The organism is Mesorhizobium sp. CO1-1-8, from assembly GCF_020164875.1.
Classification (GTDB): Bacteria; Pseudomonadota; Alphaproteobacteria; order Rhizobiales; family Rhizobiaceae; genus Mesorhizobium.
Genome location: NZ_JAIUGZ010000008.1, coordinates 1 through 54663 on the forward strand (window position 1 = coordinate 1; position 54663 = coordinate 54663).

Here is a 54663-nt window from a genome sequence, read left to right on the forward strand (position 1 = left end):
GAGTAGGGGAGTAGGGGAGTAGGGGAGTAGGGGAGTAGGGGAGTAGGGTGTGTGTTCCGCAGGTACAATCTGCCCCTACCGCCTTACTCCCCTAGAGCAATCAAATGCCCTCGCCGGCGAGCTCTTCCGAAATCGTGCCGACCTGATCCTGGGCGCTGCGCATCATCGGATAGATGGCCAGCACCTTTTGCCAGGCCTCGAGCGCCGATTGCTTGTGGCCGGTCAGCGCCATGATCTGCGCCAGGCCGGACAGCGCACCGAAATGGCGCGGCTCGAGCTGCAGCGTATGGTCGATGTCGGACATCGACTTGCCGTAGTTCTTCATCATGAAATGGACGGTGGCACGCCGGTTCCAGCCTTCGGCATAAGTCGGTTGCAAAGTCACCACCTGGTCGAGGAAATCGAGCGCGACGTCGAACTTCTGGCCTTCGACGGCTTTTTGCGACCATTGCATCATCAGGTCGATCGAGGCGCTGCCGGATTGCGACCACTCGCTCCAGATGCTGCCGGCGATGCGCTCGGCAGCCTTTTCGTTGCGCTCGCGTTTCAGATCGCTGAACAGCTGGTCGAGGCGGGCCTGTTTCGTCGTTGCGGCGGGCGGCGCGTCCTGAGTGGTCGGCGGCGCGACAGCATCATCCGCCCATGCCGGGTCATAAATGACGCCGGAAACAAGCAGAGATGTCAAAAATGCAAAAAGAATCCGCATCGCCGGACTCTAGTCCCAGGCGGCGGAACGTCAAACTGAATTTGGCGTGAAAATGCCGGCAGGCGGCAACAAGCATCAAATGGGCGGAGGCAACAGCCTCCTGCCCGAAAACTCAGCCCTGGCGTGCCTTGTAGCGCGGGGCGGTCTTGTTGATGATGTAGACGCGGCCCTTGCGGCGAACCAACTGGTTGTCGCGGTGACGCGCCTTCAGCGCCTTGAGCGAATTCTTGATCTTCATGGTCTTGCCTGTCGGTGTGGACCCGGTTGGGTCGAAATTTTAAGGCGCGCCAGAAGACGCGCCTTTGAACTGTGGGTGGCTCATAAACGAGGAGCCTTGTCCCTGTCAACCGCAAGCGTGCTCCATAGCGGCTGTGAATCATCCCTGTCATCAATTATCCGCCATGTCGGCCTTGCGGCATTGCGCGGCCCTGGGCCGGCTGGGATGATGCGGTCGCCGTGAAGTGATTTGGAGAAAACCATGCGCCGAATGTTCCTGTCCGCCTGCCTTGTCCTGCTGGCGGCAGCTTCGGCTGCTTGCGCGCAGGAATGCGACCGCTCCGACGACAGCCAGCAGATGATGAACATCTGTGCCGGCGAAGACTATCAGGCGGCCGACGCCAGGCTCAACAAGGCCTATCAGGACCTCACCAACTCGGATGATGCCGACGGCAAGAGATTGCTACAAGTGGCGCAACGCGCCTGGATCACCTTTCGCGATGCCGAGTGCGCGCATTCCACCGCCGCCAGCGCGGGTGGCTCGATCCATTCGATGGAAGTTTCGCAATGCCTGACCAGATTGACCAATGATCGCGTCAAGCAGCTTGCTGCCGCGGCCAATTGCGAGGAAGGCGATGTGGGTTGTGCCAATCCAGGCGAGGACGAGAGCGACGACGTGCAGTAGGCACCTTATGAGGCGCGACGGCTCTATCTCTTTGTTGTCTGACGCAATTCCCCAGGGAAAGCGTATGCGGCTTACCCGGGAAAACCGCTTCACACTTTTCCTGGAATTGCTTTAATCCGGGTGAAATGTCCCATCTTGCGGCCGGGACGCGCTTCGGCCTTGCCGTAGAGATGCAGCATCAGATCGGGCTCAGCGAGCAGGGCCGGGACGCGCAGCACATCGTCGCCGATCAGGTTCTCCATCACGCAGTCGGAGTGGCGGTCCCGGCCGCCGAGCGGCAGGCCTGCGATGGCGCGGATATGCTGCTCGAACTGCGAAACGATACAGGCGGCCTCCGTCCAATGGCCGGAATTGTGCACGCGCGGCGCGATCTCGTTGGCCAGCAGCGAGCCGTCGGCAAGCACGAAGAACTCGACGCCGATGATACCGACATAATTCAGCGCCGAGAGGATCTTCGATGCGGCCCTTCGGGCGGCTTGCGCTGTTTCGGGCCTTATGCGGGCCGGCAAGGTCGATGTGTGGAGAATGCCGTTGCGATGCACATTCTCGGCCGGATCGTAGGCGACGACCGCGCCGTCCAGCCCGCGCGCGGCAATCACCGAAATCTCGCGCTCGAACGGCACGAAGGATTCCAGGATCAGCGGCACATTGCCCATCGCCTCGCAGGTACCTGCAAACCCTCCGGTTTCCATGTTGCGGAAGACGCGTTGGCCCTTGCCGTCATAGCCCATGCGGCGCGTCTTCAGGATGCCGCTGCCGTCGAACGCTTTCAGCGCCGCAGTCAGTTCGTCATCATTGTCGACGGCATGGAAGTCCGCGGTGGCAATGCCGATGCCATTGAGGAATGTTTTTTCGCTCACCCGGTCTTGAGCCACTTCCAACGCCCGTGCCGGTGGATAGACCGGAACCTTGGCGGCCAGCGCGCTGGCCGCCGTGACCGGGACGTTCTCGAACTCGTAGGTGATGACCGAACTCGCCGCTGCCAGTTCGGCAAGGGCGGCCTTGTCGTCATAGGCGGCTGTTATCTGCCGGTTGGCGACCTGCGCCGCCGGGCAATCCGCTTGCGGCTCCAGCACCACGGTGCGGTAGCCGAGGCGGGCGGCGGCAACAGCCAGCATGCGACCGAGCTGGCCGCCGCCAATGATGCCGATGGTCGATCCGGCGGGCAGGCTCACGGCGTATCCGTCGGTTCGGTCGCGATTTTGGCGGTCTGCGCGGCGCGCCAGGCATCCAGCCGGTCGGCAAGCCTGTCGTCGTAGAGCGCCAGCACGGCCGCGGCCAGAAGGGCTGCATTGGTTGCACCCGCCTTGCCTATGGCCAGCGTGCCCACGGGAATGCCGGCCGGCATCTGGACAATGGACAGCAGCGAATCCTGCCCGGAGAGCGCCTTCGATTCCACCGGCACGCCGAACACCGGCAGCGGCGTCATCGCCGCCGTCATGCCGGGCAGATGCGCGGCACCGCCGGCGCCGGCGATGATCACCTTGTAGCCGGCCGCCTTGGCGCCCTTGGCGAAATCATAGAGCCGGTCCGGTGTGCGATGCGCGGAGATGATCAGCCGCTTGTGCGGAATGCCCAGTGCCTCCAGCGTTTCGGCGGCATGGCGCATCGTCGCCCAGTCGGACTGGCTGCCCATGATGATGGCGACATCGGCGCGTTGATCGTCCAAGTCTGTGTTCCCCGGCGACAAAGGCGCGCCTTAGCGGAATTCGCGCCAAGCCGCAAGGATAGGTGGCCACCGCAGCGGTTTGGCGAGACGGAATCAGGCCATCAGATGCTGTCGCGCTCGGCCTCGGGTGTCGAGACCAGCAAGGCCGAGGCCGCGTTGGCGGTGGTGACGGCGGCCTTCATGCCCTCTCCACGGGCAAGCCCCGCAGCCAGCGCACCGACGAATTCATCGCCGGCGCCATGCGTGCTGGCGACCTTGACCGGGATGGCCGGCAGCGCGAAGGCCTCGCCGGTCCAGTCGCGACAGGCGACGCCCTCACCTCCTGCCGTGACGATCGCCGCCGGATAGAGATCGGCCAGCCGCCGCGCCGCTTGCGCGGCCCCGTCGAGCGTCTCGACCACGGCCATGCCGGTCAGGAACTCCGCCTCGATGGCGTTGACCACCAATATGTCGACCAGCGCGATCAACTCCTCGGAGAGTTTGCGCGCCGGGGCCGCGTTGAGCACGACGCGGCCGCCCTGTGCCTTGACCGCGCGTGCTGCGGCAATGTTGGCTGCTTCCGGCACTTCGTTCTGCAACAAGAGCACCGCCGTTTGTGCCATCACATCGGAAGCCGAGGCAATGTCAGCATCGCCCAGCGTCAGATTGCTGCCCGAGACGATCACCGCACCATAGTCGCCGCCTGCGTCGAAGATCGCCACGCTCATGCCCGAGCCGGCGCCAGCGGCCACCCGCACGAAGCGGCGGTCGACCCCGGCGCGATCGAGACTGGCCAGCAACGCCCGCCCGAAATCATCGTCGCCGACCGCGCCGATCATCGCCGCGCGCACGCCGGCCCGCGCCGCCGAGACAGCCTGGTTGCCGCCCTTGCCGCCGCATTTTGGCTGCCAGGCATGGCCGGTCACCGTCTCGCCCTTGCGCGGGCGGTCGGGTGCGTCGACCATGATGTCGTAATGCAGGCTGCCGAACACGGTGACCAGCGGCGTTGTCGTCATGAGCCCCGGTCTTTTCGTTTCGATGTCACCGCCGACATGGTGCGGCCGAGATTGCGCTCCGCCGCCTGGTAGTCGCGCTGCGCCACCGCCACGAACAACGCGTCGAGGATGTTGAGCTGGGCAATGCGGGCCGCCGCGTTCTCGCCCATCAGCGGTGAACCCTGCGCGGTCGAGCACAGCACGATGTCGGCGACGGCGGCCAGCGGCGAATTGTCGTAATTGGTGATGGCTAGCGTGCGGGCACCGTTCTTGCGTGCCAGTTGGATGGCGTCGATGACGGCCGTCGTGTTGCCCGAATGCGAGAAGCCGACGGCGATGTCGTCGCCGCCAAGCAGCGAGGCCGACATCAGCATCATGTGCGAATCGTCATAGACCGACGCCCGGATGCCGATGCGCAGAAACTTGTGCGAAACGTCGCGCGCGATCTGCGCCGAGCCGCCGACGCCATAGAAATCCCGGTTCTTGGCCCGGAAGAGAAGCTCGGCAGCGCGGTCGAAATCCTCGATGTCGAGGATCGCCAGCGTCTCCTCCAGCGCCTGGATGGAGGTGCGGAACACTTTTTGCACGATCTCGGCCGAACTGTCGTCGGATGACAGTTCCTGGTGCATCTCGGCGGTCGGCAGGCGGCTGTACTCATAGACGGCTGTGCGGAAGTCGCGATAGCCGGAGAAGCCGAGCTTCTTGGCGATTTTGACCACCATAGCCTCGGACACGCCGGATTCCTCGGCGATCTGCTTCAGCGGAATGCTCTCGTCGAAGCCGCGCCGGCCGAAGACGGTTTCCACCACCTTCGCCTCCAAGGGAGTGAGATGCGGCATCATCATGCGGATGCGCGGTCCTACAGCTTTCAGGTCCAGCCCGCTCAAGGTCATCCACGCCCCCTCGTCACGCGATCGATAAGCATCGCGGCGAGGATTATAAGACCAGTTGCCAGAAGCTGATAGAAGGACTGGACGTTCATAAGCGTCAAACCGTTGCGCATGGCGCCGAGGATGACGGCGCCGAGGATGGTACCGACGACGCTGCCCTTACCGCCCATCAGCGAGGCGCCGCCGATGGCGGCAGCCGCGATGGCGTCGAGCTCCCAGAGATTGCCGAGGATGGGTTCGGCGGCGCCGAGCCGGCCGATCAGGATCTGCGCGGCAAGCGCCGCCAGCAGGCCGGAGATCATGTAGGCGGCGATCTTGGTGCGGGCAATCGGCACGCCGGCGATGTAGGCCGCCTCCTCGTTGCCGCCGACGGCGAGCAGATATTCACCGAAGGGCGTCTTCTTCAAAACGACCCAGGCGACGATAGCCACGCCGGCGACGATGACGACCGCCAGCGGCAGCCCGAACAGCGAGCCGTTGAAGATGGCGCGAAAGCCTGGCGGAAGGCCAAGCACCGGATTGCCGCCGGTGTAGATCAGCGCCAGCGCCCGATAGGTGCTGAGCGTTCCCAGCGTGACGATGAAGGGTTGCAGCCCGACATAGGCGACGAGCACGCCATTGACGAGGCCGCAGGCAAGGCCGATGGCGAAGCCGGCGGCGATGGCCAGCGGAAACGGCACGCCGGCGACCATCATCGAGGCCGAGATGACGGCCGAGAGTGCTGCCGTCGGCCCGACGGACAGGTCGATGCCACCGGAGATGATGACCAGCGTCATGCCCAGCGCCAGACAGGCATTGATGCTCGACTGCTGCAGGATGTTGATCAGGTTGCGCTCGGCAAAGAAGCCGGGCACCATCGCGCCGAACACAGCCAGGATCACGACGAGACCGATCAGCGTGCCGGCGTCGCGCATGGAAATCCCGCGCAGGAATTCGGCCCGTGGCCGCACCAGAGTGCTATCCGACATATCCGTCACCTACTGCCTTGCCGATTGCGCGGCCGGCGTTTGCGTTTGCGGGATGGCGTGCGCCGCGATCGCCTGTTCGCTGATATCGTCCTTGTGGAGTTCGGCCGCGATCGAGCCGTCGCGCATCACCAGCACGCGGTCGGCGAGCCGGATCACCTCCGGAAGCTCGGAGGAGACGACGATCACCGCATGACCCTCGGCGGCGAGTTCCTCGATCAGATGATATATTTCCGCCTTGGCGCCGACATCGATGCCGCGCGTCGGCTCGTCGAACAAGAGGATGCGTGTTCCCGCGGCCAGCCAGCGGCCGATGATCGCCTTCTGCTGGTTGCCGCCGCTGAACAGGCGGATCGGCCGGTCGAGCAGAAACGGCCGCAGGTTGACACGCCCCATCTTGTCGACGGCCACTCGTTTCAACTTGGCGTGATCGATGAGGCCGCGCGGCGCGAACACGGCCATCGAGGCCAGCGCCATGTTGCTGCTGATCGAGCGCAGCGGCACGATGCCTTCACGTTTACGCTCCTCCGGCACCAGGCCAATGCCGGCGGCAATGGCGTCACGCGGGCTGGAGAACCGCGCCGCCTTGCCGTCGATTGCAATCGTCCCGACAGTGGCGCGATCGGCGCCGGCCAAGAGCCGCAACAGTTCAGTGCGACCGGAACCGACCAGGCCGGCAATGCCCAGCACCTCGCCGCGATGCAGATCGAACGACACGTTCCGCACCTTCGTTGCCGAGGAGAGGCCACGCGCGCTCAGCATGACCTCGTCCGAGGCATGGGAATTATGGTGTTCCTGCGCCAGTTCGCGGCCGACCATCTTCGCCACGACCGCCTTTTCCGACAGGCCTTTTAGGTCGACGGAATCGACGACCACGCCGTCACGCATGATGGTGGCGCGCTGGCAGATGCCGAACACCTCGTCCAGCTTGTGGGAGACATAAACGACGGCGACGCCGTCGCGAGCGAGGCCGGTAATGACGTGCGCCAGCCGTTCGAATTCGCTCGGCGTCAGGCTCGATGTCGGCTCGTCCATGGCGACGATTCGTGCGCGGTCGAGCAGCGCCCGGGCGATCTCGACAATCTGCCGCTGCGCCACCTTCAGGGTTCCGAGCGGGCCGGCTGGATCGATGGACGGGTCAATGGCTGCAAGAGCCTCGGCAGCGCGGCGCTCCTGCTCTCGCCGGGCGACGAACATGCCGCCGCGCGTCAGTGGATGGCCGAGAAACATGTTCTGCGCGACGCTGAGGCGTGGCACCTGCTGCAATTCCTGATGGATCATGGCGACGCCAGCGGCGCGTGCGGCGACCGGGTTGGCAAGCGTCACCGGCTTGCCGTCGATAAGAACGCTTCCCGCTGTCGGCCTGTAGACGCCCGACAGGATGCGAAGCAGCGTCGACTTGCCGGCGCCGTTCTCGCCAAGCAGGCCGTGGATCTCACCAGCGCCGACCGAGAACGACACGTCGTTGAGCGCCCGTACGGCCGGAAACAGCTTGGAAATGCCCTGGAATTGCAGCCGGGGTGACATTGGGTTCTATCTCCGAGGGTTCTATCTCGGGGCAACGGTGCCGGCCGGCAGCGAATTGCTCTGGCCGGCACTCGCCGATTGGCCTTACTGGCCCGCGGCGGCGTCCTCGAGCAGTGCGTGGCGCGCGCCGGCGCCGGAATAGCGGTCGGCATTGTCCTTGGTGATCAGTGCCTGCGGCGTGGCGACGACGCGCGGCAGCTTTTGTCCGGCCACCAGTCGCAGCGCCGTCTCCAGCGCAACCTCACCCGTCAGCACCGGGAAGCTATCGACCGTGCCGGTCAGTTCGCCGGCGCGGATCGAGGCATAGGCGTCGGAAATGCCGTCAGTGCCGAACACGGCAACCTTGTCCTGCAGGCCGGCAGCCTTGACCGCCTCGACAATGCCCAGCGCCATGCCGTCATTGTTGGCATAGAAGCCGATCAGGTCGGGGTGCTGCTGCAGGATGTTAGTGGCAGCGTCATAGGAGGTCTGGCGGTCCCAGTTGCCGGGAACGCTGGCGACGACCTCGAACTTGCCGGCTTCGGTGATGGTGGACTTGAATCCATCGGTGCGCTGTACGGCGGCATAGACGCCGGCCTGGCCTTCAACGATGGCGACCTTGCCGCCATTCGGACGGTTCTTGATGAACCATTTGGCGACGCGCACGCCATTGTCGCGCTGGACATTGCCGACATAATGCTCGGCCTGCGGGATGACCGCGTCATTGACGTTGACCACCGGCACGTTGGCGGCCTTGGCCTGCTCCATGATCGGCTGCAGATTGGCATCCGTCTGCGGCGAGACGAGCAGCACGTTGTAGCCCTGCGTCACCAAGCCTTCGGCAATGGTGAGCTGGCCGAGCTGGTCGCCCTCGCTCTGCGCTGCCTGATAGACAACGGGAACGCCGACCTTGGCGCCGAATGCCGTGTAGCCCTGGCCCAGCGAGCGCCAGTATTCATTGGTCAGCGTCTTGGAGACCGCGCCTGCCTTGGTGCCTTCGGGCAGCTTGGGGAACGCGCCGAATTTAGCCTCGACCTGCGACCAGTCGATGCGGTCCTTTTCCGTGTCGGAATTGAGCGGCGCGAGGTCGGCCGAAAAGGCAGAGCCTATCGACAGCGCCATCAGTGCGGCGGTAGCAGTGGCAAGCAGAAGTTTCATTGTATTCCTCCCTTGTTAAAAGATCTGGCCTTGTTGAAAACGGTGATGGCTCGGATGCCTCAGCTATCCGGCCCGAGCACGATTTCCTGGACGATGGCCTGCGACGTCACCGCATCCTGGCTGTCCATAGCGGCGGACAGGCGATTGTCCTGCTCCAGCCGGTCCACGACGCGCAGCATGCGCTTGACCGTGGCGATGTTGACTTCGCACTCGCGCACCGGATCGAGCCCGGTCATGTCGGGGAATGTGTCGAAATAGATGGCGCCGGCGTAACCGTCGCGGCGGATCTGCCTGAGCAGCTCGATTGTCTGCAGCGTGTGCACCGCGCCGACCATCAGGCCGTCGTCGCGCTTGGCGTAGCCGTCGTTCAGGTGCATGCCGAGCAGCTTGCTGTGACGCGCCACCAGGGCTGCGGCAAAGGCCGGCTGTTCGTCGGCATAGAGCACATGAGCGAAATCGAGGGTGACGCCCAGATTGGGCAGGCCGACATCGCGGATCGCCAGCAAGGTCGTCGCCGCATCCGGCATCAGGCTGTAGGAGCGTGGTTCGTTCGGTTTGTATTCAAGGCTGATCTGACAGTCGGGGTCATGTGCCGTAACTTCACGAATTCCATCAATTTCGTGTTGCCAAAGCGTCGCGTAATCGGCCTGGAAGGCGTAGTCGAAGCCATCCTGGCCGAGCCACAGCGTCATCAGGCTGGCGCCGGCCTCACGCACGGCATCGATGCCGGCTTTGGTCAGGTCGATGGCCTCACGGCGCACCGCGGGATCCGGATTGGTGAAGGCGCCGAGCTTGAAGGCGGGGTTGGAGTAGTAGCGCATGGCAAAGCCATTGATGGAAAGTCCAAGATCGCCCAGTTTGAGGGCGATTTCAGCAGGCTTTTCGCCGACGACATGGTCGGGGTAATTCAGATCGAGGTCGGTCAGCCCGGAAACTTTGGCGGCGCGCGCCGCCATCTGCAGGAGCGACGGCTTGCCGATGAGATCAGGCCATTCGGCCTGCGGTCGCGAGGCAAAGGAATTCAGGCGCGTGGCGAAACGAGTGGCTGTCATGGTCGACCTTTCAATCGTCATCACTTCACACAAATATGAATATTTGTAAAGTTATTGTTTTGCAGATTGGGTGGTGAGCTGTCCAGACGGCTGGGCTGAGCCGCGCGAAGGCGCAGGTTTTCCGGTGGCGACGTCGGACAATGCGTAAGAACGGGTGGGATCGATGCCCGGGCAGGACCGTCGTCAGCCGCCGTTTTGCGGAAGGTGCGACGAAGCCGTCGAGTTCGAGGCGCTCCACGTGCGAGGTCGCCCGGTATGAAAAGGCGCCGTCGCGGCTAGTGCACCAGCGAAAAAGAGCCCGACGATTGACCGGCCAAAAGGCACCGTCACACGACCGCGCAGGGAGATGGAGATCGCCGCTGCCTGGCGCTCGAGCGGCGTCAGCACATCACATCGTCAAGCAATGATGTCGGGAATGATCTTGTCTTCCAGCGCCATCAGCCGGTCCTTGAGGAACAGCTTCTTCTTCTTCATGCGCTGAATCTGCAGCGGATCGCAGGCCATGGCGATCATCGCGTTGATGGCTGCATCGAAATCGGCGTGTTCCTGCTTCAGGCGGGAAAATTCGAGGCGAATATCGGCCTGTTCCTGATCGGACATTCTCTACCGTCTGCACGTCTGCGGCGCCCAAAGCTGGGCCTGATTGGGCGGGACCGGGTGTTTTGTCACCGGCGTGCAGGCCATATCACATTTCACGGTGTCGTGGAATGCTACCACGGATCATTCGACATCGCCCCCGGAAGGTGACACACTGTCACCGTGCCGTCACAGAAGCGAACCTGCGGTGGACGCGCCGTGACGGTTGCAATCGAGGAAAACCATGAAAGGGAGAACCAATCATGTCTCTTGCATCCCATCTTGATGAGTTGCAGCGGAAACACGGCGACATCGAACGTGAAATCGATGACGCGATGAATCATCCATCGGTCGACGACCTCGAAATCGTGAATCTCAAGCGACGCAAGCTGGCACTCAAGGACGAGATTGAAAAACTAAGAGGAAAACCGACCACGCACTGATGCCCTCCTGACATAGCCGCCCGGTATCGCGGCCTCTTTTCCCGGCGGCTCCCCGCCGCCGGTGTGGAGGGTTTTGATTTTCCAGCACGGGTCTGTGAGCCGAAGCTGGACTTGCACCGGTTCAATTTCCGCTTCGGCCGTCGCCCGTTTGGCCAGATCATCGATTGTCTGGTCGCTGGCGGCGTGCCGATTCCGGCCAGTGGCGACCTGTCGCCATTGACAAGCCATCTTTGCTCCTCCACCTCATGCCCGGACCTCAGCGCATCGGCCCGGGGCGTCGTTGTGCGCCCGTGCAGGACACAAGATGCTCCAGAGACAAAAGGCTGCCGGCATGACCGGATATTTTTCCTCTCCTTTCCCCCGCCGCACCTCGGTCGGCGTCGATGTCGGCGGCGTGGTCGTCGGCGGCGGCGCGCCTGTTGTCGTTCAATCGATGACCAACACCGACACGGCCGATATCGACCAGACGGTTGCGCAGGTCGCAGCCCTCCACCGGGCCGGCTCCGAGATCGTGCGCATCACCGTTGATCGCGACGAGAGTGCCGCCGCCGTGCCGCGCATTCATGAGCGGCTTCTTCGGCTTGGCATCAACGTGCCGCTGGTCGGCGATTTCCACTATATCGGCCACAAGCTTTTGGCCGACCATCCGGCCTGCGCCGAGGCGCTGGCCAAATATCGCATAAATCCCGGCAATGTCGGCTTCAAGGACAAGAAGGATCGGCAGTTCGCCGATATCGTCGAGATGGCGATCAGGCATGACAAGCCGGTGCGCATCGGTGTCAACTGGGGCTCGCTCGACCAGGAGCTTCTGACCCGGCTGATGGACGACAACCAGGACAAGGGTTTTCCGCTGACGGCGCAGGAGGTGATGCGCGAGGCGATCGTGCAGTCAGCCATTCTCTCAGCCGAGATGGCGGAGGAGATCGGCCTTGGCCGCGAGAAAATCATCCTATCGGCCAAAGTCAGCGGCGTGCAGGACCTGATCGCCGTCTATGCCGAGCTCGCCACCCGCTCCAATCATGCGCTGCATCTCGGCCTGACTGAAGCTGGTATGGGCTCGAAAGGCATCGTCGCTTCGTCGGCCGCCATGGGCATCCTGCTCCAGCAAGGCATCGGCGACACCATCCGGATCTCGCTGACGCCGGAGCCGAATGGCGACCGCACGCGCGAGGTGCAGGTGTCGCAGGAGTTGCTGCAGACCATGGGGTTCAGGCAGTTCGTGCCGATCGTTGCTGCTTGCCCCGGCTGCGGCCGCACGACCTCGACCGTGTTCCAGGAACTTGCCCAGAACATCCAGGCGGATCTCAGGAAGAACATGCCCGTTTGGCGCGACAAATATCCCGGCGTCGAGAACCTCAAGGTCGCGGTGATGGGTTGCATCGTCAACGGCCCGGGCGAGTCCAAGCATGCCGACATCGGCATTTCGCTGCCCGGCACCGGCGAGACGCCGACCGCGCCTGTCTTCGTCGACGGCAAGAAGGCGGCGACGCTGCGCGGACCGTCGATCGCGGCGGATTTCGAGAAAATGGTCGCCGACTATATCGAACAGCGGTTCGGTCGCGGCGGCAAGGCCGCGGCAGAGTAGGTCAAATGCAGCGTTTCCTATGGGCGACGCTGATCCTGCTGTGTGGGCTGGTCTGGTCGACGCTGGCTCAGGCCGATCCGCCGCAATCCGCCAAGCAGCGGCTTATCGACAAGGTCTGCAATCTGATCCAGGCGCATGCCGACCAGAACGGCCTGCCCAGGGATTTCTTCGCCCGGCTGATCTGGAAGGAAAGCCGTTTCGATCCCAATGCCGTCAGTCCGGTCGGTGCCGAAGGCATTGCCCAGTTCATGCCGGGCACCGCCAAGATGCGCGGGCTCGCCAATTCCTTCGACATCAACCAGGCGATCCCGGCTTCGGCGAAATATCTTGCCGAAATGAAAACCGGCTACGGCAATCTCGGCCTGGCAGCCGCCGCCTACAATGCCGGCGAGAGCCGGGTGTCGCGCTGGCTCAGCTCCGGCGGTTTCCTGCCGATGGAAACCGAAAGCTATGTCTTCGACATCATGGGCGAACCTGCCGACAAGTTCACGGACCGGGCCTATGCCGGAAAGGTCGAGCCGCTCGACGCAAAGGCGGATTTTGCCGTCGCTTGCCGAAAGCTGCCGGTGATCATGTCGCGGACCGTGGCGATGGCCTCGATCAACGTAAAGCCGTGGGGCATCCAGGTGGCTGGTAATTTTCGCCGCAGTGCCGCGATCAACCAGTGGCTCAGGGTAAGGAGCCGGTTCCCGGCCCTGCTCAACGGGCATGATCCGGTGGTCAGCCGGGTGCGCACGCCAATCGGCCGGCGCGGCATCTACGCGGTCAGGATCGGTGTCGATCATCGCGCCGATGCCAACGTCATCTGCCAGAAATTGCAAAGCATCGGTGGGGCATGCGTGGTGGTGCGCAACCGGTAATTTGGCCGCTGCCGGCGCAGTGTTCTGTCGGAGAAAGGCATTTAAAAGCGACAGCCGTGACGTCGCATCCAGCAAAGATTTCAGCTATAGCGGCGGCCATCTTTACCAGGGGCACCAGCCCCTGCCTTTGACAAGCTGCATGGGCACAACATGTTCGATGGATACATTATCTGCGGCACGCCGAGGACCGGAAGCACGCTGCTGTGTAAGCTTCTGGCATCCACGAAGACGGCTGGCGATCCGCACTCATTCTATCGGCGGCAGGATGTTCTGGAGTGGGCTGAAGAGTGGCAGCTGCCCGATCGCGACACGATGAGTGAGCTCGACTTCAATGTCGCCTATCTCAACGCGGCGATCGCTGCCGGCAAGGGGGGGACCAGCCTCTTCGGCCTTCGCTTGATGCGCGAAAATCTGGATGAACTCTCGGCAATCCTCGACCAGATTTTCCCAAAACTGCCATCCGACAGAGCGCGTCTCGAAAAGGCCTTTGGCCGCATCCTCTACATACACCTCTCGCGGGAGGACAAGCTCGCGCAGGCTGTCTCCCTGATCAAGGCAGAGCAGACCGGTCTTTGGCATGTCGCTCCCGACGGCACCGAGATCGAAAGGGTCGCCCCGCCGAAAGAACCCCAATATGATTTCGAGCGGATCAGGCGTGAGGTCGCGAAACTCGAGACCTATGATGCGGCCTGGAACATTTGGTTCGCGAAGCAAGGCATATCTCCGCTGCGGGTCGGCTATGAGCGTCTTGCCGCGAACCCGGCTGCGACATTGCTAGGCATCAGCAAAGCCCTGGGGATCCGAGCGCCTGACGCCAAGGACGTGAGCCCCGGCGTTGCAAAGCTCTCCGACGACACGAGCCTCGACTGGATGCGCCGCTATCATCTGGATGCAACCGTCTGAGGTTTCGAGGAGGTGGCTAAGCCGTCTTGGCCACCACCGTCTCGCTGAGCCAGGTGCCGATCTTGGTGCCCAGGCGGTCGGGCGAAACGGGCTTCGGCAGATAGTCGTCCATGCCTGATTCGATGCACTTGTCGCGATCACCCTTCAGCGCGTGCGCGGTGACGCCGATGATCGGGATGTGGGCGCCCGTCGAGACCTCCATCGCCCGGATGGCGCGGGTCGCCTCGTAGCCGTTCATTTCGGGCATCGAGACGTCCATCAGGATCAGCTTGGGGCGCAGCGCCCGGTACATCTCAACCGCCGTGCGGCCATTGCCGGCGATGCGGTAGCTCAAGCCCAACCCATTGAGGATCTGGCCGAAGACCAACTGGTTCACGTCATTGTCCTCGGCAATGAGGATGTCGATCGGTCCGTTCGGCGTGGTTGTCGATTCCGGCGCTGCCGCGATCGGCATTGCCGGACCGCGGATGACGGTGAAGGCGGGCGGCGCTGCCGGGGGAACCTGCACGATCGGTTCGCGGACGAACCGCGCCTTGCCGACCTGCGAACGGGCCTTCTGGATGACCGAGATGACGGTGCCGAGCAGCACCGCGGAGCGCGCCGGCTTGGTCAGGTGTGCTGATATGCCGAAGTCGATGATCATCTTGCCGAAATCGACCTGGTCAACCGAGGTCAGCAACACCACCGGGATGGAGGATAACCGGCTGTCGGAAGCAATGGCTCTGGCGACGTCGGCGCCGTTCATCCCCGGCATCTGGTAGTCGAGGATGATGCAGTCGACGGCGGCGCCGAGCTGAAAGGCACGGTCGAGGAAGGCCAGGCCGACGGCGCCGCTTTCGGCGGCGGCACAGTCGAAGCTCCAGCTCCTGAGCTGCTCGAGCAGGATCTCACGGTTGACCGGATTGTCGTCGATGACCAGCACACGCGCGCCGGTGACGTCCACCGGCACGATCTCGTCGCGCGCCGCGGCCTGATGCGCGGGCAACGGCACAGCGAACCAGAACACAGAGCCGCGGCCAATCTCGCTTTCGACGCCGATCTTGCCTGCCATCAGGTCGACGAGGCGGGCGGCGATGGCGAGGCCCAGCCCGGTGCCCTCATGGCGGCGGGTGGACGAGCCGTCGACCTGCGCGAATTTCTCGAACACGTTCTGCAGCTTCTCGGCCGGTATGCCGATGCCGGTGTCCTCGACGCGAACCTTGAGTTGGACCACGTCGTTAACGATCTCGCCGCCGACATCGATCAGCACATGACCCTTCTCGGTGAACTTCACCGCGTTGCCGAGCAGGTTGGTGATGATCTGCCGGAACCGGCCGGCGTCGCCGATGACATGGGCCGGCAGGCGCGGATCGACGCGCACGATCAGTTCGAGGTTCTTTTCGGCGACGCGCGCCGAGACCAGCGTCGCCACATCCTCGACCGCCTCGGAAAGGCGGAAGGGAGCAGGGTCCAGAGTGAGTTGCCCGGCATTGATCTTGGAGAAATCGAGGATGTCGTTGATGATGGTGAGCAGCGCGTTGCCGGATTTGACGATGACGTCGGTAAAGGTCTTCTGGCGCGCGGTCAGATCGGTCTTGGCCAGCAGTTCGGCCATGCCGAGCACGCCGTTCATCGGCGTGCGGATTTCGTGGCTCATATTGGCCAGGAATTCTGACTTGGCGCGGTCGGCGGCCTCGGCCTTGAACAGGGATTCGGCGGATTCGGCAAAGGCGCGGCGGATCGCCACTTCCATCGGACGGAAGATCCAGAAGGCGACGATGGCAAGGGCCGCGAACAGGATGCCGCTCGCCCACAACAACAGCCTGTCGCTGGAGGCATCGGCCAGATGGCGCTCATCGTCCATGGCGGTGCGGACGCGGACCAGCATCGGCTGGGCGAACAGATCGTTCTGGTTGCGGATTTCGCGATAGCTCCACTCGTCGACCTTCTGCGCCACCGACATCAGGTTGAAATTGCGCACCATGTCGCGCGGCGACCAGAACAGATCGCCGTTAACTGAAGCGGACTGGAGTTCGTTGACGGTCTTGATCGACAGCCGCGGCTTGATCGCCGCAAGCTGGGCAGTCAGCGTCTCGATCTCGCCGGTCAGGCGCTCCGAATGGCCGCGCGCCGATGTGGTCAGGGCATCGCGTGTCTCCGCCCGCCAGGCGGTGCCGGTCGTCTCGGCAAAGCTGGTCGCGTTGCGCAGGTCGCGGGTGAAGATGACGAGGTTGCTGCTCAGCGCATCGATGTCACGGCGAAAGGAATTGACGCGATCAAGGGCAATCACGATTCCGGCGGAAGCCAGGGCAAAGATCAGCAACCCTGAAATATAGCGGATCCGGACCGACCGGATGAAGGACGAATATTCAGGCATGCGCAACCCCAACACATACGCACCATTTTAATGGCCGGGATTACGCTTCATTTACATTAAAATTTCGTTCGTGCGCGTAGGCAGGCCATGCGGGCCGCCGGATGGACAGCACGCCTAGGCCGCATCCACGACGAGGGCGCGGATGCGGCCACTCACCGGGCCTTCCCCGAATCGTTTCCCAAGGGCATCCGCCACGTGTCGCGTCGCCTCCTCCAGCGAGCCGCCCCGCGCCTCGATCTCGGCCCGCAAGGGTGTGCCCTGGCAATAGGCCGTGGCCGCCTCATATGGCGAGGAAGCGGCGCTGACAGCATCCAGCGGCTCTATGGTGATGTTACCGAAGCCGGCGGCATGCAGGTCGGCGCGGATGACGTCCGCATCGTGATAGCCATGCGGCGTCCTCGCCATGAAGCGCGGCGGATCGGCCGGGAAGAAATGGCCGAGTGCCCGCGTCGCCTCATCGGCGAACTCGTTCTCTTCGATGGCACTCCAGACGTTGAACAGGAAATGCCCGCCCGGCCGCATCACCCGCCGCGCTTGACCGTAGGCGCCCACCCGATCGGGGAAGAACATCGCACCAAACTGGCAGACCACGGCGTCGAACTCTGCGTCCTCGAAGGGAAGCGCCTGGGCATCGGCCTGCTGCCAGGTGATGCGAGGATCGTCCGCCATCCGCGTGCGTGCGTGGTCGAGCATGGGCTGGTTGAGGTCGGTGACCACGATGTGCGCTTGCGCCGGCAGCTTTGCTGCCATCGCACGTGTCACCACACCGGTGCCCGCCGCCACTTCGAGCACCGATTGCGGCCCGAGCTTCGACACCCGCTCCGCCAGATCCCGCGCATATGGCTCGAAGATCAGCGGCACCATCGCCCGGTCGTAGACCTCGGCAATGGAACCGCTGAACAGTTTGTCGGTGGTCGACATGGCACCCCTCCAACTCTATCCGCACCGCGTGCTTGCCGTGCGGATGGCAAAGCGATGTCGATCCTCTGCTTCGGCGTGCTTCCGTTCAAGCTCAATCTCTGGACGACGCTCGCCCATCTACCGGCTCGTAGCGCATCTCAACTGTTGCGTGCTGCCACGAACGTCGCCGCTTCTTTCAGCAACTGGGCATCGTCGCCATAGGGCTCAAGCAGCGTATGCGCCTGTGCGACGAGGCCGTGAAGCTGGCCGCGTGCCCAATTCGCACCATGCAAGGCCACCAGCGTCGCCTTGCCGGCGGCGGCGTCCTTGCCGGTCGCCTTGCCCATCTGGCTGGCATCGGCGGTCAAATCGAGCAGGTCGTCGGCAAGCTGGAACGCAAGACCGATCGCCGAGCCGAATTCGGCCAGCCGCTCGCGGTCATCGGCCGGGGCGCCGGCGATGAGGGCACCTGCCTCGCAGGCGAAACGGATCAGAGCGCCGGTCTTCATCGCCTGCAGCCGGATGATGCCGGCCTCGTCCGGCGGCGTCTGTTCGGCTTCGAGGTCGAGCTTCTGGCCTCCGACCATGCCGCCGGGTCCGGCGGCGCGGGCCAGCGCCAGCACCAGGGCCGCCCGCCGCTCCGCCGGCAGGCCGGTCGCCTCGCCGGCGATGATGTCGAAGGCCAGTGTCAGCAAGGCATCGCCAGCCAGGATAGCGGTCGCCTCGTCGAAGGCTTTGTGCACGGTCGGCTGGCCACGGCGCAGATCATCGTCGTCCATGGCGGGCAGATCATCGTGTATCAGCGAATAGCAATGCACGCATTCAAGTGCGGCGGCGACACGCAGTGCCGCCTCGCCATCGGCGGAGAAAAGGGCCGCACTTTCCATGACCAGGAAGGGCCGCAGGCGCTTGCCGCCGTTCAGCACGCCGTGGCGCATGGCTGCCATCAGCCGCTCGGGCCGCGCGATCTCGCCCGAAAGCGCACGGTCGTCGAGCAGCCGCCGCAGCAGCACCTCGACGGCGGCCGCCCGCCTGATGAGTGCCATTTCGAACGCCATTTGGTCGTCATTCGTCATGGCCGGGACCGGTAGCCGACACTCAGACGTTGCGCAAGAAGGCAAGCGCCATTATGCCGGAGCAGTAAGAGCCCGTTTGGAAACTCTACTCCTGCGGTCATCTGAGGGCGTTTTCTGCGCTCCGGTGCTTGCGTACTCTAATGTATGCTCCGCTCCGGTTCTCGAAAACACCGTCACATGACTCACAGGAGCGCGTTTCAAAACGAGCTCTCTGGCACGGGTTGGGCGGCTTGGCGGAACCGATCGTCGATCATGAAACCGAAAAGCTGGACATGGCGACGAGATCGCGGGGCGTAAACCGCCGTGGTCTCAAGCGCTGGGTCCGGCGCGGCATCGTCGTGGCCGCGGTGCTGGCTTTGATTCCGGTCGTGCTGACGTTTCTGTACCTGCCGTTCTTCGTGCATCCTGTCTCGACGCTGATGCTGAAGGACCTGGCGACGTTCTCCGGTTACGACCGCCGCTGGGTGTCGATCGACGACGTGTCGCCGGTGCTGGCCAATTCCGTCATCATGTCGGAGGACGGGCAGTTCTGCTTTCATCGTGGCGTCGATCTCGGCGAACTGAGAGGCGTCGTCGACGACGCGTTGGCCGGCGAAGCGACGCGCGGCGCCTCGACCATCACCATGCAGACGGTCAAGAATCTGTTTCTATGGTCGCGGCCGCTGGGCTCGGTGCGCAAGGTGGTCGAACTGCCGCTGGCCGTCTATTTCGATGCGGTGATGTCGAAACAGCGCATCATGGAAATCTATCTCAACATCGCCGAGTGGGGGCCGGGCATCTATGGCATCGAGGCCGCGGCACAGCACCATTTCGGCGTTTCGGCAAAACAGCTGTCGCGACGGCAGGCTGCCCTGCTTGCGGTCTCTTTACCAAATCCGATCGCCCGCAATCCGGCCAAGCCCGGGCCTGGCCTGAGGCGGCTTGCCAATCTGATCGAGCGGCGAGCCGGCCGCTCAGGCGCCTATGTCGGCTGTCTCCGCTAGCCGATCCAAAAAAATTCGCGCCAGTGCTGGCCAAAACGGCACAGGGCGTGTATAGGCACCCGACTTTCTCAGATTTAGGCCCCGACATGGCCCTTTCACGAGGGCGGGCGGGGCTTTTGACCATGTAATGGAGCATATCCATGGCCGTTCCGAAACGCAAAACCTCTCCGTCCAAGCGCGGCATGCGCCGCTCGGCCGACGCCCTCAAGGCCCCGACTTATGTCGAGGACAAGAATTCCGGCGAAATGCGCCGTCCGCACCATATCGACCTGAAGACCGGCATGTATCGCGGTCGCCAGGTGTTGACGCCCAAGGAAAGCTGAGACCAGCCTTTCCAAAGGTTTGAATTCCAAAAGGACCGGCCGGTGGCCGGTCCTTTTGCGTTTGAGGGCCGGGGTCGCGCGCATGCTCGAAGCATGGGCGACAACCGTTGCAGGCAGCCGGCTGACATGGTTGTTGCGTACGGTCTTCGACCGTGTTCGGCGCTGCCGCTGAAACATCTTGACGGCGTGCCTGTGGCGCATTCTACAAAGGATTGCCCCCACATGGAGACGCCAGATGTTCGGTGCCATTCCGCTGCTGATCGTGCCTTTCGTGCTCTACAACCTCGGACTGCTGGGAATATTCGGCAGCGGTGACGATCCGTGGGCGAGCGAGGTCTTCTCCTTCAGCATGATGTCGGGCGGCGTGTTCTCGATGACGCTGGGCGACCTGATGATACTGATCGGGCTGGTCTTCCTGTTCCTGGAGATGGCGAAGTCGGTGCGCACCACCAATGCCTCGATCATGGACCATCTTCTGTCGACGCTGGTGTTCGTGGCCTTCCTGGTCGAGTTCCTGCTGGTGAAGGGCGCCGCCCATTCCGTCTTCTTCACGCTGATGGTCATCGCCCTGTTCGACGTGCTGGCCGGATTCGCTGTGTCGATGCGGTCGGCGAGCCGGGACATCAATTTGAACTAGTCAGAGCCGGCGCCGACGCTCAGCCCTGTTGAAGCTCCGCTTCAACCGGGATCGGCGGTGAAGCCGGCGGCCTCGATGCCGGCGATTGCCGCGGCTTCGTCATTGTCCGATGTGTCGCCTGAAATGCCGACGGCGCCGATGATGGCACCGGCCTTGTCGCGGATCAGCACGCCGCCGACCACCGGCAGCACGCGTCCGCCAGAGACGTCCGAGATGCCGGCGACGAGGTGCGGGCGCTCCTTGGCGAAGGCCTCGACCTTGCGCGATCCCATGCCGATGGCGAGCGCGCCATAGGCCTTGCCGGCCGACATTTGCGGGCGCAGGAACGAGGCGCCGTCCTGACGCTGGAAGGCGACCAGATGCCCGCCGGCGTCGAGCACCGAGACGCCAAGCGGCTTGAGCTTGAGATCGGCACCCCTGGCAAAGGCGGCATCGATGATTTGCCTGGCTTTTTCGAGCGGCAGTGCGGTCATGGCAGTCTCCTGTCTGAAACGCGTCGATCATCGACCGTTGACGGGCGGGATAACATCCCGGTTTCGGTTGAAATTGCTTCGCGCGAAGAGGGGGATGGAAGACCTTCACAGCTACCATCGGGTAGGGGTTGGTGCTTGTGCGGCCTCAGGTTATTTTTTCTTGGCGCGGGCCGGCTTCTTGGCAGGTTCCGGCGGCGCGTTGGCAAGGTCTTCGGCTTCCTTGGCGAGACGCAACGCCCGCAGCTTGTTGGTCTTGGCCTGGCGGGCGTCGCTCTCGGCGACGTATTCGGCCATCGCCTTCTGGCGGACGGTTGCCGCCTCTTCCTGCTTCTTGAAGCGCAGGTCGGCGCGTGCGCGGGCAGCATCCCGAGAGTTCTCAACCAAGACCTTATCCAATCCCGTGAATTGTGATTTTCCGCCTCTTCTAGCAGAGCCGGCCCCAAAACGGGAAATTAAGTTGGTCAAGCGGCAGAGCCGGCGGCGAGAGCTTTGCTGGCAACCAGGGCTTCATAGGCGGCCTGCAAGGTCACGCGGACAGAAGGACCAGTCGCGGTATCGAGAGGCATTCCGAGATGTTCATGGCGCAACTCGTCCATGAATTTGTCCCACATCGGCTGTCCGCCCTTTTCCAGGAGTTCGGCCCGGATCGACAATTCGTCGCTGACCGGCAGCCAGACGCGACCCCAGGCGCCGAGATGGGCCAGGATCGGCACCAGCGTGATCGCCATCTCGGTCAGGCTGTAGATCGCCTTCTGCTTGTGTGAGGGGTCGTCGGCCTTGGTCAGCATGCCCAGTTCCATCAGCCGCTTCAGCCGGTCGGCGAGGATGTTGGAGGCGATGCCTTCCATCGATCCGTTGAGCAGCTCGCGAAAATGACGCCTGCCGCCGAAGATCATGTCGCGAAGGATGATCAGGCTCCAGCGATCGCCGAACACTTCCAGCGACAGGTTGATCGGGCATCCGGACCGGCGATCCATGCTCATAAGATTCTTCTCCAAAACCAGTTGCATTATCGTATCGGTTTTATTATCGTGCAACCGATTGCGAAATGCAATCAGTTATACGAGCGGGAGACAGTGTCATGACGATCACCGAACGCCCAAAGATCACATCCGAAGCCTTTGGCGATCCGGCGAACCCGCCGCTGTTGCTGATGATGGGAGCGATGGCCTCGATGCTGTGGTGGCCGGAGGCGTTCTGCCGGAAACTGGCCGGTGCCGGCCTGTTCGTGATCCGCTACGACAACCGCGATACCGGCCGTTCGACCAAATACCCGCCGGGAGAGCCGCCCTACACGTTCGATGATATGGCCGACGATGCAATGCATGTTCTCGACGACCACGGCCTCGCCAAAGCGCATGTCGTCGGGATGTCGATGGGCGGCATGATCGCGCAGCTTGTGGCGTTGAAACACCCCTCGCGTGTCATTTCTTTGACTGTGATCAGCAGTTCGCCGGTGGGAATCGACACATCCGACCTTCCCGGGACGACCGATGCCTACATGGAACACTCGGCCGAGGGCGCCAAAGTCGATTGGTCGGACCGTGGCCAGGTGGTCGATTTCATGGTCAGGGATGCGCGGGCGATCGCCAGCACCGCGCATCCATTCGACGAGGCCCGGATGCGGGCCTTTGTCGAGCAGGACTACGACCGCTCCGGCGGCTTGCTGAGCGCGACCAACCATTTCATGCTCAAGGGCGGCGACGCCTGGAAGGCCCGCCTGCACGAGACCGCGGCACCGCTGCTGGTCATCCATGGCACGGCTGATCCGATCTTTCCGGTCGAACATGGCGAGGCGCTGGCCGAGGCGGCCACCGGCGCGAAAATCATCCGGATCGAAGGCGGCGGCCACGAGTTGCACCCGGACGACTGGGATGTGATTGTCGCAGGCATCGTCGCTCACGCCCACGCCGTTTGAAGCGGCAAAAGCGGGCCTTGACGGCTATGCTTGCCGCATTGACCCTTGATGAGCAGCACGGCACCGACCATCGATGAACCACGAAACAGATGAGCAAAAAATGTCCCTGACGCTTCATTTCCATCCGTTGGCCTCTTTCTGCTGGAAGCCGTTGATCGCGCTGTATGAGAACGCGACGCCGTTCACGCCTGTCATCGTCCATCTCGGCAATACGGAATCGCGCGAAGCCTTCCTGAAGATTTCGCCGGCCGGCAAGATGCCGGCGCTGCGCGATGATGCGCGTGGCCGTACGGTGCTGGAATCGACCATCGTCGTCGAATATCTGGCCGCGCACTATCCGGGGCCGGTCGATCTCGTTCCCGCCGACATCGACCTGGCACTGGCAGTTCGCCAGGCCGACCGCTTCTATGATTTCTATGTGCAGGAGCCGATGCAGAAGATCGTCGGCGACCGGTTGAGGCCCGACGACAAGACCGACCCATTCGGCGTAGAGCAGGCTCGCGACCAGTTGCGCAATTCCTACGCCATCATCGAACAAGACATGCGCTCGAAGATCTGGGCGATTGGCGATACCTTCACCATGGCCGATTGCGCGGCGTCCCCGGCGCTGTTCTATGCCAACAAGGTCGAGCCGTTCGGCGACAAGTATCCGGCTGTGGAGCGCTATCACGACCGCCTGCTGCAGCGGCCTTCCTTCGCCCGAGTTGTCGAGGAAGCGCAGCCCTACTTCAAGTTCTTTCCCTACAATGACGGCTGATCGGGATGATGCACGACCCAGCCCCCGGCGCTGGTCGATTCGTCGGTCAACTGGCCGAACCGCTGGCGCCGAACCGCTGGCAATGACACTGAGAAGCTCAGGCTTCCCAGAATTGATCGAGCCAGATGTTGAGTTTGAGGAAGCCGGTGCCGCTCACCGTATAGACGCGCCTTGTGCCTTCCGGCTTGGCGTGGACCAGGCCGGCATCGAGCAGCACTTTCAGATGTTGCGACACAGCTGGGCGCGACACCGGCAAACCGGCGGCCAGTTCGGTGACGGTTTTCGGGCCGCGGCGAAGTTCTTCCAGAAGATGGCGCCGGTTGGGATCGGCAATCGCCATGAAGGCGTCGGAAAACATCATGCCTGTATTAGTGAGGCAAAGCCTTTCGAATCTCAACCGTCTGCTTCTGCTTTTCTTCTGGGATCAAGCCGCAATGCTTCAGGGGTCACCGACCGATCGGCCGGCTGCGTCTTGAAGGCGTCACGATCGCCGATCGGCACCGGCGCGCGGCGGCTGATGCGCAGCAGCGTGTAGCCCGCCAGGCAGAGATGCGCGAAGGCGGTCGCCAGGAACAGACCTTCCGGGCGCATCCAGCCCATCAGGGCAGCGGCAAGCAAAGGTCCGATCATCGTGCCGAAGCCGTAGAGCAGCAACAGCCCGCCAGATACCTTGACGAAATCCTCCGAGCGCGCGTGGTCGTTGGCATGCGCAACGGCGATCGAATAGAGCGTGTAGGCGAAGGCGCCATAGGCGGCGGTGAAGACGATGACGAAGACGCCGGAGCGTGGCTCGAACAGGAAGATCATGAGCGCGAACAAGGCTGCGCCGAAAGCCGCACCGGCCAGCACGAAGCGCCGGTCGGTCTTGTCCGAGAGGCGCCCAGCCGGAAGCTGCATGGCGGCACCGGCAACGACCACAAGGCTCATCATCAGGGCGATCTCGGCCGTGGAAATGCCGATGCGGGCGCCATAGACGGCGCCAAGCGTGCCCCAGGCGCCGTTGGCGATGCCGATCAACACGCAAGCGACTGCCGATACCGGCGAATTGGCATAAAGGCCTTTGACGTCGAGCGAGACGTCCTGCAGCGGCTTGGGGTGGGAAGCGCTCGAGACCGCGGTGGGAATGAGCGACAGGCAAAACAGGATGCCGGTGATCATGAACAGCGACGCCGATTTCACGTCGCCACCGGCGACGATCATCTGCCCGCCCATGATCGAGGCATAAGTTACCATCATGTAGAGGCCGAAGACGGTGCCGCGATTCTCGTTGGTAGCCTTCTCGTTCAGCCAGCTTTCGATGACCATGAAGGCACCGGCCATGGTGAAGCCGGTGAAGGCGCGCAGCAGGATCCAGACATATTCGTCGATGATCAGCCCGGTCAGCAGCGCCACGATGGCGCCGGATGCGGCAAAGGCGCCAAAGGCGCGCACGTGGCCGGCGCGGCGCACGATGCGCGGTGCGAAGAAGCAGCCGGTGACGAAGCCGCCGGCCCAGGCCGTGCCCATCAGGCCGAGCGATGCGGTCGAGAAGCCTTCGAGTTGACCGCGCAAGGGCAGCAGCAGTCCATGCAATCCAGATGCCGCGAGCAGGAAAGCGGTGCCGCGAAGCAGCGAGAGGATCGGTCGGTAGGTTGCGAACATTGGTTGATCCGGCTCAGGTTTGGCGGGGACGCTGGGTCTGAAGACAGTCGCATTCGGGCTTTTCGGCGGCGGGCTTTACGCCCAAGTGCCTATCCGCGGCGGAACAGTGCTTCGGCCGCCGATTTGGTGGTGTCCTTGGCCTTGAGCTCGGCTTCCAGGCGGGCGATTTCGTCGCGCAGGATGCCGATCCGTTCGGTCAAGTCACTGACGGAAAGCAATGACAGGTCCTGCCCGATCTCGTGCGGGCGCGCCTTCTTCTTGGGTTCGTCGTCGAAGATCGCCATCGTCGCTCCTCCTCCGCCAAGACCAGATTGGCCATTTGCCTGATTTGGCAATCAGCATACATAGGGCAGGGGCGTCGATGCAAACAGCCGATCGGACAACGGCGAGGAAAGACGGGAAATCTCATGGCGAGCGGACAGAAAATTCCGGGAAGAATGACGGCCATCGCGATCTCGGAGCCTGGCGGTCCACGGGTGCTGAAGCCCGAAACGCGCGACGTGCCGCAGCCCGGGCCCGGCGAGATCCTGATCAAGGTGCATGCCGCCGGCGTCAACCGGCCCGACGTCCAGCAGCGCAAGGGCGCCTATCCACCACCGCCCGGCGCATCCGACCTGCCGGGTCTCGAGGCGTCGGGTGAAGTGGCCGCCCTTGGCGACGACATATCGCGCTGGCGCATCGGCGACCGCGTCTGCGCGCTGACGCCCGGCGGCGGCTATGCCGAATATGTCAAGGTGCATGCCGGCAGCGTGCTGCCGCTGCCGGCGGGCTTCACCCACACCGAAGCCGCGGCGGTGCCGGAAAACTATTTTACCGTCTGGCACAATGTGTTCGAGCGCGGCGGCCTGAAGCGCGGCGAGACATTGCTCGTCCATGGCGGCTCGTCCGGCATCGGCACGACGGCGATCCAGCTTGCCTCGGCCTTCGGCGCCTATGTCATCACCACCGCCGGCAGCAAGGAGAAATGCGATGCCTGCCTGAAGATCGGCGCCGACCGGGCGATCAACTATCGCGAGGAGGATTTCGTCGCCGCGGTGAAGGAAGCAACGGGCGGCAAGGGAGCCAATGTCATCCTCGACATGGTCGGCGGCGACTATGTGGGGCGCAACTATGAAGCCGCGGCCGTCGAAGGACGTATCGTCCAGATTGCCGTGCAAGCCGGTGCCATGGCTAGCGCCGACTTTTCGAAGATCATGGTCAAGCGGCTTACCCACACCGGGTCGACGCTGAGGCCGCGCACCGTCGAGTTCAAGGCGGCGATCGCGGCGGCTCTGGAAGCCCAGGTGTGGCCGTTGCTCGGCACGCGCAAGGTTGCTCCTGTGATGGACATGATATTCCCGCTCGGCGAGGCCTGGCGGGCGCATGAGCGGATGGAAGACGGCGAACATGTCGGCAAGATCGTGCTCGACGTCGGCTAGGACGTATCGAGTCAGGTGAGCCCGCCTGACCTGATACGCCCCGGGCGTCCGCCTCACTGCCTACAAGATGAACAGAAGCTTAATGCTGCAATGCAGCATTTGCATCATTGCTATGCAAAATCAGCCATTCAAGTCCTCCTCGATGACGCCTATTTGAGCACGACCGAAACGAACATCATTCTGGAGGACTACCATGAACCCGATCCGCGCTTTCCGTAACTGGCGTATGTACACCGAGACCGTCCGCGAACTGAACCGTCTCAATGCACGTCAGCTCAGCGATCTCGGCATCAACCGCGCTGACATCGAGAAGATCGCCCGCAGGGCTATCTGAAGCCACGTCTGGTCCGCTCCGGCGGACCAGGCCGTGGAAGCCAGAGCCGCACCAGACGACTTTTGTCGCGGTTCCGAGCCCGCTGGACCCAGTCCGGCGGGTTTTGTCGTTTTGGGGCCGGCAACCACCGAATATGGTTCGACGGCAATCAGGGGTTGACCTCAGTTTTCCACATGGCATTTTGATTGTGAGAGACGCGGTTGTGGTGTGGGCGCATCTGGCGATCCGGCCGGCGAGGTATTGTCTCTGAAAAAGGCAGTGCCCCCATGTTCGATGATCTTACCGACAAGATCTACGAAGCGGCCTTCGTGCCGGATCTGTGGGCAGCTGCGCTGGAAGCAGCCAGCGGGCTTTCGGCCTCGGCCACCGGTGCGATCTTCCTGTTCAGCGACGGATCCCCGGTTCGCGGCCGGTTGAGCGGCGGATCTCCCAGGCCTGGCAGTTCCCTCGAAGCCGTCCGCTCCCTGTTCGATGAATTCGTCGCTGGCGACAGCTGGAAATTCTCCAATGCGATTCAGCGCATGTGCAGCCTGCAACCGGCGAGTTTCGTGCAGGTCGAAGATTTTCTGACTGCCGACGAGCTTGAGCATGATCCGGTGCGGATACAATTGAGGGCGGCGGGTATCGGCGCTCATATCTGTTCGGCGGTTGCCATGCCGAGCGGTGAACTGGTCACGTTTGTCTTTCAACGCTGGACGCGCGATGGCACCTACGATCAAGCAGCGATAGACCGGCTCGACCAGCTTCGCCCGCACTTTTCGCGCGCCGGCCTGGTGTCGGCGCGGCTGGGCATGGAGCAAGCCAAAGCGAGCGTCTCGGCGCTCGAGGCCCTTGGTCTGCCGGCTGCGGTGATGACCGCTTCGGGACGCGTGCTGACGGCCAATGTCCTTCTGGACAATATGCCATCCGTTTTCATCGCGACGGCTCATGGTGGCATCGCGCTTGCCAATGCATCCGCCAATTCTCTTTTCCAGGAAGCCATCACCCATAATCGCCAGGATCGTGTCGTGCGCTCCATCCCCATTCCTGCCAGGGAAGGCCAGCCGGCGCTGGTCATTCATCTCCTGCCGCTGCGCCGTGCCGCGCACGAGATCTTTTCCGGTGCCGACATTCTGGTTGCGGCGACGGCGATGAGCGCCAGCGCCACCGTGCCGTCGCCAACCCTGCTTGCCGGCCTGTTCGATCTGACGCCCGCCGAAGCGCGTCTTGCCGCCGCACTCGCGCAAGGGCGGCCTTTGAAAGAGGCAGCGGCAAGCTCCAACGTCACCATCAAAACCAGCCGCACCTATCTCGAGCGGATCTTCGCCAAGACCGGGACGCGGCAACAAAGCCAGCTTGTCGCTTTGTTGAAGAGCGCGGAACTGCCCAGCCGCGGATGAGAAGAAGGCAGCTACAGCCGCCGCTCAATGCCCAAATGCGGAGAAGCCGAGCGCCACCAGGGTCCCTCCCAATGCGATGTCCGCATGCTTTCGAAAACGATTGTAAAATCGCTGCGCAACCGGTTGGGAGATGCAAAGGCCGAGCAGGCCAAACCAGGCAATGGCAATGGCAAAAACCAGCACAGCCAGGGATAGGTGCGTTGCCCCGCGAGCAGCCAGATTCAGTGTGGAGGACGCGAAGAACAATGCGGTCGCAGGATTTGCCACTGCCGTGACAAAGCCCAGCCGAAAATATCGCCTGATTGGAAGGGGCTTCGGCACGTCGAAGCCAGCCCTGATCGACAGCGCCCGCCTCATCGAGTTCCAACCGATGAAGACCAGCAGTGCACCGTAGAGGCTGGCAGCCATCTGGTGTGCGAGGCCCCCCAATGGCAACGCTCCGGCGCCAGTCGCGACGATGGCCGCCAGCGAACTCGCGCCCAAGGCAACACCGGTGGCGGCAGACAGAGCCGTGGCGCGCGAAGCGGTTAGCGCGGCTTGCGTGACGACGGCGAAGTTGGCGCCGGGCAGCATTGCCACCAGCGCATAGGAAATGGCGAATGGAAGCAACCCCGCCGCCACGGCGTGTCCGGTTTCGAACATCGACTTTCCCCGCATCGGCAGCGGCCCACCTCCTCAAGGAGGGTCGCTGCAATCGAGGGCGGAACTTGCACGGAATGCTTTGCCTCCGACAGTCGGCATATGCCGACTGTCGGGTTCCAAAAACCAGGTTGCTACCTGCGCCCGCTGAGCGGTTCGGTGCTCTTGAGCAGCGCCACCAGTTCGCTCTGCTGGCGGGTGCGGGTCTTGGAGAATATCCGTTCGAGATAGGTGCGACCGGTTTTTACCGTGATGTTGGAAGTGGCGGCGGCTTCCTTCAGCGACCGGCCCGACGCCAATGCCGTTGCAAGCCGCGCTTCGGCCGGCGTCAGGCCGAACAGCTCACGGAGATGCATCTCGAAACCATCAGGAATGCGGCGCGCGACCTCGGTCACCATAATCACCGCGCAGCGCTCCGACGCCAGGCCATAGGCGCGGGCATCGATGAAGGGTGCCACCGACAGCACCAGCCGCGCCAGGTCGGACCGCTGGCGATCGGACGGCACCAGCAACGTCCCGCCGGTTCCCGGCATGACGCCGTCGCGCAGCGAGCAGGTATCGATGACGAGCCGTTGCAGTTCCTGCGTATCCCTCGCATTGGCGGCGACGATCGTGCCTTCGCTCAGTGTCAGCGGGCTGTCCGGCCGAGCCAGCATCGCTTCGGCGGCCTCGTTCATCTGCGCGATCTGCTGATGGCCGTTGACCAGGAAGACGCCGAAGGGCAGATGCGAAAAGGCCGATGCCAGCGCCGATGTTTTCTCCAGCTGCCGACCGATCTGCCCGGCGCGCAGCATGTGCGGCACGATCTTCTGCAACAGCTCGATCTCATGGCCGCCGAACGCTTCCTGCCTGACGCCGCGATTGATGTCGAGCAGCCAGTGCGCGCCGTTGGAGGCGAGCAGGTTACAGGCGAGCCCACGATACATGTCGCGCGGCCTCAGCCAATCCTGCCAGAGTTCACGGCGGCGGTATTCCGTCTCGTCCGATGTCGGCGGCCAATGGCTGACCGTGCCAAGGGGCAAGCCGGCTGACGCCCCGGCCAGGGGATCGCGCAGAAGGGCTTCGACGCCTTTTTGCGATATGAGTTCCGGATCGAGGTCGGATGCGACAGCGTCGAGCGTTTGCGGGCTGATGCGCACGATGCACGAGCGCGAGCCACCGAACAGGTCGCGCAGGCCGGTCACCGCGTCGAACCAGCGTTCCTGGTCGTAAGCGGCCTCATAGACCTTGCCGACCACGGCGGTGACCGCTTCGATGCTGACGTCAGCCGTTGGTCTTGCGATCCTTGGGATGATCGGTTCTCGCGAGGAAGCCTAACACACGGAAACGCTCGTGCAAGTTGCATTGCCGCTGGGTCCGGTCACGCCGCCCCCGAATTCCAACTCATCGATAATTAGCAAAAATGAATATGTTGCCTTGCGGTAACAGCTTGGCCCGACAACACAATTACCGCGTCATAAAGCGCCGAACAGTCGTCATATGACGACTATTCGGGCCGTCGCGCGACCGTCAAGTTCGCGTCGTTGCTCCGGTGGAGTTTCATCCGACGTCTAACTGAACAAGCGCTGTGAGATCGCCGGCATGGATGCAGTCCGGCTCCAGGCAATTTCACGGCGTCATTCTCGGGGGTGGATATTGATTTTCTCTTCGAAGATAAGCCCGTCAGTCATGCTTGCGGGGACGATGCTGCTGCTGACGACCGGCAGCGGCTTTGCGCAGTATCGCTGTCTGGTCGACGACGGCACCGACGGTGGTGCGACCTCTTCCGGGCCGAACGGTTTTGCATGTGGTCCCCAGGCCAGCGCCAACCCGCCTGATCCGGCGAGCCCCACCTTTGGCTTTGCAACGGCTGTCGGAACTTTGGCCAAGGCTGAGGGGGATATATCGACCGCAGTGGGGACTTTCGCAACAGCCAATGGACTGGGCTCCAGCGCGCTCGGCGCGAGTTCCAAGGCGACGGGCCGACTGTCAACCGCGACAGGCGCTTACGCGGAAGCAACGAGTTCGCAGGCCACCGCCACGGGTTACCATGCAATAGCGTCAGGCCCTGATGCCACCGCGACGGGACAGGGCGCCCAGGCCACGTCGCTCTATGCGACTGCAACCGGTTCTGGAAGCAAGGCCTTGGGCTACGGTTCAACGGCAACAGGCTACGACAGCCAGGCGAAGGGATCCACAGGAGAGGGAGGGGCAACGGCTACCGGAATGAGCAGCAAGGCACTGGGGGATTACTCGGTTTCGAATGGCTATTCCGCGTCGGCTTACGGAGACAACAACACCGCTGTTGGAGCGCAAGCCATTACCGGCGGAACTTCAACAAACAGCTTCCAGAACAGGGCGAACACCGCATTGGGCAGCGGCGCCTCGGCGGGCATTTCCGCCGATGGGCAAGTGAATTCGACGGCGGTCGGAGCCGGCGCCGCGGCCAATGCTTCGAATGCCTTGGCGGTGGGCAGCGGTGCGAAGGCCAATCTCGACAATTCCGTCGCCATCGGCCAGGGCGTTGTGGTCGACCGCACGAATCAGGTTAAGCTCGGCAGTGCCACGAACACCTATACGCTATCGGGGGTTGCCTCGGACGCCAGCAGGGCTGAGCAGGTTGGCGTCACGCATCTGGTGACCACGGACGGCGCCGGCAATCTGGCGACATCCACCTTTGACATCGCAGCGTTGAACGACCTGCCAAACAACATCGCGGCTCTCGACGGGCGCGTCGGCGCGTTGGAGTCCGGCTTCCAGAACCTTGGCGGCGAGATCAGCGAAACCCGCACGGAAGCCCGTGCCGGCACGGCGCTGGCGCTGGCGACGGCCGGGCTGCGCTATGACGACAGGCCCGGCAAACTGTCGCTGGCCGGCGGCTTCGGTCATTTCAAAGGACAATCGGGGCTGGCGCTCGGCCTTGGCTACAACACCAGCGAGGAGTTCCGCATGAACGCCGCCGTATCGGCAACCACCGGCCGTGGCGACGTCGGCGTCAGCGTCGGAGCCTCATGGACACTGAACTGACGCGGCCGGAATGATGCGGGGTTTGGGGCGTCAGCATTCCGTGCCGTTGCAGTGGCGGGCGCCCGGTTGGCGGACTTCGGGCGCCCGCGGTTTTTTCGCCGCATTGGCCATCGCGCTGATGGCCGTCGCGGTGCCTGCGCAGCCGGCACATGCGCAAGCCAAGGAAAAACGGGTGGGGCAAAAGGCGGCGCGGCCCGCCGGTATCGACCGCAATGGCGTGCTGATCCTGATCCGCGGTGCGCTTCTGGCGCTCGACCAGGCCAACAAGACCGGCAACTACACCGTGCTGCGCGATCTAGGCTCGCCGAATTTCCAGGCCAACAGTGCAGCCCAGCTAGGCGACATCTTCGCCAACCAGCGCAAGCAGGCGCTCGACTTCGGCGCGGTTGCGGTGCTCGAGCCGCAACTGACTTTGCTGCCGCAGATCGAGCCGAACGGTATGCTGCATATGGCTGGCTTCTTCCCGTCGGTTCCCTTGCAGGTCAATTTCGAGCTTTTGTTCGAGCCGGCCGACCGGCAGTGGAAGATCTACGGCGTGTCCGTCAACCTGACATCAGGTGGCCCGCAAGCGCCCGACACGCCAGTGGCCGAACAGCCGAACCCAGCCGATGCCGGACCGCCGCCGGAGGGGCCGTCGATGGCCGTACAGCCGAAGAAAGAAACCAAACCGGTCAAGCCGTAGCGTGTGGAGCTTTCATGCGCTGATTCCTGTCGGGAGCACCTGAGTTGGCCGATGAAAAAAGGCGCCAGAGGTACGTTTGCATACTCGACCCGACCAACGCATGGACGGTCTGGGATTGCGAGATGGAGATGCCGGCCTCACTGGCAGGCCAGCATCTGACCGGCCGGCCAAAGGAACGAGCCGAGGCTGCCCGCGCAATTCTGGAGCGTATCCACAAAAGCAAGATGGATGGTGGCAAGCCAAATCAGCTCGTCGATTAATCGTGCCTTTTGCACTTCATGGCGAGACCGCTGTCACGGATCGGCCAACTGGCGCGGGTTGGAGGCGGACCTTCGGGCCGACGGTTTTCGTGCGGCTTGCCGCCCCCACTTGTCGGTAAATTAGCCGAATGGAATGTGTATCCCCGATGTAACAGTCTGGCTTCCGCAAGCCGTCATTGGCGGCACAAAACGGCGGACGGTCGTCATATGACCACTAGGAAAGCCGGCCGCATTCGATCAGCCATTGGTAGGAAACACCTACGATCGCTTCGGCTCCCGCCGAGGGCGATCTGTCGGGATCGGGGCGGGGGCAGTAGTACATGAATCTCAACAATCGCAATCGTCGCTATCGCAACCGCTTGCTGGTCGGCACGGCGATGGCCGGGGCGACGCTGCTCGGCTTGGGCCAAGTGGCGAGCAGCAAGAAGCGCACTGTCACCACGGTAATGGCAAGAAACTTCTGGAGGCCGCATGGTCAAGTCAAAGGTCGATTTCCACACGAAGCATGAAAGCGGTTTTGCGCCCACACAGGGATGTAAACTGCCATTCGATACGGATCTTCTGGAAGGCGAGGCCAAGGCGCGAGAGAAATTGCTTGGCAAGCAGAACGCTTTCCTTTCCAAGACAAGACGTTCCGCCAAAGACGTCGACCATCTGATCGAAGAGATGGTCGCATTCGAAAAGATCCGGTCCGGGCAGTATTGGCGGGACTATCGGGCGGACCTGATTGCGCGGAACGTGCGATCGGCGGTTGGCAAAACAGGATACTTGCTCGATCTGGGCAGATTGTCGCAACGACCAGCGACCAGCACGGTTATGATACCACGCCTCGATATACCGGACCTGGGGCCGGTTCCTTTTGGTCCGGTCGAACGGGGGGAATTGCTGAGGATCGACCTGAACACGGTCGATCGAGGAACCTACTTCGACAAGTGGTTCAACTATAATGGGCGGTGGACGCTCACCCAACTCTACGATCATGCCGTGACCGATCCGGTACCGCTCTCAATGGGTTTCGTCAGTGCCAACAATCTGGACCCATACGATTCGGATGGCCTGCGCGCCACGAGCGAGACCGGCATCTGGTTCACCTATGTGCCGGACATGGACGGCTACATAACGGTTTTCTGGCTATCGGACCGCGTGACCTATCGCCTGTTCAGACAATACTATCCGCGCGATGCGGACGGCTGGGCGAATGGTTGGCTCTCGGTGGAAGGAGTTGTCGGCATCTGGACGAAAAATTCATTCGCAGGTCGCGACTACGTCGAAATCTCGAGCAGCAACGGCAATGCGCACGATACGCTACAAGCGAGCGAGGTCCTTTTCATTCACAACAGTACATACCCCGTCCAGGCGGGAAAACCGGTCCATGTGCTTATCGGAACGCGGTCGAAAGTCTTTAGTGTTTGCCACAGGACGGGCATCAATTTGGGGGCCGGCGTTGTCGCGCGAATTGATCACCCCATCACCGTCTTCACGCGAGCGGAGCTGGAGCCATATTCGCCGTTCTACTGAACCTGGATGACAACTGGGCCGCCACCGTTTTGCGACATTCGAACTGGGGTGAGGTGGGAGCTGTCGGGCCGATAACCGACAGTGCGGAAAGCCGGCGCACGATTTTTGCGCCGTCCGTCGAACAAGGGCGGCCGCGTCCGGGCGATCTGGTGGTCTTGGGAGCGCGCAGCGCACGCGGTGCGGTCTTTGCTCCAAAAACGTTGCGAAACGACCCGAGAGCGGTTATACAGACCGCGAATTCCCATTTTGGTGGCTCTAAACCACCGCCCGCGCGGGAACGCGGGCGAACGAGAAGGATTTGTAAAATGGCCAATACCCTGCTGATGCCCAAGGCGACCGCCGTCTGGCTGGTCGACAATACCGCACTTTCCTTCGAGCAGATCGCGCAGTTCTGCGGGCTGCATCCGCTCGAGGTCAAGGCAATCGCCGACGGCGAAGCGGCGCAAGGCATCAAGGGCATGGACCCGATCATGACCGGACAGCTGACCCGCGACGAGATCGCGCGCGCCGAGAAGGACCCGAACCAGCGCCTGAAGCTTTCGGACCCCAAGGTGCGGGTGCCCGAATCCAAGCGCAAGGGTCCGCGCTACACGCCGCTGTCGAAGCGCCAGGACCGGCCGAACGCGATTCTGTGGCTGGTGCGCAACCATCCCGAACTCAAGGACGCGCAGATCTCGCGCCTCGTCGGCACCACCAAGTCGACGATCGAACAAATCCGTGAGCGCAAGCACTGGAATTCGGCCAATCTGCAGCCGATGGACCCGGTGACGCTGGGCCTCGCTTCGCAGATCGACCTCGACATGGAAGTCAATCGCGCCTCGCGCGGCCGCGAACAGGCGCAGCCGGTCGGTGACACGCTGCTGCCGGCGGCCTTGACCGAGCGGCTGGTGCCGGCTCCCGAGAAGCCGAAGGATGAGGATGCCGAACTCGACGCCAACGCCGTGTTCGCCAAGCTCTCGGCCCTGAAGTCGAAGAACACGGACAATGACGACGACGAGTAAGGTTGTCTGACATTCCGCTAAAAAGGCCCGCTTCAAGCGGGCTTTTTCAGCTGCGTCAGGTCTCAGCTTCGCGCGGCGCGGTCCGGCGCCATGCCATAGTCCTCGCTGCGCTCCACCGCCCGGTAGAAGTCGGCAAGTTGCTTGCCGCGCTCCGGCTTGAAGATGCGGCCGGCGATGACCACAGAGGCGATGCGATCGATGCGGAAGGCGCGGAAATCGTCGCGCATCTCGCACCAGGCGACCAGCGTCCACACCTTGCCCCAGAACCACAGGCCGAGCGGACGGATATCGCGGGCGGTGCCGCGGCCGGCCTCGTCGGAATAGTCGATGGTCAGCACCTGACGCTTTTCGACCGCGCGCTCGATCAGGTCGATCGCCTCGCGGGCGGCGTCGCTGACCACCCACATCGGCGTGTGGATCTCGGTGCGCGCGATGCGGTCCTTTTCGGCATCGGGCAGGACGGCGCCGATCTTGACCAGCGCCTCGTCGGCAGCACGCGCCATGGCGGCACCGCCAAAGGCGCGCACCATACGGGCGCCGGCAACCAGCGCGACGATCTCGTCACGCGTGAACATCAGCGGCGGAAGATCGAAACCCTCCCTCATCATGTAGCCAACGCCGGCCTCGCCGTCGATCGGCACCCCGGTCGACTGCAAATCGGCAATGTCGCGATAGATGGTTCGCTCGGAAACCTCGAGCCACGTGCCGAGCTTCTGGGCGGTGACCAGTCGGCCACCGCGCAGATGCTGCACGATCTGGAAGAGCCTGTCGGCGCGGCGCATCGTATGGTCCCTCGGCGTTGTCTCTATGCATGTCGCCCAAAACTGGCGTCCACCTTTGGGCAACATGCATCGTGTTTTCGCGCATGCCGTTATCCCAAAACCGCAGAATACCTTTGGGCGGCATGCCTCATGGTTTCAGCCCTTCGCGCTTGCGCTGCGCGGCGACGAACTCCGCGCCGAAGGACAGTTTCTTCGTCGTCGGCGTTTTCGCATCGAGCACGCGCCAGAACGGTGCCACGTCACTCAGCGTCATGCCGCGCTGGAGGTCCTCGTTGGCGGCTTCGGCAACAGTGCGCAGATGATAGCCTATGGTGACCGGGCATGTCACTTCGGCGCCATGCTCGACGGCAAGTGCTGTACGCAGCGCACGCACATCCATCGCGACGCCTTGGGGAATCGAGCGGATGAAATCATCGACCTGACGCGCTGTCGGCACCAGCATAGGCTGGCCTTCGACGACACCGGCCATCGTGCGCGGCGTCGGCTTCACGCCATTGACGCCTGGTGTGCTCAGTCTGTCGTTCCAACTCTTCATCGATCGTCCTTTCGACCGCCGATGCACGGATGTCTGAGGTTCGCACCATTGCACGCCCCTCCTGACAGCATACTGTCAGGAGGCTTCGGCATACTCCTTGGCGAACAGCGTTCGCATCCGCGCGAGATCGCTGCCTCTTTCGGGGTAGAGCGTCTTCAGAAAGGCGAGCGCGAAGGTGCCCGGCGCCGAGCCTGGCGCGGAAACAATTTTGCCGTCGGCCACGGCATGCGGCACATCCTGATAAAGGCTGTCGCCGGCATAGCCGGCCTCATGACCATTGATCCAGTCGCGGCCATTGCTGGTATGCCTGGCCTTCTCGAACAGGCCGGCGCGGGCTAGCGCCAGCGTTCCGGCGCAGATACCGCCGACCACGCCGCCGCGCGATGCAATGGCGGCAAGAAGGTCGCCGACATCAGGCGGTGCCTTGCCGGTCCACTGGTCGGAACCAATGACCGCAATGGCATCGAGGACGGCATTCTCGCCGGCGCCTGTCGAGCGATCGGGCGTCAACCGAAAGCCGCTAATCCCGGTCACTGGGTTGCCATCAGGCGTCAGCGACACGGCACGGGCGCCAAACCATTCGACCGCCGAGGCCGCTAGCAGCCCATACTCCCAGTCGGCAAAACCTTCGATGAAAAGGAAACCGATCGTCTTCTGTTCGGGCATAAGCTCGCTCCCATCCTCACGCACCGGACCTGTTATCTGGGCGTTGACGCGCCCACATCCGCCGGGTCGAAAAATAGGCTTCAATTGGCGCGAGGGCCACGGTCCGCGTACATGTCCGGCCAGCCGATATCCTTGCGGATGTCCGCCGGCAGCGAGTTCATGAACCGCTGGGTGCGGATCTCGTTGCGTATCGTGCGGATCTTGCCGACATAGTGCTGCATGCCGCGCAGAATGGTGTAACCGTTCATGGCTTAGTCTCCTCTCTCTGTGTAGGGACACTATCGCATACCCCTCCTGACAGCAGTCTGTCAGGAGGATGTCAGGGCGTCAGACAATAGTTACGGCCGGTGCGCGCGCCGCAGGCAAGGCATCGCTTTCGCCGCATTGAACGGTGCCTCAAGGCAAGTTTGCGACTTCCGATTGTTCATGGCGACGACGTTGTTTTCGGCGCCGCTGTTCAGCTTCCGGCGACGGACTGTCGGAATACGCAGCCTTCAGCGCGGTGACCGCAGGTCTGATATGAAGGGAGAAAATTCTTCCCCAACAGCAGGGAGACGACGATGAGCTTGCAACTGACAGGTATCCACCATCTGACCGCCATCACCGCCAATGCGCCGGGCAATCTTCATTTCTACACCAAGGTGCTGGGTCTGCGGCTGGTCAAGAAGACCGTAAACCAGGACGACACCTCGGCCTACCACCTCTTCTATGCCGACGGCGAAGCGACGCCGGGCACCGACCTTACCTTCTTCGACTGGCCGGTCGGCCGCGAGCGGCGCGGCACCCACAGCATCGTGCGGACCAGCCTCAGGGTCGGCAGCCAGGAGAGCCTTGCCTGGTGGAAGCAACACTTGACCGACGAAGACCTGGCAACAGGAGAGATCACCGATGTCGGCGGCTATGCGTCGTTGGACTTCGAAGATCCCGAGGGCCAGCGTCTGCGCCTGGTCAGCGATGGCGGCAAGGGCGGCAGCCATCCCTGGGCGCAAAGCCCCGTACCGGTCGAGCACCAGATTCGCGGGCTCGGGCCGATCGTCATCAGCGTTCCCGACATCACCAACACCGAGGCGGTGGTGACCAAGGTGATGAATATGCGCAAGGCACGCGACTATGTCTCGCCGGAGGGGCAGGTTCACGTCTTTGAAATGGGAGAGGGCGGGCCGGCGGCGGAGTTGCATGTCCTGGTGCAGCCGGGACTGGCGCCGGCGCGGCAAGGCGCGGGTGCGGTTCACCATGTCGCCTTCAGGGCACCGGACCAGGAGACGCTGCATCAATGGACGGCGCGGCTGGCGGAGTTCCGGCTGCCGTCGAGCGGCGAGGTCGAGCGCTATTATTTCCGTTCGCTCTACTTCCGCGAGCCGAACGGCATCCTGTTCGAGATCGCAACCGACGGGCCGGGGTTCACCGCCGACGAGCCGCTGGAAACGCTGGGTGAAAGCCTGGCCTTGCCGCCATTCCTCGAGCCGAAACGGGCTTCGATCGAGGCTGGCCTCAAGCCGCTGAAGTAGATCGCGCGCCGGTCAAGGGCAGGCGCCGCGTTTCCGGTTCGGGATCGCGGCGCCTGTTCTTTCTCAGGCAGCAAAAGACGCGCTTTGACAGCCGGCCGCGTTGCTGGTCAAAGGCGGCATGTCGAAACTCCTCGCGCTCGTGATTGTTGGCATCATGGTCATCCAACTGATCAAGCCGCTCGGCTGGCCGGGGCTGAAACGGCGCAGCGACTTCTGGAAGCTGGCGCTGCTGGCTATGGCGGCGATCTCGATAACAGCCGTGCTTGGGCATTGGACATAGACGGCACCTGGGGCAAGGCGGACCGCTGCCAGCCTTTCAGTTAGCCAGGACCGGACCAACCAGATGCTCCGCCCAGGCTCGATAACCCGCTTCCGAGGCGTGAAAGCCGTCCGAGGCAAAGCCGGCTTCCGGATTGGTGATCGGCAGGCGCGGCGCCGGCACCGCGCCGCGCTCCAGGCAAAGGCGTTCACCCATCCGGTTCATTTCGGTGGCGCGGATTTCGAGGATCTTTCCGAGCAGCGGCGGCATCGCCGGCGCCCGCGTGAATTCCAGCACCGGCGACCACACCACCCGTGCCTCCGGCCATTTGGCACGGAGCGCATAGAGCAGGCCGCCGAATTCCTTCTTGAAGCGCGGTACGGAGTGAAAATTCTTGGTGTCGTTGGTGCCGATGGCCAGCACGATATGCGTCCACGGATCGGCCGACAGATTGGGCAGGACATGGTCGCGGATCTGGCCCGACGTTGCCGAATTGAAGCCGGCCGCCCGCCAGCGCACGGCGCGGCCTGTGCTTTGTGAAATCAGCACGGCGAGCTGCGCGGCGAGCCCATCTTCCGAATTGCCGATGCCGACCGAAGCGGCGGACGAATCGCCCAGCACCAGAAGCGAGATATCAGGCGTCTTGCCTGATATTTCGTGCATGACCGGCCCTTGCGCCGGCAGCATGCGCGTGGTGCGGCGTCGCACGCCGAGGCCTTGCCAGATGTAGACCGGGAAGGCGAGCCAGGTGAGGAGGGCCGGGAAGCGCATGGGAACACCGTTAAACGATCAGCTGCAGCCTTAGCCCATGTTTTGGCCGACGGGAACGATCTTCAATCGCAGCAATTCGCCTGCCCCGCTTGCTTGCCCTGATATTCATCATGCAGGCGCACCCAATCCATCAGGCCGTGATAAGGGCCGTTCTCGTTGCGGCCCTTCGGGGTCATGTCGAGATAGTCGTAGGCGCCGATCTGCGCCTCGCCGCCGCGGGCGCGCGACATGAAGGTGAGGAAGATGTCGCTGTTCTCGTCCCGGTAGAAAACGCTGGTGCCGGGAAGCTCCTTCGATGTCCGTGGACGGGTCTCGAAATTGTAGGTGGTGTCGCCGGCGGCGATCTGCCTGTCGGTGAAGGAGACCTGCATGTCGAAGTTGAAATCCGACGCATAGGACGACACCCAATCGAACTTCCAGCCCATGCGCTGCTTGTAAGGCAGAAGTTCCGCCAGTGGCGCGCGCGAAACCACGACCAGCGACACGTCGTGATGCCGTAGATGTTGATTGGCGCCGTCGATATGGTCGGCAAGGAATGAGCAGCCCTCGCAATGATGGACGCAGCCCGGCCCGAACATGAAGTGATAGACGATCAGTTGGCTGTTGCCGGCAAACAGGTCGGCCAGTCTCTTCGGCCCTTGCCCGGTCTCGAAGACATAGTCCTTTCGGATCTTCAGCCAGGGCAGTTCACGTCGCTCAGCCGCGATCCGCTCGCGAAGCCGCGTCAGTTCCTTCTCGCGTGCCAGATGCGCCTTGTGGGCCTGGAACCAGTCTTCGCGCGAAACGATCTTGTTGCGATGCATGAACCTCTCCCTGAATGTCATCCCAAGGACGTTGGGGATGGGCGCAACCCGACATCGCCCGAGAGGAAATAAGGACGGAGAGGCTCCGCCCCAAGCCCGGCAAGTCACAAACAAAAAACCCGGGCGCATCGGCCCGGGTTCGAAGGAGGAAGAAAGGACTCTGATCAGGCGGCCTGTTCCAGGCTCGCCTTCCATTTTCCGAGCGCTGCCAGATGGTTCATGTGGGCGCGATGGGTGAAGGCGGCCTGACCGGCAGGAACGTTCGCGGCCTTGCCACTCCAGGCTTTCTGTGGCGCGGCCTGCAGCGCGCGACCATAGGAGAAGGTCAGCTTCCACGGGTGCGGCCCGATGGCGTTGATGGCGTTGAGATTGGCGGTCGCCTCTTCGTCCTCCTGGCCGCCGGACAGGAAGGCGATGCCCGGCACCGCTGCCGGCACTGTCTCGCGGAACAGCTTTATAGTCTTCTCCGCGACTTCTTCAGGGCCGCTCACCTTGCCCGATTTCCTGCCGGCCAGCACCATGTTCGGTTTCAGGATAGTGCCTTCCAGCACGACGCGCGCCGCATGGAGCTCGTCATAAAGCTTGATCAGCGTTGCCTTCGAGATCTCATAGCAGGTGTCGATGTCGTGGGCGCCGTCCATCAGCACTTCCGGCTCGACGATAGGCACGATGCCGGCCTCCTGGCAAAGGGCTGCGTAGCGGGCGAGTGCATGGGCGTTCGAGCCGATCGAGTTGGCCGAGGGCACGCCCTTGCCGGCGTCGATGTCGATCACCGCGCGCCATTTGGCGAAGCGGGCGCCGAGCTTATAATAGTCGGCGAGGCGCTCGCGCAGGCCATCGAGACCCTCGGTGATGGTGTCGCCGGGAAAACCGGCCAGCGGCTTGGCGCCGGCGTCGACCTTGATGCCAGGGATGGCGCCGGCCGCCTTGATGATGTCGACCAGCGGCGTGCCGTCGGCGGCCTTCTGGCGGATCGTCTCGTCGTAGAGGATGACGCCGGAAATGTAGCGGGTCATCGCCTCCCTGGTGCGGAACATCATCTCGCGGTAGTCGCGGCGGCTGTCGGCGGTCGATTCGACGCCAATGACGTCGAAGCGCTTCTTGATGGTGCCGGAACTTTCGTCGGCGGCCAGCAGGCCCTTGCCATCGGCGACGATCGCGGCGGCAATGTCTTCGAGACGTTCGCTCATTGTTGCTTCTCCTGAAACGGTTGTTCCGCGCTTAACGGAAGTCTACCGCCAAAGGAATGGCATCGGAAAGCTCCGAATCGATTTGAAAGCCTCAGGCGCCTTGTTCGCTCTCCGAGTGCTGATCGCCTCGGAGCCTCAGCGCTTCAACACGTCGACGCCGGGCAGCGGCTTGCCTTCCATCCACTCCAGGAAGGCGCCGCCGGCGGTCGAGACATAGGTGAAGTCGTCGGCGACGCCGGCATGGTTGAGCGCCGCCACCGTATCGCCGCCGCCGGCAACCGAGACCAGCTTGCCTTCCTTGGTGCGCGCCGCCGCATGCTTGGCCGCCGCCACCGTCGCATGGTCGAAGGGCGCGATCTCGAAGGCGCCGAGCGGGCCGTTCCAGACCAGTGTCGCGGCGCGGTCGATCCATTCGCCGATGGTCGTCACGGTTTTGGCGCCGACATCGAGGATCATGCCCTCGGCCGGCACATCGGAGATGGCGACGGTCTCGCAGGCTGCGCCCGCCTTGAACTCCCTGGCGACGACGCCGTCGATCGGCAGGATGATGGCGCAGCCGGCCTCGGCCGCTTCGATCATGATCTGCTTGGCGGTCGCGGCGAGATCATGCTCGCACAGCGATTTGCCGACATTGGTGCCGCGCGCGGCAAGAAAGGTGTTGGCCATCCCGCCACCGATGACGAGGGCATCGACCTTCTTCACCAGGTTCATCAGCAGGTCGATCTTGGTCGAGACCTTGGCGCCACCGACAATAGCGACGACCGGACGGACCGGTTTTCCCAGACCTTTCTCCAGCGCTTCGAGCTCGGCTTGCATGGTGCGGCCGGCAAAAGCCGGCAACAAGTGCGCCAAGCCTTCCGTCGAAGAATGCGCGCGGTGCGCGGCCGAGAAGGCGTCGTTGACGAAGATATCGCCATTGGCGGCGAGTTTTTCGGTGAAGGCCGGGTCATTCTTTTCCTCGGCCTTGTAAAAGCGGGTGTTTTCGAGCAGCAGCACGTCGCCCTTGTTCATCGCGGCGACAGCGCTTCCGGCCGTGTCGCCGACGCAATCCGAGGCGAAACCGACGGGGCGGCCGAGCACGTCGGCTGTCGCCCTGGCGATGGGTTCCAGCGAGAATTCGGGCGAGGGGCCATCCTTTGGCCGTCCGAAATGGGCGAGCAGGATGACCTTGGCACCCTTGGCCGATAGTTCGGCGATGGTCGGCGCGATGCGTTCGATGCGGGTGGCGTCGGTGACTTTGCCATCAGTGACAGGCACGTTGAGGTCGACGCGCACCAGCACACGCTTGCCGCTGATGTTGCCGATATCGTCGAGTGTCTTGAAGGCGGCCATGCGGGTTCCTTTCGCGAAAAACCGGGGGACCATACCCCGCATCGGTGACGATGCAAGGCTTAGGGCGCGCTCGAACCGAAATTTTGAAGGGGGCACGTCCTTGCGCCGGCGGGCGGATGAATGGCAGCGCTCAATAGCGGGTTTGTCAGCTTTCGGTTGCTGCCTTTTCGGGCGCTGGCTCCGGGCCCGGTTTCTCGTCCGCCCGCGCCTCGGCCTCCTGCGCCTCGGCCTCCTGCGTCTCGGTCGACTTGCGCCAGTTGCGGATGAAGGCGGAGAGGCGGTCGCCGATTTCGCCGGCGCTGAGGAAGACCGGCACGCGCGCCACCGGCGCGGTCGGCTCGAACGACAGGCCGAGGCCTATGATCTTGCCCTTGTCGTCGACGTCGCGGACGATCAGTTCTATCGGGCCGATCAGGACGCGGTCGGCATATTCGGCATGACCGCCGAGCCGCGCCGTGACCAGCGCTCCAACGGTGAGTTTTTGCTCAGCTTCGGTCAGTCCCGGCGTATAGGCCGCTTCCAGTTCGGCGGCGGAGCGCGCGGGATCGACGGCGAAGGCGCCGAAGAAATCGGCATCCTCGGGATCGACCACGGCACGGCTGGCGAACAGCTTGTCGAGCAGGCGCGGATAGCGGTCCGGGACGAAAATGTAGACCTGGTCGCCGGCGGCGAGCCGGCCCATGTCCTGGAAGCGCATCGAGCGGCCGTCGCGCAGCACCAGCGAGGGCCGCGCCCAGCGTGGGATGCGCTCGCCGCGGGCCACCGGGCTGCCTGGTGCGACCCGATAGGCAAGAAGCTCGTGATGGGCGGAGCCCGGCAATTCAAGCTCGACCTTGTCCAGCGGTCCGAGCCGCGCCGGCACGATCAAACCGAGGCGGCGCGCCAGCGGTCCGACCGTCCAGCCCTGGATGACCAGCGATACCAGAACGATGATGAAGGCAGTGTTGAAGATGACACGGCCATTTTCCAGGCCACCGAGCAGCGGGGTGATGGCAAGCAGGATCGACACCGCGCCGCGCAGGCCGACCCAGGAGACGAAGGCGACTTCGGGGCGCGGCATGCGGAACGGGATCAGGCACAGCCAGACGGCGACCGGCCGCGCCACGAACATCAGGAACAGGCCGAGCAGCACCGCCGGCACCATGATCGCCGGGAACTGCGACGGCGTCGCGAACAGGCCGAGAATGAGGAACATGATGATCTGGGCCAGCCACGACATGCCGTCCTGGAAGCGCTTGAGGATGGTGACGGCGCGGATATCGGAATTGCCCGAGATGAGGCCGGCGATATAGACCGCCAGGAAACCCGAGCCGCCAATGGCGCCGGCGGCCGCAAAGACCATCAGCGACAAGGTCAGCACGAAGATCGGCAGCAGGCCGTGGTCGAGATTGAGCCGATCGACGAGGCGCACGATGGCAAGGCCGCCGAGCACGCCGACGACCGCGCCAAGGCCCATGTTGAGGAGGAAGCCGAGGAACAGGCTGGTGACCAGGACGTTGGTCTCGGGATTGGCATGCGCGGCGATGATCTCGACCAACGTGATGGTCAGGAAGATGGCGATCGGGTCATTGGTGCCGGATTCCACCTCGAGCGTCGAGCGCACGCGTTCGCGCAGATTGATCTCGCCGGCTCGCAGCAGGAAGAACACGGCGGCCGCATCGGTGGAGGCGACGGCGGCGCCGAGCAGGAAGGATTCCAGCCAGGTGAGGTCGAGCAGATAATGGGCGGCGGCGCCGAACAAGCCGGTGGTCAGAATTACGCCGAAGGTCGCCAGCGACAACGCCGGGCCGGCTGCCTGCCGCAAGGCGTTGAGCGGCGTGCCGAAGCCGGAATCGAACAGGATGACGGCCAGCGCCAGTGAGCCGGCAAAATAGGCGATGCGGGCATTGTCGAACTGGATGCCGAGACCGTCGGTGCCGGTGGCGAGGCCAATGCAGAGAAACAGGAGCAGAAGAGGGGCGCCGAAGCGGAAGGCGATCAGGCTCGAAAACGCGGCGGCGACGACAAGCGCTGTGCCGACCAGCGTGACGAGATAGATCGCATGCTCCATCCTGAAATCAGCCCCTCAAATTCGTCTGTCTCCTGCTTTGCGAGAGAGTGGGGCGAAGACGTGACCAGTGCAAGGCGGCAGGGTGGCTTTTTGGCCTATGCCGCTGATTTTCGGATGTTTTGGCGCCGGCGACACAATTTGGGAAGGCGCAAGCTGCGCTCATGAAAAACGCCCGGGCAAAGCCGGGCGTTCCAAGTCTCGAAAAGAGAGCTTTGTGATCAGGCGATGGTCTTGCCGAAGGCGACCGATGTGTCGCCCATGCGGTTGGAGAAACCCCATTCATTGTCGTACCAGGACAGCACCGATACGAAGTTGCCGTCCATGACCTTGGTCTGGTCGAGCGCCATGATCGAGGAGCGCGGATCGTGGTTGAAGTCGATCGACACGTTCGGGTGATGGGTGACGCCGAGAATGCCCTTGAGCTTGCCGTTGGAGGCGGCGATCACCGCTTCGTTGATCTCCTGCACCGTGGTCGACCGCTTGGCGATGAATTTGAAATCGACGACCGAGACGTTCGGGGTCGGCACGCGGATCGAGATGCCGTCGAGCTTGCCCTTGAGGTCGGGCAGCACCAGCCCGATCGCCTTGGCGGCACCGGTCGAGGTCGGGATCTGCGACAGGGCAGCGGCGCGGGCGCGGTAGAGATCCTTGTGCATGGTGTCCAGCGTCGGCTGGTCGCCGGTGTAGGAGTGGATCGTCGTCATCATGCCTTTTTCGATGCCGACCGTTTCGTGCAGCACGGCTGCCAGGGGCGCCAGGCAGTTGGTGGTGCACGAGGCATTTGAGATGACGATATGATCCTTGGTCAACTGGTCGTGGTTGATGCCGTAGACCACGGTGAGGTCGGCGCCTTCGGCAGGGGCCGAAACGATGACGCGTTTGGCGCCAGCGGTCAGATGCGCGGCGGCCTTGTCACGTGCGGTGAAGATGCCGGTGCATTCGAGCGCGATGTCGATGCCGAGTTCCTTCCAGGGCAACTGCGTCGGATCCTTGATCGCGGTGACCTTGAACGTCTCCTTGCCGACGGTGATCTGGTCGCCGGATACCGAGACTTCATGCGGGAAGCGGCCGTGCACGCTGTCATAGCGCAAGAGGTGCGCATTGGTCTCGACTGGGCCGAGGTCGTTGACGGCGACGACGTCGATGTCCCTGCGGCCGGATTCATGGATAGCGCGCAGGATGTTGCGGCCGATGCGGCCAAATCCGTTGATGGCAACTCTGACGGTCATAATTCTCTCCCTGGGAGTTGGAGGGCGGACGAGGGGTCCGCAGTTTCATAGCGGCGGAAGCAGAAAGAATCCAGCCGCAGTGGCGTGGATTTAAATCGATTAAGTTAGGCCAGACCGGCGAAGCCGCATGCGCGGTTCCGCCGGACTGATTTTGGTTTGTGCATGCCGTTGGCCCAAAACTGCGATACAACTTTGGGCGGCATGCACAGGCCCTACTTGGTATGCAGGCGGGCTTCCGCCGCCTTGGCCGCAGCCTCGGCGGTAATGCCGAAATGCGGATAGAGTTGCTCGATCGTGCCCGAGGCGCCGAAGCCGGTCATGCCGACGAAGATGCCGTCGGAACCGATCAGATGATCCCAGCCCTGGCGGATGCCGGCTTCGATCGCCATCTTGATCGGCGCATTGCCGATCGTCTTTTTGCGGTAGTCGTCGCTCTGCTGGTCGAACAGTTCGAAGCAGGGAACCGAGACGACGCGGGTCGGATGGCCGTGCTTTTCCAACAGCTCGCGCGCGCCAAGCGCGATCTCGACCTCGGAGCCGGTGGCGAAAATCGTTACCGCCGCCTCGCCGCTGGCGGCGGCCAGCTCATAGGCGCCCTGGCTGCTGAGGTTCTTGGCCGAGAATTCGGTGCGCACCGTCGGCAGGTTCTGGCGGGTCAGCGCCAAGGTCGACGGCGTCTTTTCCGACTCGAGCGCGATCTGCCAGCATTCGGCGGTTTCGACCGCGTCGGCCGGGCGGAAGACATTGTGGTTGGGGATCGCGCGCAATGCGGCGAGATGCTCGACCGGCTGGTGGGTCGGGCCGTCTTCGCCCAGACCGATGGAATCATGGGTCATGACGAAAATCGAGCGGATGCCCATCAGCGATGCAAGCCGCATCGACGGGCGGGCGTAGTCGGAAAAGCACATGAAGGTGCCGCCATAGGCGATGAGGCCGCCATGCAGCGTCAGGCCGTTGAGTGCGGCCGCCATGCCGTGCTCGCGGATGCCGTAGTGGACATAGCGCTGGCCATAGTCGTCTGGCGTGATGTTCTTGGTCTGGCTGGTCTTGGTGTTGTTGGAGCCGGTCAGGTCGGCGGAACCGCCGATGGTCTCGGGCACGGCGCCGTTGATGACCTCCAGCGCCATCTCGGACGATTTACGGGTGGCGACCTTCGGCTTGTCGGCGACAAGCTTCTTCTTGTAGTCGGCGATGACGGCGCCGAAATTGGACGGCAGCTTGCCACTGAGGCGGCGTTCGAACTCGGCTTTCAGCTTGGCGTCGGCCTTGGCCAGGCGACCTTCCCAGTCGGTGCGCGGCTTGGCGCCGGCCTTGCCGGCGGTGCGCCAGGCGTCGAGGATGTCGGCCGGAATCTCGAAGGGCGGCGAATCCCAGTTGAAGAACTTGCGCGCGCCGGCGATCTCGTCAGCGCCGAGCGGCGAACCGTGCGCCTTGTTGGTGCCGGCCTTGGTCGGTGCGCCGAAGCCGATGGTCGTCTTGCAGGCGATCATGGTCGGCTTGTCGGAATGGCGGGCAGCTTCGATGGCATAGGCGATGGCTTCCGGATCGGTGCCGTCGATATGGCTGGCGTTCCAGCCGGAGGCCTGGAAGCGGGCGACCTGATCGGTGTTGTCGGACAGCGAGACCGGACCGTCGATCGAGATATTGTTGTTGTCCCAGAAGACGATCAGCTTGTTGAGCTTGAGGTGGCCGGCAAGCGCGATGGCTTCCTGGGAAACACCTTCCATCAGGCAGCCGTCACCGGCCAGTACGTAGGTGTAATGGTCGACGAGGTCGTTGCCGAAGGCTGCGTTCATGATGCGCTCGCCGAGCGCGAAGCCGACCGAATTGGCCAGACCCTGGCCGAGCGGGCCGGTCGTCGTCTCTATGCCGGTGGCATGGCCGTATTCGGGATGGCCGGCGGTCTTCGAGCCCAACTGACGGAAGTGCTTGATCTGGTCGAGGGTCATGTCCTCGTAGCCGGTCAGATGCAGCAGCGAATAGAGCAGCATCGAGCCATGGCCGGCAGACAGGATGAAACGGTCGCGGTCGGCCCAGTGCGGGGCCTTGGGATCATATTTCAGGAAGCGCGTGAACAGCACCGTGGCGATATCGGCGCAGCCCATGGGCAGGCCGGGATGGCCGGAATTTGCCTTCTCGACGGCGTCCATGGAGAGAAAGCGGATCGCATTGGCCATCCGGTCATGTTGTTCACGCGACGTCATGGTTCCTCCAGAAGTGGGGGTTTGGGGGCTTGGGAGAGCCCTTGAAAAGGGTGCGCGACACATAGCAGGCGCGGGCTTTTAGTCAACAAATCGGGTGCACATTTGCCGGTCTTGTGATGCCGGCGGCGGACCTACATTAGCGTTAGCGGGGGACAGTCGCGAGAGCTTTGTTGACGTTGCCTTCACCCGGTGCCTAATGTTTCAGGGATAACGCGTTCTGAACGCGAACGATTCGGTGATGGGCAGGGCACAGGACGAAGGCCATGACCGGGGAAGCCACACTCAAGGAAGTCATCGCGAGGCTGGGCAAGGCCATCGAGGGGCTGGAAAACGCCGTCGCGGCCAAGCTCGAGCATGAACGCGACTACTCCGAAGCCGAGGCCGAGGTGCAGCGGATGAACGCCGATCGCTCGCGGCTGGCGCAGGAACTCGACAATTCCGAAGCGCGCGCCGAACGGCTGGAAGACGCCAACAAGGAAGTCTCGCGACGTTTGGTGACCGCCATGGAAACCATCCGCGCCGTGTTGGACAGATAGGAGCTGGCCCGATGGCACAGGTCACGGTTTCAATCGACGGCAAGCAGTATCGCATGGCCTGCGACGAGGGCCAGGAAGAGCATCTGATCGACCTTGCCGAGCGCTTCGACCGCTATGTTTCGCACCTGAAGGACTCGTTCGGCGAGATCGGCGATCAGCGGCTGACCGTGATGGCCGGCATCATGGTGATGGATGAACTCTCGGAGTTGCAGAAACGCGTCAAGGGCATGGAAAGCGAAGTGCTGACCTTGCGCAAGACCCGCGACGAGGCTCTGACCAAGGCCGACAAGAGCGATAGCGTGCTCACCAACGCGCTCGGCGCGCTGGCGCAGCGCATGGAAGACCTGGCGACTACGTTGGCGGTCAACAAAGCCTGAAGGCCTGCCACGGTTGCCGGTTCAGGCGCTATGCCCCCAGGTCCAACTCCGTCTTGCTAAGCCGTTTTCCGGAAGCCGGGATGTTTCGAGCGCCACCGCTTCGGTGGTTGCCTAGAAAATTCCTGCCGTCGCTGCCATGAAGGACAGAAATTTTTCGCAGTCGCCGCCGTCGCTGGCCTTAAGCGTTTTGTAGGTCGCTGCCGAGGGTGCTAGAAAGGTGCCCAGCCGCGGCAGTGGGTTTGCGGCATTGTCACAGGGTAGGGATAAGCTATGAGCCTTCGTATCAACGACATCGCGCCGGACTTCACCGCCGAGACCACACAGGGGACGATCAACTTCCATGAGTGGATCGGTGACGGTTGGGCGATCCTGTTCAGCCACCCGAAGAATTTCACCCCGGTCTGCACGACCGAGCTTGGCACGATGGCCGGGCTGGAAGGCGAGTTCAAGAAGCGCAACGTCAAGATCATCGGCATTTCGGTCGATCCGGTCGCGAGCCACGACAAGTGGCAGGACGACATCAAGACGGCGACCGGCCATTCGGTGACGTACCCGCTGATCGGCGACAAGGACCTCAAGGTCGCCAAGCTCTACGACATGCTGCCGGGCGGCGCCGGCGAGACGTCGGAGGGCCGCACGCCGGCCGACAACGCCACGGTGCGCTCGGTCTACGTCATCGGACCGGACAAGAAGATCAAGCTGGTGCTGACCTACCCGATGACCACGGGTCGCAACTTCGACGAAATCCTGCGCGCGGTCGATTCCATGCAGCTCACCGCCAAGCACCAGGTGGCGACGCCGGCGAACTGGAAGCAGGGCGAGGACGTCATCATCACTGCCGCCGTTTCCAATGAGGATGCGATCAAGCGTTTCGGCGCCTACGAGACCATCCTGCCCTATCTCAGGAAGACCAAGCAGCCATCCGCCTAGCTGTTTCGATTTTCGTACTTTTCCGGCAAGGCGTGCTTGACGAGTGCGTCTTGCCAGACAACCATGCTCTTGGTTTGCGGTGGCGGAGTAAATCATCCCTCTTCCGCCAAGGGATGGGGAAGCCGGAATTGGACGTTGCTTTGGCAAAGCCTGCGGTCACCGGCCTTTACGACAAGCCGACCGGCTCCATCCAGTACGTCGTCGCCGACCAGGCGACGAAACGCTGCGCCATCATCGATCCGATCCTCGATTTCGACGAGAAATCCGGTGCTACGGCAACGACGAATGCCGATGTCCTGCTCGACTTCGTCAGCGAGCAGGGGCTGAGCGTCGAATGGATCCTCGACACCCATCCGCACGCCGATCATTTCTCGGCGGCGCACTATTTGAGAGAGAAGACCGGAGCGCCGACAGCGATTGGCGACAGGGTCGTCGACGTCCAGAATTTGTGGAAGGCGATTTATAACTGGCCGGATTTTCCCGCCGACGGTTCGCAGTGGGACAGGCTGTTTGCGGAGGGCGAAACCTTTCGGATCGGCACCCTGCCGGTCAGGGTGCTGTTCTCGCCCGGGCACACGCTGGCCTCGATCACTTATGTGGTTGGTGACGCCGCTTTCATTCACGACACGCTGTTCATGCCCGACAGCGGCACGGCGAGGACGGATTTTCCCGGCGGCAGTGCCGCGCGGCTTTGGCACTCGATCCAGGGCATCCTGGCGCTGCCCGACGAGACGCGCGTCTTTGTCGGCCATGACTACCAGGCCGGCGGGCGCGAACCTTTGTGGGAAAGCACGGTCGCCATACAGAAGGCGACCAACACCCATCTTGCTGCCGCCCGCAGCGAGGCCGAGTTCGTCTCCCTGCGCGAGGCGCGCGACAGGACGCTGCCGATGCCGAGGCTGATCCTGCATGCGCTGCAGGTCAACATGAATGGCGGGAGGCTGCCCGAACCCGAAGCGAATGGCCGGCGGTACCTGAAATTTCCACTGGACGGGCTGTGAGGGGTATTTTTTGTGGCGCCGGTGAAGCTGCCGATCCTCCCACCTGGGGGGAGATTGGCTGTCGACCCCGTTTTCGCCAACCGCCATTGCAGTCCGCTACAAAAAAGGCGGCGTCGGTTTCCCGACGCCGCCTTATATTCTCAACCGAACCCTGCCCTTAAGCCGCGGGTTGCGCCTCAATCGTACGCAGCGCCTGGGTCTGGCGCTTGGCGGCAGCCTTGACCGCATCCTGCACCTTCTCGAAGGCGCGCACCTCGATCTGGCGCACGCGCTCGCGGCTGATGTCGAACTCGGACGACAGCTCTTCCAGCGTCAGCGGCTCCTCGGCGAGGCGACGGGCCTCGAAGATGCGCCGCTCGCGCTCGTTGAGCACGGCAAGAGCGCCCGACAGCATGCCGCGCCGGTTTTCCAGTTCGTCCTGCTCGATCAGCATCTCTTCCTGGCTTTCGTGGTCGTCGACCAGCCAGTCCTGCCACTCGCCGGACTCACCTTCGCTCGCCCGGATCGGGGCATTGAGCGAGGCGTCGCCCGACAGGCGGCGGTTCATCGACACCACTTCGGCTTCGGAAACGTTCAGCCTGGTGGCGATCTCCGCGATCTGGTCGGGCTTCAAGTCGCCGTCGTCGAGCGCCTGGATCTTGCCCTTCACCTTGCGCAGGTTGAAGAACAGGCGCTTCTGGTTGGCGGTCGTGCCCATCTTGACCAGGCTCCACGAGCGCAGGATGTATTCCTGGATCGAGGCCTTGATCCACCACATGGCGTAGGTCGCGAGGCGGAAGCCACGCTCGGGTTCGAATTTCTTGACGGCCTGCATAAGGCCGACATTGCCTTCCGAGATCACTTCGCCGATCGGCAGGCCATAGCCGCGATAGCCCATGGCGATCTTGGCGACGAGCCTGAGGTGGCTGGTGACGAGCTTGTGCGCGGCGGAAGTGTCTTCATGCTCGGCGTAGCGCTTGGCGAGCATGTACTCTTCCTGCGGCTGCAGCATGGGAAAGCGGCGGATTTCTTCCAGGTAGCGGCTGAGGCCGCCTTCGCCGGAAACGATACTGGGTAGTGACTGGGCCATGATAGCGCCCCCTCTCTATTGGAGTGATGCCCCCGAAACGCGGCGGGCATGTGACGCGAGCACCAAAAGGCTCGCCCGCGACATCAGATCTTATACAGGAACAAAACCAGAAAAGACAGGCATTTGTTCAACACGAAACAGTGTGTCACGCTGAAGTGAACAATGTCAGTCAGGTTTTTTGATGGCTGTTGGTGACGGGGTTCAGAGTTTGCGGAAGCCGCCGACGAGTTCCTCCATGTCCCTCGGTAACGGCGCCTCGAACCTCATCGTTAGATGGGTAGTGGGGTGGCGAAATGCAAGGAGCCAGGCATGCAAAGCTTGCCGGGGAAATGCCTTGACCTGACTTTTCAAGGGTTCGGGCAGCCGGTTTCCCTTGGTGCGGAAGGCTTGGCCATAATCGGGGTCGCCGATAACCGGATGGCCGATATGCGCCATGTGGACACGGATCTGGTGGGTGCGGCCGGTCTCCAGCCGGCATTCGACAAGGCTGGCCATGGCGAACTCCTGTTGGCTCTCGCCGAAGCGCTCCTGCACGGCGAAGTGGGTGACCGCATGGCGCGCGTCGTCGCGTCCTTCCGGTACCACGGCACGGCGCACGCGGTCGGCGGCGCGGCCGAGCGGCGCGTCGACCCTTCCGGTCGGCCTCTGCGGTATGCCCCAGACCAACGCCAGATAGGCACGTTCGAGATCCCCGGTCAGGCCGTGATCGGCGAAAGCCTCGGACAGCGACTTGTGGGCGCGGTCGGTCTTGGCGACCACCATGACGCCGCTGGTCTCCTTGTCGAGGCGGTGGACGATGCCTGGCCGCCGCACACCGCCGATGCCCGAAAGGCTGTCGCCGCAATGATGGATCAGCGCATTGACCAGCGTGCCGGTCCAGTTGCCGGCGCCGGGGTGCACGACAAGCCCGGCCGGCTTGTTGATGACGATCAGCTCGTCGTCCTCATAGAGCACATCGAGCGCGATGTTCTCGCCCTGCGGTTCCGCCGGCTCCGGTTCCGGCATGGTAACCGACACGCTTTCGCCCGGCGCCATCTTGCGCTTGGTTTCGTCGACAGGCTTGCCGTCGACCGAGACCGCGCCCTGCCTGATCAGCATCTGCACGCGGCTGCGTGACATGTCCGGACCAAGCCTTGCCGTCAGCCACTGGTCGAGGCGCTGACCGGCCGCATCCGCATCTGCCACCAGCACGGTCGGTACCGCCTCTATCAATTCAGGGGCCTCTTCGCTATGAGCGCTCATTGAAAAACCGTTCCGGAACTTGTTTTGCCATGGCCAGCCCGATCGCCGAAGAAGACCAGGATAAGCCGCTCGACCCCGAGGTCGAAAAGGTGCGCAGGAAACTCGTCCGCTTCGTCGGGATCAATCTCGGCCTGCTGTTCCTCGCCCTTATGGTGGTGATCGGCGCCCTTGTCTACAAAGCGCGCAATGCACCGCCGGCGAACCCGCCGCTGGCCGGAGATATCCAGACACCCGCCGGCGAACCGGTCAGCGGCGACATCGTGCTGCCGGTCGGCGCCAAGGTGGTCAGCCAGTCGCTGTCCGGCAATCGTGTCTCGATCGATGCCGAGCTTGCCGACGGCAGCCGCACGATCTTCGTCTACGATGTCGCCGAGCGCCGCCTGGTCGGCCGCTTTGCGATCCGCAACAAGTGACCGAGCCGCAACGATGAGCGGCAGCAGGCCAATGAGCAAGCCTCAGGGATGAGCGGGTTCGCCGAGCATCGTCGCGTCGCCACGGTCGCGCTGGTCGTCGCCAACTATGACGAGGCGATCGCCTGGTATGTCGAGAGGCTGGGGTTCCTGCTCGTCGAAAATGTCGATCTCGGCGGCGGCAAGCGCTGGGTCACAGTGGCGCCGGCCAAGGGGCAGGGCGCCAGGCTGCTGCTGGCCGAGGCTTCCGACGAAGCACAGAGCAAAAGCATCGGCAACC

Annotated in this window: 62 protein-coding genes (1 of these 62 only partly in view); 27 read left to right on the forward strand and 35 right to left on the reverse strand. The window is 63.1% G+C overall.

The features are described from left to right. Positions 1–100 precede the first annotated feature (100 nt). Positions 101–706 carry a tetratricopeptide repeat protein gene (locus tag LB558_RS17060; RefSeq protein WP_127260405.1) on the reverse strand — a complete coding sequence of 202 codons (606 nt, stop codon included), beginning with the start codon at positions 704–706 and terminating at the stop codon, positions 101–103. A gap of 112 nt (positions 707–818) precedes the next feature. Beyond that, the gene (gene ykgO, locus LB558_RS17065; RefSeq protein ID WP_006327841.1) at positions 819–944 is read right to left on the reverse strand and encodes a type B 50S ribosomal protein L36; all 126 of its coding nucleotides are present in this window, start codon (positions 942–944) and stop codon (positions 819–821) included. A 240-nt stretch (positions 945–1184) separates the two neighbouring features. Between ykgO and LB558_RS17070 the strand changes: the two genes are divergently transcribed. Then, positions 1185–1607, forward strand: coding sequence for a lysozyme inhibitor LprI family protein (locus LB558_RS17070; RefSeq protein WP_224698649.1), 423 nt, complete (start codon positions 1185–1187; stop codon positions 1605–1607). 89 nt (positions 1608–1696) lie between these two features. On the opposite strand, the gene LB558_RS17075 is transcribed toward LB558_RS17070, so the two are convergent. The 9 genes from LB558_RS17075 to LB558_RS17115 form a co-directional block, all read right to left on the reverse strand. Further along, positions 1697–2782, reverse strand: a complete 1086-nt coding sequence (locus LB558_RS17075; protein ID WP_224698650.1) for a 5-(carboxyamino)imidazole ribonucleotide synthase — start codon at positions 2780–2782, stop codon at positions 1697–1699. Then, positions 2779–3276 carry a 5-(carboxyamino)imidazole ribonucleotide mutase gene (purE, locus tag LB558_RS17080; protein WP_224698651.1) on the reverse strand — a complete coding sequence of 166 codons (498 nt, stop codon included), beginning with the start codon at positions 3274–3276 and terminating at the stop codon, positions 2779–2781. The genes LB558_RS17075 and purE overlap by 4 nt, the downstream gene beginning before the upstream one ends. Before the next feature lie 101 nt (positions 3277–3377). Continuing rightward, positions 3378–4271, reverse strand: coding sequence for a ribokinase (locus tag LB558_RS17085; protein WP_224698652.1), 894 nt, complete (start codon positions 4269–4271; stop codon positions 3378–3380). After that, positions 4268–5143 (reverse strand): MurR/RpiR family transcriptional regulator, encoded by an 876-nt coding sequence (locus LB558_RS17090; protein WP_224698653.1) that lies wholly within the window; start codon positions 5141–5143, stop codon positions 4268–4270. The genes LB558_RS17085 and LB558_RS17090 overlap by 4 nt, the downstream gene beginning before the upstream one ends. Next, the gene (locus LB558_RS17095) at positions 5140–6108 is read right to left on the reverse strand and encodes an ABC transporter permease (RefSeq protein ID WP_224698655.1); all 969 of its coding nucleotides are present in this window, start codon (positions 6106–6108) and stop codon (positions 5140–5142) included. Before LB558_RS17095 ends, LB558_RS17090 begins: the two co-directional genes overlap by 4 nt. Positions 6109–6117: 9 nt before the next feature. Then, entirely contained in the window at positions 6118–7632 is a 1515-nt protein-coding gene (locus LB558_RS17100; RefSeq protein ID WP_224698657.1) for a sugar ABC transporter ATP-binding protein, read from the reverse strand. Between the two features lie 84 nt (positions 7633–7716). Continuing rightward, complete coding sequence (locus tag LB558_RS17105; RefSeq protein ID WP_224698659.1) at positions 7717–8769, reverse strand: substrate-binding domain-containing protein; 1053 nt, start codon at positions 8767–8769, stop codon at positions 7717–7719. A gap of 59 nt (positions 8770–8828) precedes the next feature. Continuing rightward, positions 8829–9821, reverse strand: a complete 993-nt coding sequence (locus LB558_RS17110) for a TIM barrel protein (protein ID WP_224698661.1) — start codon at positions 9819–9821, stop codon at positions 8829–8831. 396 nt (positions 9822–10217) lie between these two features. After that, complete coding sequence (locus tag LB558_RS17115; protein ID WP_013529216.1) at positions 10218–10421, reverse strand: YdcH family protein; 204 nt, start codon at positions 10419–10421, stop codon at positions 10218–10220. 239 nt (positions 10422–10660) lie between these two features. Here LB558_RS17115 and LB558_RS17120 point away from each other — a divergent pair, with 239 nt between their 5' ends. The 4 genes from LB558_RS17120 to LB558_RS17135 all read left to right on the forward strand — a co-directional run bounded on the left by LB558_RS17120 (position 10661) and on the right by LB558_RS17135 (position 14188). Continuing rightward, complete coding sequence (locus LB558_RS17120) at positions 10661–10840, forward strand: YdcH family protein (RefSeq protein WP_013529217.1); 180 nt, start codon at positions 10661–10663, stop codon at positions 10838–10840. A gap of 331 nt (positions 10841–11171) precedes the next feature. Then, entirely contained in the window at positions 11172–12425 is a 1254-nt protein-coding gene (ispG, locus tag LB558_RS17125) for a flavodoxin-dependent (E)-4-hydroxy-3-methylbut-2-enyl-diphosphate synthase (protein WP_224698877.1), read from the forward strand. A 5-nt stretch (positions 12426–12430) separates the two neighbouring features. After that, complete coding sequence (locus tag LB558_RS17130) at positions 12431–13285, forward strand: lytic transglycosylase domain-containing protein (protein ID WP_224698663.1); 855 nt, start codon at positions 12431–12433, stop codon at positions 13283–13285. Positions 13286–13435: 150 nt separating this feature from the next. Then, a complete protein-coding gene (locus tag LB558_RS17135) occupies positions 13436–14188 on the forward strand; it encodes a Stf0 family sulfotransferase (protein ID WP_224698665.1) in 753 nt (250 codons plus the stop codon). 16 nt (positions 14189–14204) lie between these two features. Here LB558_RS17135 and LB558_RS17140 read toward each other — a convergent pair whose 3' ends face one another. The 3 genes from LB558_RS17140 to LB558_RS17150 form a co-directional block, all read right to left on the reverse strand. After that, the gene (locus LB558_RS17140; protein ID WP_224698667.1) at positions 14205–16544 is read right to left on the reverse strand and encodes a response regulator; all 2340 of its coding nucleotides are present in this window, start codon (positions 16542–16544) and stop codon (positions 14205–14207) included. 114 nt (positions 16545–16658) lie between these two features. Then, on the reverse strand, positions 16659–17465 hold the full coding sequence (locus tag LB558_RS17145) for a class I SAM-dependent methyltransferase (protein ID WP_224698669.1): 807 nt from the start codon (positions 17463–17465) through the stop codon (positions 16659–16661). 137 nt (positions 17466–17602) lie between these two features. Continuing rightward, positions 17603–18520 carry a polyprenyl synthetase family protein gene (locus LB558_RS17150; protein WP_224698671.1) on the reverse strand — a complete coding sequence of 306 codons (918 nt, stop codon included), beginning with the start codon at positions 18518–18520 and terminating at the stop codon, positions 17603–17605. Between the two features lie 221 nt (positions 18521–18741). Here LB558_RS17150 and LB558_RS17155 point away from each other — a divergent pair, with 221 nt between their 5' ends. From LB558_RS17155 to LB558_RS17165, 3 genes are all read left to right on the forward strand, one after another. Beyond that, positions 18742–19503 (forward strand): transglycosylase domain-containing protein, encoded by a 762-nt coding sequence (locus tag LB558_RS17155; RefSeq protein WP_224698672.1) that lies wholly within the window; start codon positions 18742–18744, stop codon positions 19501–19503. Positions 19504–19643: 140 nt separating this feature from the next. Continuing rightward, on the forward strand, positions 19644–19826 hold the full coding sequence (rpmF, locus tag LB558_RS17160; RefSeq protein WP_008834724.1) for a 50S ribosomal protein L32: 183 nt from the start codon (positions 19644–19646) through the stop codon (positions 19824–19826). Between the two features lie 235 nt (positions 19827–20061). Beyond that, a complete protein-coding gene (locus LB558_RS17165; RefSeq protein WP_023810946.1) occupies positions 20062–20463 on the forward strand; it encodes a hypothetical protein in 402 nt (133 codons plus the stop codon). A 41-nt stretch (positions 20464–20504) separates the two neighbouring features. On the opposite strand, the gene LB558_RS17170 is transcribed toward LB558_RS17165, so the two are convergent. From LB558_RS17170 to LB558_RS17180, 3 genes are all read right to left on the reverse strand, one after another. Then, entirely contained in the window at positions 20505–20936 is a 432-nt protein-coding gene (locus LB558_RS17170; protein ID WP_224698674.1) for a GlcG/HbpS family heme-binding protein, read from the reverse strand. Between the two features lie 150 nt (positions 20937–21086). Beyond that, positions 21087–21320 (reverse strand): hypothetical protein, encoded by a 234-nt coding sequence (locus tag LB558_RS17175; RefSeq protein ID WP_224698675.1) that lies wholly within the window; start codon positions 21318–21320, stop codon positions 21087–21089. Between the two features lie 77 nt (positions 21321–21397). Continuing rightward, the gene (locus LB558_RS17180; RefSeq protein WP_224698676.1) at positions 21398–21919 is read right to left on the reverse strand and encodes a winged helix-turn-helix transcriptional regulator; all 522 of its coding nucleotides are present in this window, start codon (positions 21917–21919) and stop codon (positions 21398–21400) included. 98 nt (positions 21920–22017) lie between these two features. Here LB558_RS17180 and LB558_RS17185 point away from each other — a divergent pair, with 98 nt between their 5' ends. Beyond that, complete coding sequence (locus tag LB558_RS17185) at positions 22018–22854, forward strand: alpha/beta fold hydrolase (protein ID WP_224698677.1); 837 nt, start codon at positions 22018–22020, stop codon at positions 22852–22854. Positions 22855–22954: 100 nt separating this feature from the next. Then, positions 22955–23611, forward strand: coding sequence for a glutathione S-transferase family protein (locus LB558_RS17190; RefSeq protein WP_224698678.1), 657 nt, complete (start codon positions 22955–22957; stop codon positions 23609–23611). 97 nt (positions 23612–23708) lie between these two features. Here the strand turns inward: LB558_RS17190 and LB558_RS17195 are convergent, their stop codons facing one another. From LB558_RS17195 to LB558_RS17205, 3 genes are all read right to left on the reverse strand, one after another. Beyond that, positions 23709–23972 (reverse strand): ArsR/SmtB family transcription factor, encoded by a 264-nt coding sequence (locus LB558_RS17195; RefSeq protein WP_013529232.1) that lies wholly within the window; start codon positions 23970–23972, stop codon positions 23709–23711. 32 nt (positions 23973–24004) lie between these two features. After that, positions 24005–25252 carry an MFS transporter gene (locus tag LB558_RS17200; protein ID WP_224698679.1) on the reverse strand — a complete coding sequence of 416 codons (1248 nt, stop codon included), beginning with the start codon at positions 25250–25252 and terminating at the stop codon, positions 24005–24007. Between the two features lie 89 nt (positions 25253–25341). Next, positions 25342–25536 carry a DUF1192 domain-containing protein gene (locus LB558_RS17205; RefSeq protein WP_023810953.1) on the reverse strand — a complete coding sequence of 65 codons (195 nt, stop codon included), beginning with the start codon at positions 25534–25536 and terminating at the stop codon, positions 25342–25344. A 123-nt stretch (positions 25537–25659) separates the two neighbouring features. Between LB558_RS17205 and LB558_RS17210 the strand changes: the two genes are divergently transcribed. The 3 genes from LB558_RS17210 to LB558_RS17220 all read left to right on the forward strand — a co-directional run bounded on the left by LB558_RS17210 (position 25660) and on the right by LB558_RS17220 (position 28383). After that, positions 25660–26670 carry an NAD(P)H-quinone oxidoreductase gene (locus LB558_RS17210; protein ID WP_224698680.1) on the forward strand — a complete coding sequence of 337 codons (1011 nt, stop codon included), beginning with the start codon at positions 25660–25662 and terminating at the stop codon, positions 26668–26670. 193 nt (positions 26671–26863) lie between these two features. Further along, a complete protein-coding gene (locus LB558_RS17215) occupies positions 26864–27004 on the forward strand; it encodes a DUF1127 domain-containing protein (RefSeq protein WP_013529236.1) in 141 nt (46 codons plus the stop codon). A gap of 266 nt (positions 27005–27270) precedes the next feature. Further along, positions 27271–28383, forward strand: coding sequence for a helix-turn-helix transcriptional regulator (locus LB558_RS17220; protein WP_224698681.1), 1113 nt, complete (start codon positions 27271–27273; stop codon positions 28381–28383). A 24-nt stretch (positions 28384–28407) separates the two neighbouring features. Here the strand turns inward: LB558_RS17220 and LB558_RS17225 are convergent, their stop codons facing one another. Both LB558_RS17225 and LB558_RS17230 read right to left on the reverse strand, forming a co-directional pair. Beyond that, the gene (locus LB558_RS17225; RefSeq protein WP_224698682.1) at positions 28408–29025 is read right to left on the reverse strand and encodes a LysE family transporter; all 618 of its coding nucleotides are present in this window, start codon (positions 29023–29025) and stop codon (positions 28408–28410) included. Between the two features lie 131 nt (positions 29026–29156). Continuing rightward, positions 29157–30260, reverse strand: coding sequence for a LuxR family transcriptional regulator (locus LB558_RS17230; protein ID WP_224698683.1), 1104 nt, complete (start codon positions 30258–30260; stop codon positions 29157–29159). A 445-nt stretch (positions 30261–30705) separates the two neighbouring features. Between LB558_RS17230 and LB558_RS17235 the strand changes: the two genes are divergently transcribed. The 6 genes from LB558_RS17235 (at position 30706) to LB558_RS17260 (ending at position 35489) form a co-directional block, all read left to right on the forward strand. Further along, positions 30706–32028 (forward strand): YadA-like family protein, encoded by a 1323-nt coding sequence (locus tag LB558_RS17235; protein ID WP_224698684.1) that lies wholly within the window; start codon positions 30706–30708, stop codon positions 32026–32028. Positions 32029–32038: 10 nt separating this feature from the next. Then, positions 32039–32710 carry a hypothetical protein gene (locus tag LB558_RS17240; RefSeq protein ID WP_412033476.1) on the forward strand — a complete coding sequence of 224 codons (672 nt, stop codon included), beginning with the start codon at positions 32039–32041 and terminating at the stop codon, positions 32708–32710. A 44-nt stretch (positions 32711–32754) separates the two neighbouring features. Continuing rightward, the gene (locus tag LB558_RS17245; protein WP_224698685.1) at positions 32755–32970 is read left to right on the forward strand and encodes a hypothetical protein; all 216 of its coding nucleotides are present in this window, start codon (positions 32755–32757) and stop codon (positions 32968–32970) included. 320 nt (positions 32971–33290) lie between these two features. Next, positions 33291–33479, forward strand: a complete 189-nt coding sequence (locus LB558_RS17250; RefSeq protein ID WP_224698686.1) for a hypothetical protein — start codon at positions 33291–33293, stop codon at positions 33477–33479. Then, positions 33442–34488: a hypothetical protein gene (locus LB558_RS17255; RefSeq protein ID WP_224698687.1), complete on the forward strand. Its 1047-nt coding sequence runs from the start codon at positions 33442–33444 to the stop codon at positions 34486–34488. Before LB558_RS17250 ends, LB558_RS17255 begins: the two co-directional genes overlap by 38 nt. 305 nt (positions 34489–34793) lie before the next feature. Further along, positions 34794–35489, forward strand: coding sequence for a DUF1013 domain-containing protein (locus LB558_RS17260; protein WP_013529237.1), 696 nt, complete (start codon positions 34794–34796; stop codon positions 35487–35489). A gap of 62 nt (positions 35490–35551) precedes the next feature. On the opposite strand, the gene LB558_RS17265 is transcribed toward LB558_RS17260, so the two are convergent. From LB558_RS17265 to LB558_RS17280, 4 genes are all read right to left on the reverse strand, one after another. Further along, positions 35552–36271, reverse strand: coding sequence for a helix-turn-helix transcriptional regulator (locus LB558_RS17265; protein ID WP_013529238.1), 720 nt, complete (start codon positions 36269–36271; stop codon positions 35552–35554). A 127-nt stretch (positions 36272–36398) separates the two neighbouring features. Beyond that, a complete protein-coding gene (locus tag LB558_RS17270) occupies positions 36399–36806 on the reverse strand; it encodes a hypothetical protein (protein ID WP_224698688.1) in 408 nt (135 codons plus the stop codon). Positions 36807–36881: 75 nt separating this feature from the next. Next, positions 36882–37472, reverse strand: coding sequence for a DJ-1/PfpI family protein (locus LB558_RS17275; RefSeq protein ID WP_224698689.1), 591 nt, complete (start codon positions 37470–37472; stop codon positions 36882–36884). Between the two features lie 80 nt (positions 37473–37552). Continuing rightward, the gene (locus LB558_RS17280; protein WP_224698690.1) at positions 37553–37720 is read right to left on the reverse strand and encodes a hypothetical protein; all 168 of its coding nucleotides are present in this window, start codon (positions 37718–37720) and stop codon (positions 37553–37555) included. A 312-nt stretch (positions 37721–38032) separates the two neighbouring features. Between LB558_RS17280 and LB558_RS17285 the strand changes: the two genes are divergently transcribed. Continuing rightward, a complete protein-coding gene (locus LB558_RS17285) occupies positions 38033–38980 on the forward strand; it encodes a ring-cleaving dioxygenase (protein WP_224698691.1) in 948 nt (315 codons plus the stop codon). A 118-nt stretch (positions 38981–39098) separates the two neighbouring features. Beyond that, positions 39099–39260 carry a hypothetical protein gene (locus LB558_RS17290; RefSeq protein ID WP_082525434.1) on the forward strand — a complete coding sequence of 54 codons (162 nt, stop codon included), beginning with the start codon at positions 39099–39101 and terminating at the stop codon, positions 39258–39260. A gap of 36 nt (positions 39261–39296) precedes the next feature. Here the strand turns inward: LB558_RS17290 and LB558_RS17295 are convergent, their stop codons facing one another. The 7 genes from LB558_RS17295 to tkt all read right to left on the reverse strand — a co-directional run bounded on the left by LB558_RS17295 (position 39297) and on the right by tkt (position 48818). After that, positions 39297–40010 (reverse strand): SGNH/GDSL hydrolase family protein, encoded by a 714-nt coding sequence (locus LB558_RS17295; RefSeq protein ID WP_224698692.1) that lies wholly within the window; start codon positions 40008–40010, stop codon positions 39297–39299. A gap of 62 nt (positions 40011–40072) precedes the next feature. Next, entirely contained in the window at positions 40073–40813 is a 741-nt protein-coding gene (locus LB558_RS17300) for a DUF899 domain-containing protein (RefSeq protein WP_224698693.1), read from the reverse strand. A 164-nt stretch (positions 40814–40977) separates the two neighbouring features. After that, positions 40978–42003, reverse strand: coding sequence for a class I fructose-bisphosphate aldolase (locus LB558_RS17305; protein ID WP_224698694.1), 1026 nt, complete (start codon positions 42001–42003; stop codon positions 40978–40980). 135 nt (positions 42004–42138) lie between these two features. Then, positions 42139–43335 carry a phosphoglycerate kinase gene (locus LB558_RS17310; protein WP_224698695.1) on the reverse strand — a complete coding sequence of 399 codons (1197 nt, stop codon included), beginning with the start codon at positions 43333–43335 and terminating at the stop codon, positions 42139–42141. Between the two features lie 145 nt (positions 43336–43480). Further along, on the reverse strand, positions 43481–45385 hold the full coding sequence (locus tag LB558_RS17315) for a potassium/proton antiporter (protein WP_224698696.1): 1905 nt from the start codon (positions 45383–45385) through the stop codon (positions 43481–43483). Positions 45386–45603: 218 nt separating this feature from the next. Next, positions 45604–46614, reverse strand: a complete 1011-nt coding sequence (gap, locus tag LB558_RS17320) for a type I glyceraldehyde-3-phosphate dehydrogenase (protein WP_127260437.1) — start codon at positions 46612–46614, stop codon at positions 45604–45606. A 212-nt stretch (positions 46615–46826) separates the two neighbouring features. Then, the gene (gene tkt, locus LB558_RS17325; RefSeq protein WP_224698697.1) at positions 46827–48818 is read right to left on the reverse strand and encodes a transketolase; all 1992 of its coding nucleotides are present in this window, start codon (positions 48816–48818) and stop codon (positions 46827–46829) included. Positions 48819–49081: 263 nt separating this feature from the next. On the opposite strand from tkt, the gene LB558_RS17330 reads away from it, so the two are divergent. The 4 genes from LB558_RS17330 to LB558_RS17345 all read left to right on the forward strand — a co-directional run bounded on the left by LB558_RS17330 (position 49082) and on the right by LB558_RS17345 (position 51662). Then, complete coding sequence (locus tag LB558_RS17330; RefSeq protein WP_013529251.1) at positions 49082–49354, forward strand: DUF4164 domain-containing protein; 273 nt, start codon at positions 49082–49084, stop codon at positions 49352–49354. A gap of 11 nt (positions 49355–49365) precedes the next feature. Then, positions 49366–49731, forward strand: coding sequence for a cell division protein ZapA (locus LB558_RS17335; RefSeq protein ID WP_224698698.1), 366 nt, complete (start codon positions 49366–49368; stop codon positions 49729–49731). 270 nt (positions 49732–50001) lie between these two features. Then, complete coding sequence (locus LB558_RS17340; RefSeq protein WP_224698699.1) at positions 50002–50661, forward strand: peroxiredoxin; 660 nt, start codon at positions 50002–50004, stop codon at positions 50659–50661. Between the two features lie 113 nt (positions 50662–50774). Further along, entirely contained in the window at positions 50775–51662 is an 888-nt protein-coding gene (locus tag LB558_RS17345) for an MBL fold metallo-hydrolase (protein WP_224698700.1), read from the forward strand. Between the two features lie 157 nt (positions 51663–51819). On the opposite strand, the gene rpoH is transcribed toward LB558_RS17345, so the two are convergent. Both rpoH and LB558_RS17355 read right to left on the reverse strand, forming a co-directional pair. Continuing rightward, positions 51820–52731 (reverse strand): RNA polymerase sigma factor RpoH, encoded by a 912-nt coding sequence (gene rpoH / locus LB558_RS17350; RefSeq protein WP_013529255.1) that lies wholly within the window; start codon positions 52729–52731, stop codon positions 51820–51822. Between the two features lie 201 nt (positions 52732–52932). Beyond that, positions 52933–53973: an RluA family pseudouridine synthase gene (locus tag LB558_RS17355; RefSeq protein WP_224698701.1), complete on the reverse strand. Its 1041-nt coding sequence runs from the start codon at positions 53971–53973 to the stop codon at positions 52933–52935. Positions 53974–54002: 29 nt separating this feature from the next. Between LB558_RS17355 and LB558_RS17360 the strand changes: the two genes are divergently transcribed. Both LB558_RS17360 and LB558_RS17365 read left to right on the forward strand, forming a co-directional pair. Next, entirely contained in the window at positions 54003–54386 is a 384-nt protein-coding gene (locus tag LB558_RS17360) for a fimbrial protein (protein WP_224698702.1), read from the forward strand. A gap of 48 nt (positions 54387–54434) precedes the next feature. Then, positions 54435–54663 carry the 5' portion of a VOC family protein gene (locus LB558_RS17365; protein ID WP_224698703.1) on the forward strand. The gene runs 179 nt beyond the window's last position, so 229 of the gene's 408 nt are visible here — the first part of the coding sequence; its start codon is at positions 54435–54437; its stop codon lies off the right edge, out of view.

Excerpts from the sequence above, each read along its gene's own strand:
- LB558_RS17060 (WP_127260405.1), bottom strand. The coding sequence starts at position 706 with ATGCGGATTCTTTTTGCATTTTTGACATCTCTGCTTGTTTCCGGCGTC.
- ykgO (WP_006327841.1), bottom strand. The coding sequence starts at position 944 with ATGAAGATCAAGAATTCGCTCAAGGCGCTGAAGGCGCGTCACCGCGAC.
- LB558_RS17070 (WP_224698649.1), top strand. The coding sequence starts at position 1,185 with ATGCGCCGAATGTTCCTGTCCGCCTGCCTTGTCCTGCTGGCGGCAGCT.
- LB558_RS17085 (WP_224698652.1), bottom strand. The coding sequence starts at position 4,271 with ATGACGACAACGCCGCTGGTCACCGTGTTCGGCAGCCTGCATTACGAC.
- LB558_RS17090 (WP_224698653.1), bottom strand. The coding sequence starts at position 5,143 with ATGACCTTGAGCGGGCTGGACCTGAAAGCTGTAGGACCGCGCATCCGC.
- LB558_RS17095 (WP_224698655.1), bottom strand. The coding sequence starts at position 6,108 with ATGTCGGATAGCACTCTGGTGCGGCCACGGGCCGAATTCCTGCGCGGG.
- LB558_RS17100 (WP_224698657.1), bottom strand. The coding sequence starts at position 7,632 with ATGTCACCCCGGCTGCAATTCCAGGGCATTTCCAAGCTGTTTCCGGCC.
- LB558_RS17105 (WP_224698659.1), bottom strand. The coding sequence starts at position 8,769 with ATGAAACTTCTGCTTGCCACTGCTACCGCCGCACTGATGGCGCTGTCG.
- LB558_RS17110 (WP_224698661.1), bottom strand. The coding sequence starts at position 9,821 with ATGACAGCCACTCGTTTCGCCACGCGCCTGAATTCCTTTGCCTCGCGA.
- LB558_RS17115 (WP_013529216.1), bottom strand. The coding sequence starts at position 10,421 with ATGTCCGATCAGGAACAGGCCGATATTCGCCTCGAATTTTCCCGCCTG.
- LB558_RS17120 (WP_013529217.1), top strand. The coding sequence starts at position 10,661 with ATGTCTCTTGCATCCCATCTTGATGAGTTGCAGCGGAAACACGGCGAC.
- ispG (WP_224698877.1), top strand. The coding sequence starts at position 11,172 with ATGACCGGATATTTTTCCTCTCCTTTCCCCCGCCGCACCTCGGTCGGC.
- LB558_RS17130 (WP_224698663.1), top strand. The coding sequence starts at position 12,431 with ATGCAGCGTTTCCTATGGGCGACGCTGATCCTGCTGTGTGGGCTGGTC.
- LB558_RS17135 (WP_224698665.1), top strand. The coding sequence starts at position 13,436 with ATGTTCGATGGATACATTATCTGCGGCACGCCGAGGACCGGAAGCACG.
- LB558_RS17140 (WP_224698667.1), bottom strand. The coding sequence starts at position 16,544 with ATGCCTGAATATTCGTCCTTCATCCGGTCGGTCCGGATCCGCTATATT.
- LB558_RS17145 (WP_224698669.1), bottom strand. The coding sequence starts at position 17,465 with ATGTCGACCACCGACAAACTGTTCAGCGGTTCCATTGCCGAGGTCTAC.
- LB558_RS17150 (WP_224698671.1), bottom strand. The coding sequence starts at position 18,520 with ATGACGAATGACGACCAAATGGCGTTCGAAATGGCACTCATCAGGCGG.
- rpmF (WP_008834724.1), top strand. The coding sequence starts at position 19,644 with ATGGCCGTTCCGAAACGCAAAACCTCTCCGTCCAAGCGCGGCATGCGC.
- LB558_RS17165 (WP_023810946.1), top strand. The coding sequence starts at position 20,062 with ATGTTCGGTGCCATTCCGCTGCTGATCGTGCCTTTCGTGCTCTACAAC.
- LB558_RS17170 (WP_224698674.1), bottom strand. The coding sequence starts at position 20,936 with ATGACCGCACTGCCGCTCGAAAAAGCCAGGCAAATCATCGATGCCGCC.
- LB558_RS17180 (WP_224698676.1), bottom strand. The coding sequence starts at position 21,919 with ATGAGCATGGATCGCCGGTCCGGATGCCCGATCAACCTGTCGCTGGAA.
- LB558_RS17185 (WP_224698677.1), top strand. The coding sequence starts at position 22,018 with ATGACGATCACCGAACGCCCAAAGATCACATCCGAAGCCTTTGGCGAT.
- LB558_RS17190 (WP_224698678.1), top strand. The coding sequence starts at position 22,955 with ATGTCCCTGACGCTTCATTTCCATCCGTTGGCCTCTTTCTGCTGGAAG.
- LB558_RS17195 (WP_013529232.1), bottom strand. The coding sequence starts at position 23,972 with ATGATGTTTTCCGACGCCTTCATGGCGATTGCCGATCCCAACCGGCGC.
- LB558_RS17200 (WP_224698679.1), bottom strand. The coding sequence starts at position 25,252 with ATGTTCGCAACCTACCGACCGATCCTCTCGCTGCTTCGCGGCACCGCT.
- LB558_RS17205 (WP_023810953.1), bottom strand. The coding sequence starts at position 25,536 with ATGGCGATCTTCGACGACGAACCCAAGAAGAAGGCGCGCCCGCACGAG.
- LB558_RS17210 (WP_224698680.1), top strand. The coding sequence starts at position 25,660 with ATGGCGAGCGGACAGAAAATTCCGGGAAGAATGACGGCCATCGCGATC.
- LB558_RS17215 (WP_013529236.1), top strand. The coding sequence starts at position 26,864 with ATGAACCCGATCCGCGCTTTCCGTAACTGGCGTATGTACACCGAGACC.
- LB558_RS17220 (WP_224698681.1), top strand. The coding sequence starts at position 27,271 with ATGTTCGATGATCTTACCGACAAGATCTACGAAGCGGCCTTCGTGCCG.
- LB558_RS17225 (WP_224698682.1), bottom strand. The coding sequence starts at position 29,025 with ATGTTCGAAACCGGACACGCCGTGGCGGCGGGGTTGCTTCCATTCGCC.
- LB558_RS17235 (WP_224698684.1), top strand. The coding sequence starts at position 30,706 with ATGCTGCTGCTGACGACCGGCAGCGGCTTTGCGCAGTATCGCTGTCTG.
- LB558_RS17240 (WP_412033476.1), top strand. The coding sequence starts at position 32,039 with ATGATGCGGGGTTTGGGGCGTCAGCATTCCGTGCCGTTGCAGTGGCGG.
- LB558_RS17250 (WP_224698686.1), top strand. The coding sequence starts at position 33,291 with ATGAATCTCAACAATCGCAATCGTCGCTATCGCAACCGCTTGCTGGTC.
- LB558_RS17255 (WP_224698687.1), top strand. The coding sequence starts at position 33,442 with ATGGTCAAGTCAAAGGTCGATTTCCACACGAAGCATGAAAGCGGTTTT.
- LB558_RS17260 (WP_013529237.1), top strand. The coding sequence starts at position 34,794 with ATGGCCAATACCCTGCTGATGCCCAAGGCGACCGCCGTCTGGCTGGTC.
- LB558_RS17265 (WP_013529238.1), bottom strand. The coding sequence starts at position 36,271 with ATGCGCCGCGCCGACAGGCTCTTCCAGATCGTGCAGCATCTGCGCGGT.
- LB558_RS17270 (WP_224698688.1), bottom strand. The coding sequence starts at position 36,806 with ATGAAGAGTTGGAACGACAGACTGAGCACACCAGGCGTCAATGGCGTG.
- LB558_RS17275 (WP_224698689.1), bottom strand. The coding sequence starts at position 37,472 with ATGCCCGAACAGAAGACGATCGGTTTCCTTTTCATCGAAGGTTTTGCC.
- LB558_RS17280 (WP_224698690.1), bottom strand. The coding sequence starts at position 37,720 with ATGAACGGTTACACCATTCTGCGCGGCATGCAGCACTATGTCGGCAAG.
- LB558_RS17285 (WP_224698691.1), top strand. The coding sequence starts at position 38,033 with ATGAGCTTGCAACTGACAGGTATCCACCATCTGACCGCCATCACCGCC.
- LB558_RS17290 (WP_082525434.1), top strand. The coding sequence starts at position 39,099 with ATGTCGAAACTCCTCGCGCTCGTGATTGTTGGCATCATGGTCATCCAA.
- LB558_RS17295 (WP_224698692.1), bottom strand. The coding sequence starts at position 40,010 with ATGCGCTTCCCGGCCCTCCTCACCTGGCTCGCCTTCCCGGTCTACATC.
- LB558_RS17300 (WP_224698693.1), bottom strand. The coding sequence starts at position 40,813 with ATGCATCGCAACAAGATCGTTTCGCGCGAAGACTGGTTCCAGGCCCAC.
- LB558_RS17305 (WP_224698694.1), bottom strand. The coding sequence starts at position 42,003 with ATGAGCGAACGTCTCGAAGACATTGCCGCCGCGATCGTCGCCGATGGC.
- LB558_RS17310 (WP_224698695.1), bottom strand. The coding sequence starts at position 43,335 with ATGGCCGCCTTCAAGACACTCGACGATATCGGCAACATCAGCGGCAAG.
- LB558_RS17315 (WP_224698696.1), bottom strand. The coding sequence starts at position 45,385 with ATGGAGCATGCGATCTATCTCGTCACGCTGGTCGGCACAGCGCTTGTC.
- gap (WP_127260437.1), bottom strand. The coding sequence starts at position 46,614 with ATGACCGTCAGAGTTGCCATCAACGGATTTGGCCGCATCGGCCGCAAC.
- tkt (WP_224698697.1), bottom strand. The coding sequence starts at position 48,818 with ATGACGTCGCGTGAACAACATGACCGGATGGCCAATGCGATCCGCTTT.
- LB558_RS17330 (WP_013529251.1), top strand. The coding sequence starts at position 49,082 with ATGACCGGGGAAGCCACACTCAAGGAAGTCATCGCGAGGCTGGGCAAG.
- LB558_RS17335 (WP_224698698.1), top strand. The coding sequence starts at position 49,366 with ATGGCACAGGTCACGGTTTCAATCGACGGCAAGCAGTATCGCATGGCC.
- LB558_RS17340 (WP_224698699.1), top strand. The coding sequence starts at position 50,002 with ATGAGCCTTCGTATCAACGACATCGCGCCGGACTTCACCGCCGAGACC.
- LB558_RS17345 (WP_224698700.1), top strand. The coding sequence starts at position 50,775 with ATGGGGAAGCCGGAATTGGACGTTGCTTTGGCAAAGCCTGCGGTCACC.
- rpoH (WP_013529255.1), bottom strand. The coding sequence starts at position 52,731 with ATGGCCCAGTCACTACCCAGTATCGTTTCCGGCGAAGGCGGCCTCAGC.
- LB558_RS17355 (WP_224698701.1), bottom strand. The coding sequence starts at position 53,973 with ATGAGCGCTCATAGCGAAGAGGCCCCTGAATTGATAGAGGCGGTACCG.
- LB558_RS17360 (WP_224698702.1), top strand. The coding sequence starts at position 54,003 with ATGGCCAGCCCGATCGCCGAAGAAGACCAGGATAAGCCGCTCGACCCC.